The following is a 52,360-nucleotide window of genomic DNA, read 5'->3' as shown; positions in this document are numbered from 1 at the left end:
GGCAGCGCCCCGCCGGGCAGCGCCCCGCCGGTCAGCGCCCCGCCGGGCAGCGCCCCGCCGGGCAGCGCTGCCCCCGGTCAGTGGATGGGTTCGGCGGCCCGCTTCGGGACGACGAGCTCCCGGTAGTACTCAGCGTGCGGGTGGTAATGCGCGCGGTCAGGCAGCGACTTTCCGAGCCGGGCGGCGACCAGGCGGTCGAAGTAGTAGTCCCAGTACGGGCCGACGGTCTCGGCGTCCGCAGCGCTGTGCAGCCGCTGGCCAAACGTGAGGGTTGTCATGCCCGCGCCCTCGACGAGGTGCAGGATCACGTGCCGGGCTGCGTCGCCCTCGCCGATGTTGACGGTGAACCGCTTCGGCGGAACACACTTGAGGATGCTGACGTACTCCCACTCGGCATCCGGCTCGTCGAGACGGAAACGCACAGCGCCCGTCTCGGGGGAGCCCGTGTAGGTGCCGATCCAGCCGGCGAGACCGCCGGGTCGGCTCATGCTCGCCCACACATCATCGATCGGCGCGGTGAAGAGCCGATCGAGCATGAGATAGAGCCCGTCCTCGCGCTGGGCGAGGCGTCCGGTTGGCTTGGCTGACATGGGAACCTCCACGGTGAGTGAGGCACTGGCCTCACTACAAAACTATGCCCTTCTCCGGCCCGGGGCCAGCGGCCACGCGAAGCTCCGGCCACGGTGACGCTGCCCGCGGGTGGGTCACGAGTCTTCGAGCACGGCCATGGCCGCGTTGTGCCCGCCGATTCCGCTCACCCCGCCGCCGCGCCGTGCCCCAGCACCGCAGATCAGGATCCGGGGATGCGCGGTGGCCACGCCCCAGCGCGCCGCGGGGGTGTCCCTCGGCTCGTCGTCTTCGAGGAACGGCCAATCCAGCGGGCCGTGGAAGATGTTGCCGCCCGGCAGGTTGAGGGCGTGCTCGAGGTCGAGTGTGGTTTTCGTCTCGATGCAGGGGTTACCGTCGGCATCCGTCAGCAGCAAGTCCTCGATCGGTTCGGCGAGTACCGAATTGAGCGAGGCCAGCACGGCCGCCAGGAGTCTGGCCCGAGTGGCGTCGTTGTTCTCGTCGTTCAGCCAGCGGTTGGGTGCGTGCAGCCCGAACACGGTGAGGGTTTGCGCGCCTGCCTCGACAAGCTCGGGCGAGAGGATGCTCGGGTCGGTCAGGGAGTGGCAGTAGATCTCGCAGGGCAGCAGGTCGGGGATCACCCCGCGGACGGCCTGGTCCCAGGCACCCTCCAGCTGGCTGAACGTCTCGTTGATATGGAAGGTACCGCCGAACGCGGCCTCCGGTGACACCGACGGGTCTCTTAGCTTCGGCAGCCGGGTCAGCAGCAGGTTCACCTTGACCTGGGCGCCCTCCGGCTTGACCATGGCCGGAGTCGGCGAGGGAACTGACGCCCCGCCCGGCTCGCTGCCTGCGACCGCGGCCAGGAGACCCTGCAAGACCCACGGGGCGACATTGGCGAGCACACGCCGGCCCGCGACGACGCGTTCCACGTCCCCGCGGCGGTACCGCACCTCACCGTCGGGACTGACCGAGGTGACCAGGGCGCCGGTGACGATGCGGGCGCCGGCCTGGCGGGCCGCGGTCTCGAGGGCGCCGGTGACGGCTCCCATCCCGCCGATGGGCACGTCCCAGTCCCCGGTTTCGTTCCCGATGACGTGGTACAGGAAACAGCGGTTGGCGTCGAGGGATGGGTCGTCCATCGAGGTGAATGTGCCGATCAGGCCGTCGGTGGCGACGACGCCGCGCACCAGGTCGTTTCCGAAGCGTTCGGTGATGGCCGTGCCGAGCGGACGTTCAATGAACTGGTCCCAGACGGCGTCGTTCCCGACCAGCCGCCGGGCCTCCGAGCGGGTCGGCAGCGGCTCGCAGACCGTGGGGAAGATGGCCCTGGCGAGGGTTTCCGTGTCGCGGTAGAACGTGTTCCAGGGTTCGAAGTCGGCGCCGGCTCCGACCCGGTCGAAGCTCGTGCGGGTGGCGGCATCATCGCCGCGGTCGACCAGCAGACCGCCCGTGGTGTCGGCGGGGTTGGGCGTGTACGAGGAGTAGCGGCGCCGGGCGAGCTCGATCGACAGGCCCAGCTCGTCGATGATCCGCTGGGGCAGCAGGCTGACCAGATAGGAGTAACGGGAAAGCCTCGCGTCGACTCCAGGGAAGGCCTCGGCGGAGATCGCCGCGCCGCCGACGTGGTCGTCACGCTCGAGCAGGATCACGCTTTTTCCGGCGAGGGCGAGGTACGCGGCGGCGGTCAGGCCGTTGTGTCCGCCACCGACAATCACGACGTCGTGAGTGGGTTCAGTCATGCCTCGAGACTACTGGGCGTCGGCGCGGGTGCCCGTTGTCGTGCTGCACGGTCATGACCCGTCCGCTCACCGTGGCGGTCTCGCGCGGCTGAGCCAGGTATCGACGCCTTCGCGGGCCATCAAGGTCGACGCGAACGTGCCGGATTCGATTGTCTCGCCGGTCTGCTTCCACCTTCACGATCGACAGGCCAACCAGGTGCCCGACCTTCGCGGTCACGGCGGCATCGGTGACCTGGCGCGCGGTCGCGGCAAGGAACGCGGTCGCCTTCCGGGCTGACAGCGTCGGCCGGTTGGGGCAATCGGGCACCGTGTCCGCTCGTGCGAATGCCGTCACGAGGCCGGCCCCGGTGACAACGTCTAACCCCGTCGACCGCGAAACGCGCCCCGCACTGTGGCCCTGGTTCTCCAGCAGGCTGGAGACCCGATGACCCGATGACCCGATGACCCGATGACCCGATGACCCGTCGCACCCGTCGCACCCGGCGCACCCGGCGCACCCGGCGCACCCGTCGCCCCGAGGGCAATCACTCGCCCGCGGGGAGCCTACGAAGTCGGCCCGGAACGCGGGGTCGGCGCGGCCACCAGCTCGACGGCCCTGGCCAGCGCATCGCGCACGGCGAGCACGCCGGGGCGGCTGGCACTCGAGCGCCGGGTCGAGGAGAACACGGTGCGGTTCGGCCGGCCGGGCAGGTCGACCAGGTGCACGGTGGGCTCGTGGCCGGCCCAGATCAGGTCGGGCAGCATGCCGACCGCGTTCCCGGATTCGATCAACCGGATGTGCGCGATCAGGTCCGCGGTCTCGAACCGCACGTCGGGCTCGAAACCGGCCGAACGACAGAGCTGCCTGGCCCAGTGTCGTGACGCCGTGCCCTGCGGCTCCATCACCCAGGGCAGGCCCGCCGCCTCCTCGAGCGACGAGGGCGCGGTGCGGCCGGCGCGCGGCGGCGGCACCGCGAGTCGAAGCGCATCCGTCGACAGGTTCACCCGGTCGAGGTCCGGCCAGTGCGCGCGGGTGTACCCCGGGTATTGCTCGGCGAGCACGAGGTCGAAGTCGCGGGCGGAGACCTCGAACAATCCGCGCTCCGGCTCGCGCTCGGTGACCTCCACCCGGAGGCCGGGGAACTCCTCGGCCAGCAGGGTCAGCGCCTGCGGGATCAGGGCGTGCGCGGCGGACTGGAACAGGGCCACCCGCACTGTCCCCGACACGGTTGTCAGCGACGCCGTCATCTCGGCCTCGGCCAGCTCCAGGCGCTCAAGGAGGTGGGTCGTGTGCTCGACCAGCACCTCGGCCTGCGGGGTGAGTCGCACCCGGCGGCCCACCTTCTGCAGGAGCGGAACCCCTGCCTCCTTCTCGAGCAGGGCGAGCTGCTGGGAGACGGCGGAGGGACTGTAGGCAAGGGCCTCGGCCACCCCGGCGAGGGTGCCCCGGATCTTCAGTTCTCGCAGCAGCCGCAGTCGGCGAACATCCAGCATGGGCTCTCCCCTCGATTCGACCTCAATAGATCAGTAATTCTAATGAATATCAATCAAGAAGAATCGCTTTTGCTAAACGAATGGGGGCGGCACACTGAAGGAAGAATCCTCTGGTATGAGGCGTGCCGCAAAAACGAAAGACTACCCTCGTGACCATGACCAACCCTTCTCCCCACGTGCAACAGGACCTGAGCGCCGAGGTCGTCGCGCTCGTCAAGAAGTGGCTCGCCGACAGCGCCACCATCCCCGCCGACATCTCGGCCGAACGCCTCGCCGGCGTGCTCAAGGACCCGAACGGGCTCGACTTCACCGTCGGCTTCGTCGACGGTGTGATGCGACCGGAGGACCTGATGGTTGCCGGCTACAACCTGCAGACCGTGGCGAAGAAGGCTCCGGGATTCCTGCCGTCGTACATGCGCGGGGCGATCGGCCTCGGCGGCGTGCTGGGGCCTGTGCTGCCCTGGGTGGTCATCCCCGCGGCCCGCAAGGTGCTGCGCCAGATGGTCGGACACCTCGTTGTCGACGCCACGCCGGACAAGCTCGGCCCGGCGATCGCGCACCTGCGGGAGTCCGGCAACCGCCTCAACATCAATCTGCTCGGCGAGGCCGTGCTCGGCGAGAAGGAGGCCCTCCGCCGACTCGACGGCACCAGGGCGCTGCTGCTGCGCGACGACGTGGACTACGTCTCGATCAAGGTGTCGTCGATCGCCAGCCAGCTCTCGATGTGGTCCTTCGACGAGGCCGTGAACCGGGTCGTCGAACGCCTCACCCCGCTCTACGAGCTGGCTTCGGCCTCCGCGACCCCCAAGTTCATCAACCTGGACATGGAGGAATACCGCGACCTCGATCTCACGATCGCGGTCTTCGAGCGCATCCTCGACCTGCAGCAGCTGCTCCACCTCGAGGCCGGCATCGTGCTGCAGGCCTACCTGCCCGACGCTCTTGCCGCGCTGCAGGGCCTGACCCACTGGTCCCAGGGCCGCCGCGCCGCCGGCGGAGCCCCGATCAAGGTGCGCGTGGTCAAGGGTGCCAACCTCGCCATGGAGCACGTCGACGCCGCCGTGCACGACTGGCCGCTCGCGACCTACGGCACCAAGCAGGACAGCGACACGAACTACAAGCGGGTGCTCAGCTGGGCGCTCACCCCCCAGAACACGGATGCCGTCAAGATCGGCGTCGCCGGCCACAACCTCTTCGATGTGGCCTGGGCCCACCTCCTCTCCAAGCAGCGCGGCGTCGACGACCGGGTCGAGTTCGAGATGTTGCTCGGCATGGCCACCAGCCAGGCCGATGCCGTGCGGAAGGACGTCGGACGGCTCCTGCTCTACACTCCGGTCGTGAACCCTGCCGAATTCGATGTGGCCATCAGCTACCTGATCCGCCGCCTCGAGGAGAACGCGAGCCAGGACAACTTCATGTCTGCCGTGTTCGAGCTGACCCAGACGCCTGCCCTGTTCGAGCGGGAGAAGCAGCGGTTCCTGGCCTCGCTCTCCGCGCTCGACAGCGTCGTGCCGGAACCCAACCGCAACCAGGATCGCTCCGCGGTGACCCAGCTCGAGGCCGAGGACCGGGCCTCGCAGGAAACCGAGGACGCCGAGGCCGATGCCGGCCTCACCGCCGCCGTGCTCGGCCTTACCCGCGGATCGGTCACCGCCGACCTGAACCCGGACGTCGCTCCCGGCGACGTAGCATCCCCGGTCGCCCGGCGCGGATTCCACAACGAGCCGGACAGCGATCCGTCGATGCCCGCGAATCGTGCCTGGGGCCGCCGGATCCTCGCCCGCGTCGAGGCCTCACGGCTCGGCGTGGACACCATCGCCGAGTCCGCAGTGACCGATGCCGACCAGCTCGACCGGTTGATCGCATCCGTCGCGGCCAGCGGCGAGGCCTGGGGCCAGCTGCCCGGGGCCGAACGGGCGGCTGTGCTGCATCGCGCCGGCCTCGCGCTCGCCGCGAACCGTGACCGCCTGATCGAGGTGATGGCCGCCGAGACCGGCAAGACCATCGCCGAGTCCGACCCGGAGGTCAGCGAGGCGATCGACTTCGCCCACTACTACGCCGAGCGGGCCAAGGGCCTCGACACCGTGCAGGGCGCGATCTTCGTGCCGTCAAGACTCACCGTGGTCACCCCGCCGTGGAACTTCCCGGTCGCGATCTCGGCCGGCGGCGTGCTCGCCGCCCTCGCCGCGGGTTCCGGCGTGATCGTCAAACCCGCCAAGCTCGCCCAGCGCACCGGCGCCGTCATGGTCGAGGCGCTGTGGGAGGCCGGGGTCCCCCGCGACCTGCTCGCGCTCGTCGACCTGGCCGACCGCGCCCTCGGCACCCAGCTCATCTCGCACCCGGCCGTCGACCGGGTCATCCTGACCGGCGCCTACGAGACCGCGCAGCTCTTTCGCAGTTTTCGGGAGGACCTGCCGCTGCTCGCCGAGACGAGCGGTAAGAATGCCATCATCGTCACCCCGTCAGCCGACCTCGACCTCGCGGCGATCGACGTGATCAAGAGCGCCTTCGGCCACGCCGGCCAGAAGTGCTCCGCCGCGAGCCTGGTCATCCTGGTCGGCTCCGTCGCGCGGTCGGAGCGTTTCCTGCGCCAGCTGGTGGATGCCGCGACCTCCCTGCGGGTGGGGTTTCCGGCCGACCCGAACACCCAGATGGGCCCGATCATCGAACCGGCCGCGGGCAAGCTGCTGCACGCCCTCACCACGCTCGGCGCGGAGGAGAGCTGGCTGGTCGAGCCCGAACGGCTCGACGAGGACGGCAGGCTCTGGTCTCCCGGCATCCGCACCGGCGTCGCGCCCGGGTCCTACTTCCACCTCACCGAGTTCTTCGGCCCGGTGCTCGGCGTGATGCACGCCCGCAACCTCGCCGAGGCCATCCGGTTCCAGAACGCGGTCGACTACGGTCTCACCTCCGGCCTGCACTCGCTCGACCCGGCCGAACTGGCCGAATGGCTCGACACGATCGAAGCCGGCAACCTCTACGTGAACCGGGGAATCACCGGCGCAATCGTGCAACGCCAGCCCTTCGGCGGCTGGAAGCGCTCGGCCGTCGGTCCGGGCACCAAGGCAGGCGGACCGAACTACCTGTTCGGGCTCGGCAGCTGGGTGACCAGCCCCGGCCGGAACAGCTCGACCCTGCACCTGCGCGGGCTGGAGCCGCGCGTCACCGACGTGATCGAAGGCTCGCAGCCGGTGCTCGACTACGCCGATTTCGACGTGTTGCGCCGCTCGGCCCTTAGCGACGCGCTCGCCTGGCGCGAGGAGTTCGGCGCGGTCAAGGATGTGTCGAACCTCGGCTACGAGCGCAACCTGTTCCGCTACCTGCCGCTTCCGGTCACGGTGCGCCTGGCCGAGGACGGCACGCTCTCCAACCTGCTCCGGGTGATCGCCGCGGCGACCCTGTCGAAGTCGCGCTTCGTGGTGTCCAGTGCGATCCCGGTCCCGCCGATCGTTCGGGGCCACCTCGCCGAACGGGAGATCCCGGTCACTGTCGAGAGCGACGCCGAGTGGCTCGAACGCGCCGCGGCCGGCGGCATCACCACCAGCCGGGTGCGCCTGATCGGGGGAACCCCGCTCGCCGGGGCGGCGTCTGCCGCATCCGCCCTCGCCCACGCCCTCGGCGGCAGTCCAGACATCGCGGTCTACTCGCACCCGGTCACCCAGGCCGGCCGGGTGGAGCTGCTGCCGTTCCTGCGGGAGCAGGCGATCTCGATCACGGCACACCGCTTCGGCAACCCGAGCACCCTGTCCGACGGCATCATCTAGACCCTCTGTGCCCGGCCCGCGAGGGAGCGGTCGCTTACGCGCGTAAAATAGAGCGTTCGCGGCCGTCCCTCCGGGGCCGGCGTATACAGCGGGCGCACGGACAACGATCAGGTTTCTGGTAGAGGATGACCGGGGCCCCGGCTTGCCGCGGCCGCAAACTCGACAGGGGAACCACAGTTGGACGGAAACGCAACGACGACGCACAACAACGTCGCCCTGCTGTCGGTCACAAGCATGCTCGCGCCGCGCATCACGACGTCCGCGGAAATCGACCGTCGGCTGCAGCCCGCCCTGAAGCGTCTCCGGCTCCCGACCGGACTGCTCCAACGTGTCGCCGGGGTACAGGAGCGGCGCAACTGGGATGAGGGGACCACCTTCGACGATGCCGCCGTCACCGCGGGCACGCGCGCCCTGCTTGAGGCGGGCATCGAGCCAGGCCAGGTCGGCCTGCTGATCAACACCTCGGTCACCCGCAAGCACCTCGAGCCCTCCGTCGCCGTGCGAATCCACCACGGTCTCGGCCTGCCTTCCTCGGCCACCAACTTCGACATCGCGAACGCCTGCCTCGGCTTCGTGAACGGGATGACCCTCGCCGCACAGCTGATCGACTCCGGCCAGGTCGACTACGCGGTGGTGATCGACGGCGAGGACGCCGACGAGATCCAGACCAACACGATCGAGCGGCTGGGCCGGCCCTCCATTTCCCGCAAGGATTTCATGAGCGAGTTCGCGAGCCTCACCCTGGGTTCCGGTGCCGCCGCGGCCGTACTCGGGCGGGCCGACAGACATCCGGAGGGTCACCGCATGCTCGGCGGCGTGACTCGCGCAGCAACCCAGTTCAACGGGCTCTGCGTCGGCAGCGTCGACGGGATGTTCACGGATGCGAAGGCGCTGCTCAAGGGCGGAATGGAACTCGTCGTCTCGGCCTGGACCGAGGCGAAACGCGACTGGAACTGGTCGAGCATGGATCGTTACATCCTGCACCAGGTATCGGATGTGCACACGGATGCGATCGTGAAGGCCACCGGCCTCGACCGCGCGCGGGTGCCGCTCACCTACCCTTTGTTCGGCAACGTCGGCCCGGCCTCGATCCCGATCACCCTCGCGGAGGAGGCCAGAACGCTCCAGCCGGGCAACCGCGTTCTGCTGATGGGTGTGGGGAGCGGCCTGAACACCGCCATGATGGAACTCGCCTGGTGACCCGCCCCGGCAGAACCCACCGCCTTCCCGCGGCCGCCGCCACCCCGGCGCCGGCGACGCTGCCGCCCGTCGGGCTGCCGGGGCTCGACCCCGCATTCTCCCGCCTGGTCGAGGTCGCTGAGAGCGGTGCCGCGGCTCCGGCCACCCGCACCTGGCACCTGCTCGACAACGCCGCGAGGCTCGCCGAACTCGGCGTCACGCCGGTCGGTACCGTTCTCTGCGTGCACGGTAATCCGACCTGGTCGTACCTCTGGCGCGAGTTCGTGACGAAGGCGACGGATGCCGCGGCCGCCGGCCGACCTGCCTGGCGGGTGATCGCCATCGACCAGCTTGAGATGGGCTTCTCCGAACGCCGTGGCACCGTGCGCCCGCTCGCCCGCCGCGTCACCGACCTGGGCGACCTCACCGACACCCTCGGCCTGGCCGGCCCGGTGGTCACCTTCGGCCACGACTGGGGCGGCGTCGTCTCCCTCGGCTGGGCCGTCGACCACCCGGAGCTACTCGGCGCGGTCATGCTGCTGAACACCGCCGTTCACCAGCCGGAGGACTCACCGATCCCGGCGCCGCTCCGGCTCGCGCTCGCGGGGCCGGTGCTCGCCGCCGCGACCGTGACGACGCCCGCGTTTCTCGAGACGACGCTCGCACTGGCGCATCCGCGGCTCTCCGCCGCCGTCAAACGGGCCTACCGGGCGCCCTACCGCGCCGCCGCCCGCCGAGGCGGGATCGGCGCGTTCGTCGCCGACATCCCCGTGGACTTCGCCCACGAGAGCGCCGCCGAGCTGGACCGGATCGCCGGCTCGCTGCGTGACCTGCTCGTGCCCGCCCTGATGCTCTGGGGTCCCCGCGACCCGATCTTCAGCGACCGCTACCTCGACGACCTCGTCGGCCGGCTGCCTCACGCCGACGTGCACCGGTTCGAGGCTGCCGGGCACCTGGTCGCGGAAGACGTTGACTACGCCGCGGCGGCGCTGACCTGGCTGGGGGAGTGTGCCCCGGTGGTCGAGCCTGCCGCGACCGAGGCCGAGGCCGCGAGCGAGACCTGGCCGGCCCCGGTGGTCGAGCCTGCCGCGACCGAGGCCGAGGCCGACTGGGTGGCTGGCCCGCACCATCCGCTCTGGCACTACCTCGACGAGCTGCGGGACAGCGACGAGACCGCCCTGGTCGACATGTCGCCGCCCGGCGGCCGCGCACCACGCGTGGTCAGCTGGCGGATGCTCGCCCGCCAGGTGCGCCGGCTCGCCGCCGGCCTCGACCTGATCGGCGTGCGCAGGGGTGACCGGGTCTCCCTGCTCGTGCCGCCCGGCGCCGACCTCACCGCGGTGCTCTACGCCTGCCTGCGGATCGGCGCGGTCGTCGTCGTCGCGGATGCCGGGCTCGGCCTCCGCGGCCTCACCCGCGCCGTGCGCGGCGCGCATCCGGACCATGTGATCGGGGCCACCCCCGGGCTCGTCGCCGCCCGGGCCCTCGGTTGGCCGGGCCAGAAGATCTCGGTTGCCCGCCTGCCCAAGCCGGTGCACCGCGCGTTGGACGTGTCCTTCACCCTCGCCGAGCTCCTCTCCCTCGGCATGGCCGAGGGGCTGCCCGCCTCACCCGCCCCCGGCGACAGGGCGGCCGTGCTATTCACCTCCGGCTCGACCGGTCCGGCCAAGGGCGTCGTCTACACCCACGCCCAACTGGCCGCCGTCGCCCATGCGCTGCACGCCCAGTACGGCGTGGGCCTCGGCACCGGCCTGGTTGCCGGGTTCGCGCCGTTCGCCCTGCTCGGCCCGGCCCTCGGCGCCCGCTCGGTGACCCCGGACATGGATGTCACCTCACCGAAGACCCTCACCGCGACCGCCGTCGCCGCGGCCGTCGCCGCGATCGACGCCACCGTCGTCTTCCTCTCTCCGGCCGCCTTGGCCAACGTCGTCGCCACCGAGGCCGCACTCACCCCGGCAGACCACCGGGCCCTCGCCGGTGTGCGCAGCTTCCTCTCAGCGGGCGCCCCGGTGGCCGAACCGCTGCTCGCCGGCGCCGCGCGGCTGATGCCGCGGGCCAGCGCGCACACGCCATACGGAATGACCGAGGGCCTGTTGATGACCGACATCACCCTCGAGGGCATCCGCGACGCCGCCCCAACCTCGCTCGCCGACCTGGCCGGCCCGGGCGGGGTCTGCGTCGGTTGCCCGGCGGCGACCACCCGCATCCGGATCAGCGCCCTCGACGCCGACGGCGCCGCAACCGGGGAACTCTCGGATGCCCCTGGAGTCACCGGCGAGATCGTCGTCTCCGCGCCACACACCCTCGACCACTACTCCCGGCTCTGGCTCACCGACCGGGCCGCCCGGCGCGGCGCGGTCGCCGGGGAACGCTGGCACCGCAGCGGCGACGTCGGCCACTTCGACTCGGCCGGCCGGCTCTGGATCGAGGGCCGCCTGCCCCACGTCATCGCGACCGCGACCGGGGTGCTCACCCCGGTCGGCCCCGAGCAGCGAATCGAGGGTGTGGCCGAGATCGCCCGTGCGGCCGTCGTCGGCGTGGGCCCGGCAGGAACCCAACAGCCGATCGCCGTCGTCGAGACGCTCCCGTCCGGTCGCCGGGTCGCCCTGGCCACGCCCGGACTCGCGGCCGCCGTTCGAGAGGCCGCAGGGTTGCAACTCGCTGCGGTGCTCGTCGTGCCGCGGCTGCCCACCGATATCCGTCACAATTCCAAGATCGACCGCAGCCGGCTCTCCCGGTGGGCGGAAACCGTGCTCTCCGGCGGGCGGATGAGCCGCCCGTGACTGCCCCCGCCGGAGCCGGGCCGACACGGGTGGGTCCCGCCGCCCGCACGGCGACGCTGCACCCGCACGGCGAGCCCCCGCTGCTCACGGTGCTCGTCACCGGCGCGAGTGGGTTCCTCGGCCGCGCCGTCGCCGCCCGGATCGTGGCGGCCGGGCATGAGGTGTACACCTTCCAGCGCCGTGCGTCCGGGGTTCCGGGGGTGATCGACCGGCTCGGCTCGGTCGAGGACCCTGCGGCGGTCGCCCGCGCGATCGACGGCATCGACGCCGTCGTGCACCTCGCCGCCAAAGTGTCCCTCGCGGGAGAGGCGGCCGACTTCGAGGCCGTGAACGTGGGCGGCACCCGCACCCTGCTGGCCGCGGCTGCGGATGCCGGCGCCTGCCGTTTCGTCTACGTGTCGTCGCCCTCGGTGGCGCACGCCGGGGCATCCATCGTCGGCCAGGATGCACTCCCGGCCGACCCCGACCGGGCTCGCGGCGACTACGCCCGCACGAAGGCGCGGGCCGAGCTGATCGCCCTCGCCGCCGACTCGCCGCGGCTGCGCGTGGTCGCGGTGCGCCCCCACCTGGTCTGGGGCCCGGGCGACACCCAGCTCGTGGCGCGCATCGTCGACCGGGCCCGCTCGGGCCGGCTGCCGCTGCTCGGCCACGGCGCGGCCCTGATCGACTCGACCTACGTGGACAACGCCGCCTCGGCCATCGCCGCGGCGCTGGAGCATGCCGACGGCGTGCACGGGCGCGCCTACGTGGTCACCAACGGGGAGCCGCGGCCGGTGGCCGAGCTGCTCGCCGGCATATGCGCGGCCGCGGGGGTGCCTGCCCCGGCCTGGCGGGTACCCGCGGCGCTCGCCCGCGGCGCGGGATCGCTGATCGAGGCGGCCTGGCAGGTGCGCCCCGGCGCCGACGAGCCGCCGATGACCCGGTTCCTGGCCGAGCAGCTCTCGACTGCGCACTGGTTCGACCAGCGCCGCACCCGCGCCGACCTCGACTGGGTGCCCGAGGTGACCCTCGACGAGGGCTTCCGGCGGCTCGCGGCGTCGTACCGGTAGCGGCCGTTTCGTTACGGGCGGATGCCCAGGGCCACCGCTACGATTCCGAGCGCCTCGGCCTCGCCCAACCCGAGCGCCCGCACCCGCTCTGTATAGGCGATCGCGGCCAGTTGCGCCTGCTTGTGCGTGGCATCCCCGGTCGCGGCGATGAAGGAGCCGAGCCTGCCCCGCGTCTCGATCACCTTGTCGTGCTCGAGTTCGCGGTAGGCGCGGGCGACCGTGTTCGCGGCCAGGCCGAGGTCCTCGGCCAGGCGACGCACGGTCGGCAGCTTATCGCCGGGGGCGAACGTTCCGCTGCTCACGCCCTCGATCACCTGCATGCGCAACTGCTCGAACGGCGGCGTCGGCGAATGCGGGTCAAGCATCAGGATCATGGGCACGGGGACTCCTTTGTGCGGACTATGCATCAATGTACCGAGGGTGACCCGCCAAGGGAAAGTTCGGGTCGGCGGCGGGGCCTACTCGTCTCATGAGATTCACGACCGTGCTCGAATTGGGCGGCAAGACCGCCACCGGAATCCGCGTGCCCGACGAGGTGTTCGCCTCCCTGGGTGCCGGTAGGCGGTATCCGGTCGTCGTCACCATCGGCGTGTACAGCCACCGCAGTTCGGTCGCGCCCTACCGCGGCGCCTTCATGATCGCGATGAGCGAGGAGAACCGCGCCCGCGCCGAGGTGGCAGCGGGGGAGGAGATCGAGGTGGACCTGACTCTCGACACCGAACCCCGCGAGGTGGAGGTACCCGCGGACCTCGCCGCACTGCTCGACGCGAAGCCCGGCGCCCGCGTCGCCTTCGAGGCGCTGTCCTACAGCAACCAGCGCCGGCACGTGCTGGCCGTCGAGGGCGCGACGGCTGACGAGACTCGGCAGCGTCGCATCCTCGCCGCGCTCGCCGAATTAACAACGCCGTACCCAGCGGCATAGCCCTGCCTCGGGGCCGCGACCGGGCGGCGGTGCGCCGGCACGGGGTGTGCTGTGTTGGCGGAGCGGGGTGTTTGTGACGCGTGTGCTGTGACCCGGCTGTGGTGACGCGGGAGCGCGCCGCGGGGTGTGGTGACGCGGGAGCGCGCCGCGGGCTGCGTGGCGGCGGAGGACCGAAGAGGCTCCGGTCGCTAGGCTCTGAGGGTGACCTGGCCCAGCGACCTCCCCGCCAAGTTGGCGGGGCTCCTGCCGAGCCTGGTCGGCATCCTGGTGCTCATCGCCGTCGTCTCGCTCATGCTCGGGGCCTACCGGGTGCCGCATCCGTTCGCCCCGGCGTTCGCCCTGTTGCGCGGCGCCCTGCAGCTCGCGGCGATCAGCCTGATCCTCAGCGGGATCATCTCCGACCCGTTCTGGGTCGGCGTCGGCCTCACCGTGATGTTCGTCGCGGCGGTGAGCACGGTCAACCGCCGGATAGGCGCCAGCCGGCGGCATTTCGGCTGGGTTGCCGTGTCGATGGGACTCGGGATCCTGGTCACCCTGGGCGTGGTCTTCTCCGTCGGTGCGATTGAATTCTCCCCGCGGTACGTGCTCTCGTTCGGCGGGATCGTCATCGGCAATGCCATGTCGATCGCCACCCTGTCCGGCCGACGGTTCGGCGAGGCCGTGACCGAGCACTGGAACGAGGTGGAGGGCTGGCTCGCGCTCGGGGCAACGCCCCGTCAATCGACGAGGGAGCTCGCCCGCCGGGCCGTCTACTTCGCAATCATCCCGTCGACCGACCAGACGAAGACCACCGGCCTGGTCACGCTGCCTGGGGCCTTCGTCGGCGCGATCTTCGGCGGCGCCAGCCCGCTTGAGGCCGGGCGGTTCCAGATCGTGGTGCTGGCCGGCATCCTCTGCGCCGGGTCGATCGCCGCGGTCAGTCTGATCCGGTTCCTCGCCCCGGTCACCCAGCGCCCGGTCCCGATCACCTAGCCACCCACCTCGTTCCCCGCCCTCGTTCCCCACTCGCGAGAGTGGACTTTTGGCCCTCTCAGCGGTGGCGAAGGGGCGAAAAGTGCACTCTCGCGGACTGCGCCGGGGTGTTCGGGGGCGCGGTGGGCGCGGGGAGTGTGGGGTGGGGTGAGGCTGGGTTACTCGGCGGCGCGGTGGATCAGGCGGGAGAGCACTATCGCACTGCGGGTGTGGTCCACGTTCGGAGCCAGCCGCACCTTCTCGAGGGCCGCCTCCAGCCCCGAAATGTCGCGCGCTCGGATGTGCACGATCGCGTCGGCGCTGCCGGTCACCGTGCCGGCGTCCACCACCTCGGGCACGCCGGAGAGGATGCGCAGCAACTCGTCGGGCGCGACGGTGCCGCGGCAGAATAACTCGACGTAGGCCTCCGTGCTCATGCCATCGATGGCCGGATCGACCTGGATCGTGAAACCGCGGATGATGCCGTCCGCCACGAGCTTGTCGACTCGGCGTTTCACGGCCGATGCCGACAGGCCGACAACCGAGCCGATATCGCCGTAGCCGGCTCGGGCATTCCGGCGAAGAAGATCGAGAATGCCACGATCGAGGTTGTCCATTCCGTGAGTCTAGGTGAGATCGTTGCGCTCGCGGGGGTATTGGCGCAGCAAATTTGCGCCCAACAGCGGGAATCACTAGATACCTGCGCGGTGTTCCGTACCCACCGGTGGCCACCGCGGGCATCCGTGTCGGGACGGACCCCGCCGCCCGCCACTGCCGGGTATGGCCTGGTGCGTTCGGTTCCGTGCGCGGCGGCCAATGAGCACGCAGGAATCCAGCGTGAATTAGCAGGAAATACCGAATCATGCTGTGTGAGACTGGGAGCGGCGTCCCTGCACGGTGTTCGGTTTCAGTCGGGCAGGGCTCTCGTGAGTGACCTGGTCCGCCATCCACCCCGCGTTCCGTCTCGCCCGCAGCGGCGGAACGCAGACGAAGGAGCCCCAATGTCGACCAATCTCGACGCGCTCGTCTCGCCAGAGGCACCCGTGCGCACTGCGCTCAAGCGCACCATCCTGATGTGCAAGCCCAGCTACTTCACCGTGGTCTACCGGATCAACCCCTGGATGGACCCGGCCGTGCCCACCGACACGTCGCTGGCGGTTGCCCAGTGGCAGACCCTCTATGACACCTACGTCGGCCTCGGCTTCGACGTGCACCTGATCGACCCGATCGACGGCCTGCCCGATATGGTCTACGCGGCCAACGGCGGCTTCGTCATCGACAACATCGCCTACGGCGCTGCCTTCACCTACCCCGAGCGGCAGCCGGAGGGCCCGGCCTACATGGACTGGTTCCGCGACAACGGCTTCGACGTGCGCGTGCCGGAGGAGATCAACGAGGGTGAGGGCGACTTCCTGCTGGTCGGCGACGTCATCCTGGCCGGCACCGGCTTCCGCAGCGCCTCGAACAGCCACGAGGAGTTGTCGGCGATCTACGGCCGCCCGGTTATCACACTCAACCTGATCAACCCGAACTTCTACCACCTCGACACGGCCATCGCCGTGCTCGACCCGTCGACAGGCTCAGGGACCGGCGATATCGCCTACCTGCCCAGCGCGTTCGACGAGCCCAGCCTGGCCATCCTGCGCGAGCGCTACCCGGATGCCGTGATCGCCACCGAGGAGGACGCCGCCATCCTCGGCCTGAACTCCTACTCCGACGGCTACAACGTGGTCATCGCGGCCCGGGCAAAGGACTTCGAGCGCCAGCTGCGCGAGCGCGGCTACAACCCGATCGGTGTCGACCTGTCCGAGCTGCTGCTCGGCGGCGGCGGCGTGAAGTGCTGCACGCTGGAGCTGCGCCGATGACAGAGGTGAAGGCCGGCCGCAAGCTCGACCAGGGCGACTACATCTCCCTCGAGAACGAGCACGCAGCGCACAACTACCATCCGCTGCCCGTCGTCGTCGCGTCCGGCGACGGGGCCTGGGTGACGGATGTCGACGGCAAGCGATACCTGGATTGCCTGGCCGCGTACTCCGCGGTCAACTTCGGGCACTCCAACCCCGTGCTTCTCGACGCCGCGCGCGCCCAGCTCGGCCGGATCACTCTCACCAGCCGCGCCTTCCACAACGACCAGCTCGGCCCGTTCGTCGCCGCGCTCGCCAAGCTCGCCGGCAAGGACATGGTCCTGCCGATGAACACCGGCGCCGAAGCGGTCGAGTCGGCGATCAAGGTCGCCAGGGCGTGGGGCTACCGGGTCAAGGGCGTCGCCGCGGGCCTCGCCAACATCGTCGTGGCCGGCGAGAACTTCCACGGCCGCACCACCACGATCATCAGCTTCTCCGACGACGAATCCGCCCGCAAAGACTTCGGCCCGTTCACTCCCGGGTTCCGCACGGTTCCCTATGGGGACGCCGCCGCGCTCGAGGCCGCGATCGACGAGAACACCGTCGCCGTGCTGCTCGAGCCGATCCAGGGCGAGGCCGGCATCGTCGTGCCACCCGCCGACTACCTCCCCGCGGTGCGCGAGATCACGACCCGCCACAACGTGCTGTTCATCGCTGATGAGATCCAATCCGGCCTCGGCCGCACGGGTGCAACGTTCGCCTGCGACCTGGTCAGCGTCGTCCCCGACCTCTACCTGCTCGGCAAGGCGCTCGGCGGCGGCATCGTCCCGGTGTCCGCCGTGGTCGGCAACAAGGACGTGCTCGGTGTGCTCCGGCCCGGCGAACACGGGTCCACCTTCGGCGGCAACCCGCTCGCAGCAGCGGTCGGGCTCGCCGTCGTCGAGTTGCTCGCCACCGGCGAGTACCAGGAACGTGCGCGCGTTCTCGGCGCCCGACTGCACGCCGGACTAACGGGCCTGATCGGCCACGGGGTCATCGCCGTGCGCGGCGCCGGACTCTGGGCCGGGTTCGACATCGAGCCGACCCTGGCCTCCGGCCGTGCGGTCTGTGAGGCCCTGCTCGAGCGGGGCGTGCTCGCGAAAGACACCCACGGGTCGACCGTGCGACTGGCCCCGCCCATCGTGGTCTCGGAAGAGGACATCGACTGGGCCGTCGCCCAGCTCGCCGCCGTGCTCGCGGAGTTCGCCGCCGCCTGACCCCGGCCGCCTGACCCCGGCCGCCTGACCCCGGCCGCCGGTCAGCCGGGCGCCGGTCAGCGGGGCGCGGGAATGCCGGCCGGTCGGGCGATCGGGCTGAGTCGCGCGAGCTGGGTGACGTGGCCCGGTTCGAGTTCCTCGAGGGAGTTGACGCCGAGCAGGCGCATGGTGCGGGTGATCTGCTCGGCGAGGATCGCGATGGCCCGGTCCACGCCGGCCTCGCCACCGGCCATCAGACCGTAGAGGTAGGCGCGGCCGACCAGGGTGAACCGGGCGCCGAGGGCGACTGCGGCGACGATGTCCGCGCCGCTCATGATGCCGGTGTCCAGGTGAACCTCGAGGTCGGTTCCGACCTCGCGGACGACCTGTGGCAGGAGGTGGAACGGGATCGGGGCGCGGTCGAGCTGGCGGCCGCCGTGATTGGAAAGGATGATGCCGTCAACGCCGAGTTCGGCCAGCCGGATCGCATCCGCCAGGGTCTGCACGCCCTTCACCACGATCTTGCCCGGCCACTGCGCCTTGATCCAGGCCAGGTCCTCGAACGTGACTGTCGGGTCGAACATGGTGTCGAGGAGGTCCCCGATGGTGCCGCTCCACCGGTCGAGCGACGCGAAGGCGAGCGGCTCGGTGGTGAGGAAGTTGATCCACCATTCCGGCCGCGGCAGTGCGTTGAGCACCGTGCCCACCGTCAGGGCGGGCGGGATCGAGAAGCCGTTGCGCTTGTCGCGGAGCCTCGCCCCGGCGACGGGCACGTCCACGGTCACCAGCAGGGTGTCGAAGCCGGCCTTCGCGGCCCGGTCGACGAGGGCCATCGAGCGGTCGCGGTCCTTCCACATATAGAGCTGGAACCAATTGCGCCCGGCCGGATTCGCCGCCTTCACGTCCTCGATCGACGTGGTGCCCATGGTGGAGAGGGAGAACGGGATGCCGGCCTTCGCGGCCGCGTGGGCACCGGCCGTCTCACCCTCGGTCTGCATCATCCGGGTGAACCCGGTCGGCGCGATCCCGAACGGCAGCGCAACGGGGGCGCCGAGCACGTCCCAGCCCGTGGAGACCTCTGACACGTCGCGCAGGATCGCCGGGTGGAACTCGATGTCCTCGAACGCCTGGCGAGCCCGGGCGAGCGAGATCTCCGACTCCGCCGCGCCTTCGGTGTAGTCGAACGCGGCCTTCGGCGTGCGGCGTTTCGCGATCTTGCGCAGGTCGTGGATGGTCAGCGCGGCGTCGAGCCGGCGCTTTCTCGCGTTCAGCTCCGGCGCCTTGAACTTCATCAGCGGGGCCAGGTCTGTGATCTTCGGGATTCGTCGTCGAACCATCAGTGGGTATCCATTCGGTGGGGTGGTCAGGTGGGTTCCGGTGCGGGCGGTCGGGCGTGAAGGGGGCGGTCGTGGGTTTCGGCGTAATAGCCCTCGATGTGGGAGACGACCAGCGCGCGGGCCAGCTCGGGGTCGGCACTGTCGATGGCGGCGAGGATGCCACGGTGCTCGCCCCTGAGCCGGGCGGAGGTCTCCGCCCAGGAGGCCAGGCCGAGCGCCCCTGCCTGCGCGTAGCCCTCGATGGCGCTCCGGAGTCCGGCCATCGTGGCGGTGATCACCTGGTTTCCCGAAGCGGTGGCCAAGGAGAGATGGAACTGGGTGTCGAGCGCGAGGAACTCGGCTTCGGTCAGGTCGGGAGCCTCCATCGCATCGAGCAGCTGGGCCGACCCGGTGAGGTCGGGGTGTGCGGACGCGCCGGCCGGTCCGGTGTCACCCGCAGGCTCGGATGCCCTGGCCAGCTCGGCGACCACCGCCGCCTCCAGGATGAGCCGCGTTTTCACGACGTCCGCGACCGGGAACCCCTGCGCCGCGACCTGCAGCCGCATCAGGGCCGACATCCCGCCGCCGGGCAGGGCGACGACGATCGCGCCGGCCGAGGGGCCGGAGCCCGCCGCCGTGCGGATCAGCCCGAGCACCTCGAGCACACGGAGCGCCTCGCGTACGCTCGAGCGCCCGACACCGAGATCGGCGGCGAGAGCGCGTTCGGCGGGGAGATGGTCGCCAGGGGCGAGCCGACCGGACAGGAGGTCGGCTTCGATGCTCTCGAGCACGACTTCCCACGCACGGCGGTCGGTGCCTGGCACAGGTCCTCCTCGGCGTTGGGGCGGCAGCCGCGCTGAGACCCAGCGACGGGTGTGGTCTGACCACAGTACACGGAGAGGCCGGGCCGGTCCAGCCTTTCGGGCGTGGCTGCGTCTATGCCGCCGACGGCATCCGGTTACCGGGTGTATGGCCGGGGGAGCGCGAGACCCCGGTCGGCCATGATCTGGCGCACCCGGGTGGGGTAGTCGGTGATGATGCCGTCGACGCCCTCGTCCATCAGAGTGGTGACGTCGACGGTCTCGTTGACGGTCCATGGGATCACCGGGAGGCCGAGGGAATGCGCCTCAGCAATCATCGTGGGGGTGGTCGAGGCGAAGTTCGGCGAGATGACATCGTAGCCCTGCGCGGCGGCGGCCTGCGCCAGGGAGCCGTGGAATGAGTCGATGTCGATCCCCCCGAGGTTCGGGCTCATCCCGGGGGCACCGACGCCCAGCCAGTCGTCGCCGCTCGACAGGGCGACCAGGACAAGGTCGGGCGCGATCTCCTTGGTGAGGTTCAGGGATGCCCAGTCGAAGCTCTGCACGGTCGTACGTCTGGCCAGGCCGGACCCCTCGATCTCGCCGACGACCGCTCGGGTCAGGGCCGCCATCTCGTCGGCACCGTCGGGTCCGGCCACCTCGACCTTGGTTTCGACGTTGAGGCGAACCTTCTCGGCGTCGTACTCGTTGACCAGGGCGAAGACGTCCTGCAGCAGTGCGATGCGGTTACCCGCGATGGCCGTCTGGTTGGGAAAGCCGGGAAGCTGCTGGAAACCGCAGTCCATCGTGCGGATCTGGGCCAGGGTGAGGTTGCGCACACGATCGTTCGCGTAGGGGAAGGCCGGGTCGCCGGCGAAGGCCGGGGCGGTGTCCGCGCACTTGCTGGCCGTCATGACGTCGTCGTGCCAGACCACGACCTGGTTGTCCCGGGTCAGGTGGGTGTCCAGCTCGAGCGTCGAGACGCCCAACTCCAGGGAGTGGGCGAACGCGGCCGTCGACTCCTCGGTCCATTCACCCCGTCCGCCGCGGTGGGATTGCAGGTCGAATGAGGAGCGTCGGTCGTCGCTGTGACCGTCGTCCTGGTGGCGAGGTTCGGCGGCCATCGCCGGTGTGGCCAGCGTGGCCGCGACCAGTGCCGTGGAGAGTGCGGCCGTGACGGCGGTTGAGATCAGGATTGAGCGCATTTCGGGGTCCCCCTGGTGGAGCCGGTGCCGGGGCGGCGAAGAGCCGCCCACCCGCCCACAGTAGGAACCGGAGGTTTCCGGGCAGGGCAGCCTTTCTGTCTCCGCGGTGAACGCACGGGGTCGTCCGGGCGGAGCTGCGCCGGGGTGCCCGCTCCGGTTCGACGCCTTGCGCTACGATTCAGCCACCAGAGGAAGGTCGCCATGACCATAGCGCCGCAACTCATCGACCTCACCCTGCCGGGGTCACCCGGCGGCAGCGTGGGACTCACCGCGCTCCTTGGTATCCCGGTAGGGGAAGGCTCCTGGCCTGGCGTCGTGCTCGTGCACGAGGCATTCGGGCTGACCGACGTGATGCGCCGTCAGGTGGCCAGGATGGCCGAAGCCGGCTACCTGGCGCTGATGCCCGACCTGTTCACCGCGGGCGGTCCGCGCAAGTGCCTCACCGCGACGTTCCGCGCCCTGCAGGCGGGCGAGGGCCGCGCATTCGTCGACATCGAATCCGCGCGCCGGTTCCTGGTCGATCGGCCAGGCTGCTCCGGCGAGGTCGGGGTGCTCGGCTTCTGCATGGGCGGCGGCTTCGCCCTCGTGGCGGCCGCGCGCGGCTTCGACGCGGCATCCGTCAACTACGGGCGCCTCCCCAAGGACCTCGATGAGGCGCTCGCTGGGGCCTGTCCGATCGTCGGCAGCTACGGCGCGACCGACGCGTCGCTGAAGGGAGCCGCCGGCGCTCTCGAGGCTGCGCTGGTCCGGCGGGGAATCCCGCACGACGTCAAGGAATACCCGGGTGCGGGGCATGCCTTCCTCAATGACGCCGAGACCGGGCCGCTCGTGCTGCGATTCGTGCTCAAGCGCATCCTCGGCGCCGGCCCCGACCCGGTCGCAGCGGCCGACGCCTGGCAGAGGATCGACGCCTTCTTCGGGGAGCACCTGGCCACCCCGGAGAAGGCGTCAGGCAGTTAGGCTGCGGCGGATCAGACGAACATCAGCACGAAGCCGAGAATGGCCGCAGCAAGGCCGGTGCCGAGCAGGATGAGGCCCGTCAGCCGCAGGCCCCTTCCCTCGGCTTCGGGCGCGTGGGTGCGGCAGTGCGTTGGCGTCCTCGAGTTGAACCAGAGCGGGACATCCCGCCCGGGTGGCAGCTGGTGGGTCTCGTGGGTGGTCGCTGGGCACTCATGGACGTCGCCGTCCTGGTCGAACCAGCGGATGACGGTTCCCGTTCCCGACGCGGCAATCACCCCATCGGCCGCGATCCACCGGCCCTTGATCCCGCGCACGAATGCCCCCGCAAGATAGAGGATCACGCCGAGGGCAAGGCCGACCAGGGACAGCACCTCGCTGATGAGCGACGTGAGTGAGTGTGCGTCCAATCGGGCCCCTCCGGCAGAAGCGATACTGCTTTTCTGATCGTATCGTGTACGGCCAAACCCTCGTCGATGCCCCCAGTACGGGGGGCACGCGGTAGGGTCGAGCAATGAGCACCGTCGCGGAACGGAACCCCACCCATGAGGACAGCAGCTTCCTGGGGCAGCCGCGTGCGCTCGCCAACATCTTCGGGGTGGAGATGTGGGAGAGGTTTTCCTTCTACGGCATGCAGGGCATCCTGCTGCTCTACCTGTACTTTTCGGCGACCAGGGGCGGCCTGGGAATCCCGCAGGCGACCGCCGCCGGTATCGTCGGCGCGTACGGCGGCGGGGTGTACCTGTCCACCATCCTGGGTGCGTGGATCGCGGACCGCCTGGTCGGCTCCGAGCGGGTGCTGTTCTCCAGCGCCGTCGTCATCGCGATGGGCCACCTTGCGCTCGCGCTCATCCCCGGTGTGGCCGGGGTCACGGTCGGGCTGATCCTGATCGCCCTCGGCAGCGGTGGACTCAAGGCCAACGCCACCTCCGTCGTCGGCGCGCTGTACCGCCGTGACGATCCGCGGCTCGACGCGGGCTTCTCCCTGTTCTACCTCGGGATCAACCTGGGGGCGTTCTTCGGCCCGATCCTGACCGGGCTGCTGCAGTCCACCCTCGGCTTCCACTTCGGTTTCGGCCTGGCCGCCGTGGGCATGGCGATCGGCCTGGTGCAGTACTCCTTCGGGCGGAAGCGCTTGCCCGAGGTCGTGCACCACGTGCCCAACCCGCTCCCGACCGAACGCGTGATGCCCTACCTCGCCTCGGCCCTGGCCGTGGTCGCCGCGATCGTGGTGCTCGTGATGGTGGGTGTCATCACTCCGACCAGCCTGGTCACGATCGTGATCGGCCTCACCGTGATCGCGACGATCAGCTACTTCGTCGTTATCCTCCGCAACCGTCGGATCAGCGCTGTCGAACGCAAACGCGTGTACGCGTTCATCCCGCTTTTCATCGCGAGCGCCGCCTTCTGGTCGCTGTCACAGCAGCAGTTCACCGTGGTCACGATCTACGCCGACGAGCGCCTCAACCGTGATCTGTTCGGGTGGGTGCTGCCGGTCTCCTGGGTGCAATCGTTCAATCCGATCTTCATCATCCTGCTGTCCGGCGCGTTCGCTGCCCTGTGGACCCGGTGGGGTTCCCGCCAGCCGTCGACGCCGGTCAAGTTCGCGATTGGGACCGCGGTGATGGGCGTCGCCTTCTTGATGTTCCTGCCCTTCACCGGCGGCGGCGCGAACTCGACGCCGATGGCGGCGATGGTCGGCATCCTGCTCGTGCTCACGGTGGCCGAGCTCCTGATCGGCCCGGTCGGCCTGTCGATCACAACCAAGCTTGCCCCCGAGCCGTTCAAGACTCAGATGGTGGCTCTGTTCTTCCTGTCGATCGCGCTCGGCACCGCAGTCTCCGGCTGGCTGGCGGAGTGGTACACGACGGTCCCGGAGACGCTGTATTTCAGCGTGATCGGTGGCGTCGCCATCGCGCTCGGCCTGCTGCTCGCGCTGATCTCCCGGCCGATCCTGCGACTGATGGGCGGCGTGCGCTGACGGCTGGCACTGACGGCTGGCACTGACGGCTGGCACTGACGGCTGGCACTGACGGCTGGCACTGACGGCGTGCGCTGACGGCGTGCGCTGACGGACGCCGCCGCGCCGGCGGACGTCTACCGGCCGGCCGTTGCCTCCACGATCGCGATCTCTCGGGTGGCGGTCTCCGGCGTGCGGGCCACCACGTCGCGTCCGTCGCCGTCATGGCGCAGCAGCAGTCGTGGCGTGCGGCCCGGCCGGTAGCGCACGCGCAGGCTCCGGTACCGCACCATCCAGAAGAGCACGGCGCCGGCGGCCAGGATGCCGGAGAGCGCGGCGACGCCGAGCGCCCAGCGCGGGCCGTACTGATCGGCCACCCAGCCCACCAGTGGAGCCCCGAGCGGGGTGCCGCCGGCGAAGATGGCCATGTACAGCGCCATCACCCGGCCGCGCATCGCCGGCCGGGTCGTGGTCTGTACGTAGGCGTTGGCTGTGGTCATCAGGGTCAGTGACGCGAAGCCGATCAGTGCAAGGGAGATCGCGAAGGTGACGTAGTTCGGCATCACCGCTGCCAGGGCGCAGGACATCCCGAACACCGCGGATCCGGCGACCACCAGCCGCAGGCGTGGGCGGCTGCGGCGAGCGGACAGCAGAGCGCCCGCGACCGACCCGACGGCCATGATCGAACTGAGGAAACCAAATTCGCCCGCGCCCATGCCGAACTCGACCGTGGCCATCGTCGCGGTGAAAATGGCGAAGTTGAAGCCGAAGGTGCCGACCAGGAAGACCGTGACCAGCACGGCCACGATGTCCGGCCGATGCGACACGTAGCGGAAGCCGGCCATCAGCTGGCCGCTCTTGCGTGGCGCCCGCGGCTGCGGCCGCAGTTCCTTCGTTCGCAACATGGCCATTGCGAGCACGGTCGCGCCGAAGGTGAACGCGTTGATGATGAAGACCCAGCCGGCGCCGATGGCGACGGTGAGAATACCCGCGGCGGCCGGGCCGATCAGGCGGGCGCCGTTGAACGACGCCGAGTTGAGCGCCACCGCGTTGGAGAGTTTGTCGTCGGACACGAGTTCGGAGACGAAGGTCTGTCGCGCCGGGGCGTCGATCGCGGCGACGATCCCGAGGCCGAGGGCGAACAGGTAGACGTGCCAGAGCTGGGCCACGCCCGTGACCGTGATCAGGCCGAGTCCGAGGCCGAGCAGGCCCATCAGGCCCTGGGTGACCATCAAGAGCCTGCGCCGGTTGAACCGGTCGGCGATGAGGCCGGACCACGGCATCAGGAGGAGCTGGGGCCCGAACTGCAGCGCCATCACGATCCCCACCGCGGTGGCGTTGTGATCGGTCAGGTCGGTGAGCACGATCCAGTCCTGGGCGGTGCGCTGCATCCAGGTTCCGATGTTCGACACCAAGGCGCCCGCGAACCAGATGCGATAGTTCGGAACGCTCAGGGAGCGGAACATGGCACTCAACTGTCGGTGAGCTCCTTCATGATCTCGATGGCCTCGGCCAACACCCGGCGTTGCTCAGGGGTGAACTTGACGATGCGCTGAGCCAGCCAGGCGTCCCGGCGCTTGCGGGTGTCGCGCATCATGGTGCGCCCGGTCTCGGTCACGGTGAGCACGACCTTGCGGCCATCGTCCGCCGAGCCGGTGCGGTTCACCAGCCCGGCCTGCACCAGGGCGTTCACGGTCCTGTTCATCGACGGCGGTGTCACCTTCTCGTGCTCGCTGAGCTCGCGGAGGGTGAAGGGGCCGTAGAAGAAGAGGGTGCCGAGGGCGGAGAACTGGCTGCCGCTGAGTTCGTTGTCGGCCTTCTCCTGGCGGAGACGGCGGGCAAGACGTCCGTTCGTCAGCCGGAATTCATGGCTCAACTCCGCGACCGTCATGCGGCGACCGGAGGTCGAGCCCGAGGCGGGCGAAGCGGATGCCGTTACAGATTCCATAGATACCAAGAATAACCACTTAGCGTCGCTAAGTATTCCCGTTTGGGTCGATCTGGGTGGCGATTTCCGGCGGGTTTCGGCGCGGCCCCCCGTTCGGCCTGACAGACTGGCCCCGTGCCTACCTACACGGATGACTACGGCGTCGCAATCACCTACTACGTCTGGGCAGTGCCGCACCCTCGTGCCACCGTGCAGCTCGTCCACGGGGTTGGCGAGCACGCGCACCGTTACGAGGAGGTCGTGGGGCACCTCAACGCGGCGGGATACACCGTCTACGCCGATGACCATCGCGGCCACGGCCAGACCGGGGTGCACCAGCACCGCGGTGATCTTTCCCGGCTCGGCCGGCTCGGCGCGGGCGGGCTGCGGGCCGCCGTCGCCGCCGTGCACCAGCTCAGCGGGATCATCCGGGCCGAACAGCCGGGTGTTCCGCTCGTGCTGCTCGGTCACAGCTGGGGCTCGTTCATGGCGCAGATGATCCTCAATCGTCACCCGGACGGCTACGACGCGGTAGTGCTCAGCGGCACCGCCTACCGGATGCCGGGCTTCCTCGATGGCGGCGACCTGAACCGCAGGCACAAGAACCTGGGCACGACGGGCGTTGAGTGGCTCAGCCGGGACCCGGCCGTCGCCGCCGCGTTCGTCGCCGACCCGTTGACAACGTCCGTGCCGCTGGCGAAGCTCTTCGGGATCAGGGACGCGGCCCGGCTCTTCGGGCGGCCGGCCCGCGGACTGCCGGAGAAGCTGCCGCTGCTGATCCTGGTGGGAAGCGACGACACCGTCGGCGGGGAGCGGAGCGCCCGCATGCTCTCGAAGGCTTACTCGGAGCGCTCGGGGCTGCGGGACATCCGTTTGATCGTCTATCCGGGGGCGAGGCACGAGGTCTTCAACGAGACCAACCGGGAACAGGTCTTCGCGGACCTGATCGGGTGGCTGGACGAGCGGGTTGCGGCGCGCGAGGATTAGGCTTGAGTCATGCACGGTGAATACAAGGTTCCAGGCGGCAAGCTTGTCGTCGTCGATCTCGAGGTCGTCGATAACACGATCGTCGACTTCCGCTTGGCCGGTGATTTCTTCCTCGAGCCTGACAGCGCGCTCGGCGACATCAATGCCGCGGTGAACGGGCTGTCCGCCGACAGCGACGCGGTGAGCATCGCCGCCGCAGTGAGGTCTGCGCTCCCGGCCGATGCCACCCTGCTCGGTTTCTCCCCGGAGTCGGTGGCGGTCGCGATCCGGCGTTCGCTTGCCCGGGCCAGCAGCTGGCTCGACTACCAGTGGCAGCTCATCCACTCGCCGCGTCCCGTTCCGCCGGTGATGCAGATGGCGCTCGACGAGGTGCTTGCGATCGAGGTCGGCGAGGGGCGCCGCAGTCCCACCCTGCGCATCTGGGAGTGGAACGAACCGGCCGTGGTGATCGGTAGCTTCCAATCCCTGAAGAACGAGGTCGACCCGGTCAGCGCCGAGAAGCACGGCTTCACCGTGGTGCGCCGGATCAGCGGTGGAGGCGCCATGTTCATGGAGGCCGGCTCCGTCATCACCTACTCGATCTACGCCCCCACCGACCTGGTGCAGGGGATGACCTTCGCCGACTCCTACGCCTACCTCGACGAGTGGGTTCTCACCGCGCTCAAGTCGCTGGGCATCGACGCCTACTATCAGCCGCTCAACGACATCACCAGTCCGAAGGGCAAGATCGGCGGGGCTGCCCAGAAGCGCCTCGGCAGCGGCGCCGTGCTGCACCACGTCACCATGAGCTACGACATGGACGGCGAGAAGATGGTGCAGGTGCTCCGCATCGGCCGGGAGAAGCTCAGCGACAAGGGGATCACGAGCGCGGCCAAGCGCGTCGACCCGCTGCGCAGCCAGACCGGCCTGAGCCGGGCCGAGATCATCGACCGGATGAAGCGGACGTTCACCGGGCTCTACGGCGCGGTCAGCGGAGACGTGACCGACGAGGAATACGCCAAAGCAGCGGCGCTGGTCGAGAGCAAGTTCGGCACGGCGGACTGGATCGGTCGCGTCCCGTAGGACGCGCGCCGATCCCGGCGTTCGCGAGAGTGCAGTTTTTGCCCGTTCGCGAGCCGCCAGGGGGCCAAAACTGCACTCTCGCGGGCAGGCTGCGGTCGCGGGCAGGCTGCGGTCGCGGGTGGGCTAGCGGCCGCGGGTCAGCAGGTCCTGGTATTCGGCGTGCAACTCGATCCAGCTGACCACATACGGGCAGACGGGCACCACGGTGAGGTCAGTGCGCACGCGCACGTCGTCGAGGGCCTGCTCGACCAGGATGCTGGCCAGTCGCTGGCCCCGGCGCGCCGGATCCACCTCGACGTGGGTGAACAGCACCTCCGTGCCGTCCACCTCGTAATCGGCGAACCCGGCCGTCTCCCCGTCGATGCGCAGCGTGTAGCGGGCAAGCGCGGGCTCGTGGCGAACGGTGGGGGCCGACGACTCGGTGGCCGCTGAGTCAGTAGTCATCTCTACAGGGTAGGCCGCCTGACACAATGAGGGAATGCCAACCGTGTGGTCCCCGTCCTCTCCCAGCCGTGTCGTCCATGCCGACAACCTCGAGATCCTGCCCGGGCTGCCGGGTGGGGCGTTCACGCTGATCTACCTCGACCCGCCGTTCAACACCGGTCGGAAGCAGAACCGCCAGTCCACGACATCCGTTCGGTCCAATGCCCCGGTGGACTCCGACGCGCTCGGCGCGCACGCGGCCGGCACCATCACCGGCTTCAAGGGCCAGCGCTACGAGCGGATCAAGGGCGACCTGCTCGGTTACGACGACCAGTTCGAGGATTACTGGGCCTTCCTCGAGCCTCGCCTGATCGAGGCCTGGCGGTTACTCGCCGACGACGGCACGCTGTACCTGCACCTCGACTACCGGGAGGCGCACTACGCGAAGGTGCTGCTCGACGCGCTCTTCGGCCGGGACTGCTTTCTCAATGAGCTGATCTGGGCCTACGACTACGGAGCGAAGTCGAAGAATCGCTGGCCGACCAAGCACGACACGATCCTCGTCTACGTGAAGAACCCTGCCGCGTATTACTTCGACTCCACAACGGTCGACCGGGAGCCGTACATGGCGCCGGGCCTGGTCACCCCGGAGAAGGTCGCGAGGGGCAAGCTGCCGACGGATGTCTGGTGGCACACGATCGTGTCGCCGACGGGCAAGGAGAAGACCGGGTATCCCACCCAGAAGCCGGTCGGCATCCTGCGCCGGATGATCCAGGCCTCCAGCAGGGAGGGGGACTGGGTGCTCGACTTCTTCGCCGGCAGCGGCACGACGGGCGCGGTCGCGGCTGCCCTCGGGCGCCGGTTCCTGCTGGTGGACCAGAACCCTGAGTCGATCGCCGTCATGCGGGAGCGGTTCGCGCCGCTGTCCGAGGTGGAGTTCCTCGGCCCGACAATCGCCATCGTCTGATCTCGGCAGATCTCGGCAGATCTCGACAGATCTCGACAGATCTCGACAGATCTCGTCTGATCTCGACAGGCTCGATCACCGCGCCGGTCGCGGGCCGAGCTGCGCGCGCACGGCCTGGCCGGCACAGCGTCCGAGGTCGTCGACCGGCTGGGTGCGCTCGCCGCCGACGGCGTCGAATGCGCCTGCCGGCAGATCATGGACCTGTCAGACCTCGACCTGTCAGACCTCGACCATCTCGACTTCATCGCCCGCGAGGTCATGCCGCAGCTCGCCCGGGTGTAGCGGCTAGGCGGAATCGCGCAGAATCAGTCGGGTCGGCATGATGGTGCGGTGCGGCACGTGTTCATCGCCGGTGAGCCGCCGGAGGAGCGTGTCCGCCATCGCGTAGCCCATTTCCTCGGACGGCTGATGAACGGTGGTCAGGGGGACAGGACCCGAGGTTGCGGCCGGGCTGTCGTCGAACCCGACGATGGCCACGTCCCCCGGCACCGACTTGCCGTACTCCCGCAGAACGCCCAGCGCGCCGATGGCCATCAGGTCGCTGGCCACGAAGAGGCCGTCGACGTCGGGGCACCGCTCCAACAGGCGGCGCGTGGCCGCGGCGGCGCCGGCCGCCGTGAAGTCGCCGTGCTCGACGGCATCCGTCGGCATCCCGACCCGGTTCAGTGTGCGCTCGAACCCGGTCAACCGGTCGATCCCGGCCGGCATGTCGATTGCCCCGGAAATCGACCCGATCCGGTGCCGGCCGATGTCGATCAGACGCTGGGTGCCCAGTTCGGCGCCCGCAGCGTTGTCGACATCGACAAAATAGGCCTCAAGGTCGTCCGCGGTCGACGGGCGACCGCCGAAGACCACCGGCATGGTGGTCTCGAGCTCGGCCACGAAGTCGTCACCGGTGTGGTGCGAGATGATCAGGGCCCCGTCCACGTTGCCCGACCTCAGGTACCGCAGGGTCTTGTGCTGGGGGTCGCTCGAGGCCACGAGCAAGTTAAGCGTGTAATCGCTCTGGTCGAGCCGGCGGGTGATGCCCTGCACGACGGCGGCGAAGTACGGATCGCCGAAGAACCGGGTCATATCCTCCGGCACGACGAGCGCCAGGGCCTGGGTCTGCCGGCTGGCCAGCGAGCGCGCGGCCCGGTTCGGAACATAGTTGAGTTCGTTGACGGCGACGGTGACGGAGGCGACGATTTCGGGACTGACCTTTGTGGACCCGTTCACCACCCGGCTCACGGTCGCCCGGGACACCCCCGCCACCGCGGCCACCATTTCCAGGGTCGGTTGCGGAGGTCGCGCCTGGCGCACACGGGATGTCATGGCGTCATTCTATTTGAACGCATTCATTCCCCGCCTCTTCAGGACAGCGCGCGATTGCGGATGATCTCCGCATAGGCGTGGCCGCTGTCCTTCACCGTGCGTTCCTGCGTCTCGTAGTCGACGCGCACGATGCCGAACCGCATGTCGTAACCCCAGGCCCATTCGAAGTTGTCCATCAGTGACCAGTAGAAATAGCCCTTGACGTCGACGCCGTGGTCGATCGCGTCGAGGACGGCGCCCAGGTGGTCTTTCAGGAACGCGGTGCGCCGCGCATCCGGCACGCTGCCGTCTTCGGCGACGACATCGTCGAAGGCGGCGCCGTTCTCGGTGACGTACAGACTGGTGCCGGCCGGGGCGGCGTAATCGTTGTTCACGCGCACCAGGAGTTCGCGCAGCCCGTCCGGCTGCACCTCCCACTCCATCGCGGTCAGCGGCAGCCCCTGCGGGTGGTAGAAGACGCCGTCGGCCGCCGGGTACGGCGACCGGATGGCCCGGCCCGTCGGAGCCTGTTCGAGCAGCGGATGCCCGGCCGGGCGGTCGCTGACCAGCTCGCCGTGGTAGTAATTCACGCCCAGGCTGTCGATCGGCTGGTTGATCTGGGCCAGGTCACCCTCCTCGATGAAGTCGGCCAGCCCGAATTCCCTGACGTCCTCGAGCAGGTCGTCCGGGTACGCGCCGCGGAAGATCGGGTCGAGGAAGACCCGGTTGAACTGCGCGTCGATGCGTCGCGCGGCATCCACGTCGCCGGAACGGGTCGGATCGACCGGCTTGGCGACGGTGAGATTGAGCGTGATGCCGAGTTGGAGCTGGGGGTCGCGTGTGCGGAGTGCCTCGACGGCAAGGCCGTGTCCGAGGAGCAGGTGGTGTGCCGCGGCCAGCCCATCGCGCGGGCTCTGCCGTCCGGGCGCGTGGGCTCCTCCCGTGTAGCTGAGGAAGGACGAGCACCAGGGCTCGTTGAGGGTGGTCCACACGTTCACGCGGTCGCCGAGCGCGCCATGCACATTGAGGGCGTAGTCCCGGAACCGGGCCGCCGTATCGCGGCTGGTCCAGCCGCCCTGCTCTTCGAGCGCCTGGGGCAGATCCCAGTGGTAGAGGGTCAGCCACGGTTTGATGCCCGCTCCGAGAAGTTCGTCGACAAGCCGGGAGTAGAAATCGATCCCCTTCGGGTTGACCGGGCCGCCGTCGGGCTGCACGCGGGACCAGGAGGTGGAAAACCGGTAGGTCTGCAGCCCGAGGTTCTTCATCAGCGCGACATCGTCACGATAGCGGTGGTAGTGGTCGCAGGCCGTCTCGCCGTTCTGGCCGCGCAGGACAGCGCCGGGCACCCGGCTGAAGGCGTCCCAGATCGAGTCGGTGCGGCCGTCCTCGTGGGCGGCGCCTTCGATCTGGTAGGCGGCCGTCGCAGCCCCGAAGAGGAAGTCGGACGGGAAGGCTCGGGCATCCGTTGTGGTCATTACCCTATTCTCAGTCAAAATCGGTGGGCGTAGTTCGAACGTGGTCATCCCTTGACCGCACCCTGCATGATGCCGGCGACCAGCTGCTTACCCAGGAAGACGAAGACCAGGATCAGCGGGATGATCGACAGCACGACGCCGGCGAGAACAAGCGAGTAGTCGACGTAGAAGGCGGCCTGAAGCTGCTGCAGTGCCACGGGGAGGGTCGGGTTGCCGGGACCGAGCACGATGAACGGCCAGAAGAAGTTGGTCCAGGTTCCGATGAAGGTGAACAGGGCCAGCATCGCGGCAGCCGGCCGGGCGGCCGGAAGACCGATGTGCCAGAAGCTGAGGATCATGGAGGCGCCGTCCATGCGCACGGCCTCGATCAGCTCGTCGGGCAGGGCGTCGCGCAGATACTGGGTCATCCAGAACACGCCGAACGCGGTGACCATGGCGGGCGCAATGACGGCCCAGAGGCTGCCGGTCCAGCCGAGCTTCGACATGATGATGAACAGCGGCACGATGCCCAGCTGGGTCGGAACGGCCATGGTCGCGATCACAAAGATGAGCAGGCCCTCTCGCCCGCGGAATTTCAGCTTGGCGAAGGCGTAGCCGGCCAGTGTGGAGAACAGCACAACGCTTGCCGAGACGGCCGTGGAAACGATGATGCTGTTGCCGAGGGCGTTCCAGAAGGGGATGCTGTCGATGACGGTCGCGGCGTTGGCGATGAAGTTGCCGCCCGGGATCCACAGCATCCCGTTTTTGTTCAGGGCTGCGGCGTCCTGGCTGCCGATCAAGAACGACCACCAGATCGGGAAGGCAGAGCCCAGCAGGACCGCGATCAGGATCCCGTAGACCCAGACTCCGGGTCGGCGATCGTGGCCGCCGATGATGGTCTTGCTCATGAGATGCCTTTCGCGCGGATGCGCAGCTTTCGGTCGGCGGAGCCCGCGATCCGCCGGGTGATCACAAAGTTGAGGATCGCGATGATGATGATGATCAGAAAGAGCAGCCAGGCCACGGCGGAGGCCCGGCCGAAGTTGCGCTGTCCCCAGCCGAGTTCGTAGATGTAGAGCGTGAGCGTCTGCCACTGGCGGTTCGCCCCGCCCTGGCCGACGTTGTCGAACATGCGTGCCTCGTCGAAGATCTGCAGCCCGCCGATTGTGGAGGTCAGAATGACGAAGATGATGATCGGGCGAAGCAGCGGCACGGTGATCGACCAGAAGGTGCGCAGCCGGTTGGCTCCATCGATGATGGCGGCCTCGTAGTAGTCGCGGGGGACCGCCTGCATGGCGGCCAGGAAGATAAGGGCGTTGTAGCCGGTCCAGCGGAAGTTCACCATCGTGGCGATCGCGAGGTGGCTGGGGATCACGTCAACGTGCCAGCGGATCGGCTCGAGTCCGAGGCTCATGATCCCGCTGTTGATGAGGCCGTACCTGTCGCCGAAGAGGTCATTGAAGATGAGTGCGACGGCGACCGGTGCCACGACGTAGGGGAGCAGCACACCCATGCGCCAAAAGGTCTTGCCGCGCAGGTTGAAGTCGAGCACGGCGGCGATGGCGATTGCAGCCAGGACTTGGGGAACGCTCGAGAGTAGGAAGATGCTGAAGGTGTTGCGCAGGGAGGTCCAGAAGTACGGCTGGGCGAGAACGGTGGCGAAGTTCTTCAGGCCGACGAAGTCGCCCTGGCCGCCGATGAGGTTCCAGTCGTGCACCGATACCCACGCCGTGTAGAGCAGCGGGAAGAGACCCATCACCGTGAAGAGAATGAAGAACGGGGAGATGTAGAGGTAGGGCGAGAAGCGCACGTCCCAGCGGCTGAGCCGGTGGCTGAGGGTAATGCGGCGGATGCTGCGGGCCTTCACCTCGGCGGCGGCGGTAGTCATGGTTGATCCTTGCTTCTGTGTTCGGTGGTCGAGCTTGTCGAGACCGGTGGTCGGGCGTGGCGAGACCAAACCGGTCTCGCCACGCCCGACCACCGCCGGAATCGGCTGGTTAGCCGAGCGCCTTCACGTCGGCGACCCACTGGTTCCATGACTGGTCGGCGGACATCGTGCCGCTCTCGACGCGGGTGAGCGCCTGCTGCATCGCGTCGTTGATCGGGAAGTACTTGACACCCTTGAACGGCGTCACATCGATGGCCGCGGCACGGTTGGCCAGGATCTGGCCGGTCGGCGCGTTGTTGAAGAACGCGTTCGTCGATCCGAGGAGCTTGTCACTCGAGAGAGCGTCGACCTGGCTCGGGAAGGTGCCCTTTGAGGCGAACGCCTTGAGCTGCTGCTCAGGGGCGGTCAGCCACGCGGCGAGCTTCTTGGCTTCGGCCTGGTGCTTGGACTGGTTGGGAACGGTCAGGTACGAGCCGCCCCAGTTGCCGCCGCCACCGGGGAACGTGTCGGCGATGTCCCAGCCGGTGACACCCGCCGCGTTGCCGGAGATCACGCCGAGCATCCAGCCCGGGCAGAGCTGAGTGGCGAAGCCGTTGTTCTGGAAACTCTTGGTCCAGTCGTCGCTCCACTGTGCGAGGTGCGCGGACAGAGTGCTGCTGGCCGCGAGAACGCTCGTGTATGCCTTCTTCACTGCGGGGTTCTCGGTGGCGATGACGGTGCCGTCTTTTTTCTCATACGCGTTGGGAATCTGGTTGACGACGCCCTGCCAGGTTGCTCCGGCCGAGTCGAACCACGGTACGTTCGTGCCGGCGGCCTTGAACTTCGCTCCGGCGGCGTAGTAGCTGTCCCAGGTAGTGCCGAGGAGTTTGGCGACCTCGGCGCGATCGGTCGGCAGGCCGGCGGCCTTGAAGAGGTCGGAACGGTAACAGACGCCCTCCGGGCCGATGTCGGTTCCGTAGGCGATCAGGCGACCCGTGGCATCCGTGGCGGCCTTGGTCTTCCAGTCCAGCCAGCGACCCTTGACGTCGGCCGAGGACAGGTCGGCGAACTGGTCTGAGTACTGCAGGAGCTCCGGCAGCCAGTCGACCTCGATGGCCTCGACGTCGCTCAGGCCGCTGCCGGCGGCGAGCCGGGTGGTGAGGTTGTCACGGGCCTCGTTGGAGGTGGCCGCCTTCTTGTTGACGATGGTCACGTTCGGATTCGCGGCCTCGTACTCTTTGAAGAGGCTGTCGTAGCCGAATTCGTTGAACGTGGCGACGGTCAGTTTCACCTTCGCGTTCGTGGCCTGCTCCGAGCCGGCGCCGGCGGAACAGCCGGTCAGGATCAGTGCGAAGGCTGCTGCTCCGGCGACGGTTGTTGCGATTGTGCTGCGCGGGAAACGCTTCACGGTCACTCCCTTGTGTGCGTGCTGATGATGGGTGGATGCGAGTTCGCGCTCAATCGGTGAGAGCGCTCTCACGCTGGTGATGCTTACGATAGCGGCAGCACTGCCGGTTGTCAAGAGAGCGCTCTCAAGTGACTGGTGACGGTGTGGGCAGGTGAACCCGGGGCGCCGCCGACCGTCGGCACGCCGGGTTCCCGAGCGCCCGCTCTCAGGCTCCGGAGCCGTCCGGCACGCGAACCCTGAGCGACGCAATGCGGCCGTCGCGGCGAAAGACACCGGCACTCAGATCCGCGTCCAGGACGCCGTTCGCCCTCTGGGATTGAGTGCCGTCGGCGAGGTGCGCGACCACCTCGAGCGGGCCACCCCGGCGGAACACGACCGGGACCTGGCAGAAGGTGAACGCGAGCGCGCCCACAGGCAGCTCGATCGTCCTGGGCTGCCCGGAGACGTCCAGGTAGGCGAACGTTCCCGGCGCCGTCGTCCATTCGCCGGCACGCAGCAGGGTGGGGCGCACGACGATTCGACCTGCCTCGACGCGCAAGCCGAGCTCCCCGAGGCGGGTGAGCACCCCTTCCTTGACCTGTCCGGTCATTCCCGGCTGCCTCGCCCCCTGCCCCGCGGGCGTGTGCGAGTAAGGATCGGTCGGGAACGCACCGTACGTGAGGGGGTCCTTGCAGTAGCCGAGGCCTGTCCGCACGTCCTCGTAGGCATCGACCAGCCCGTGGATTGTGGCCTCCTCCGCCCCCTCGGCAACAGCCCGTTCGAGCGTCTCCTGCACCGCGAGCAGCAATTTCGACACCATATGCCAGTAGATGCTGCCGAGGCCCTCGTAGGCGAAGAATGTGCCCGAGCGCCCGGTGAACTCCGCATGTCGGAAGACATCTTCGAAGATCTCAAGGAGTCCTGCCCGGTCGCGCTCGACCAGGTCGTGCAGTGTCGGGTCGGCGCTCAGCCTGTCCAGTTCGTCCGCCACGCCCCCGGCGTTACGGATCTGTGCGGCGAAGTGCATGTCACCCTCCACATCCCGGACGATGATGCTGCGGTCCCCGGCCGCGATGAGGCGGTCAACGAGGGGGCAGCCGGCGGCACGCTCGGCACTGAAGGTGTTGCGGGCGAGAAAGGTCGGCAGATCCTTGTCGGGGTACAGGATGTAGCTGTGTTGGTCGGCGCGGTAGAGCCGGCTGGTGCGCAGGGCGCCCAGCAGGATGAGCGACTCCTGAGGACTGAGCAGCCCGGAGGACAGGATGGCGACCTGGCCCTCGAGCATTTCGGCGAGCCGCCGCACGCCGGCGTTCCCGTCGGCCAGGTCGAGCACGTTGTACGAGTGCACGAGTCCGTCGTCACGGCGGTTGGCGCGCAGGCCGGCGTCGACGAAGAGTAGTGCCAGGCCGAGCAACTCCGAGACGTCGCCGGCGGCGACCACTTCCCGGGCGCCGCTCTGCCCGGCGTACACCCGCCGGCGGTAGGCGGTCCCCGCCTGGCCCAGACCGTCCATGACGACCTTGCGGCGACGAGGGTCGAACCCGTCGGCCAGGGCGTCCGCGTGGCCCGCGAGCACGCCCTGCACCGCGGTCATTAGATCGGTCAGCTCCCTGCTGAGTTCGACGTCGACCGTGAGTAGTCCCTGCAGGAAGGCCAGGTAGCGGCGGAGGTAGGCGAGGGTGACCACCGAGAGGCCCCGGCCGACGAGGGCGTTGTTGGCATCATTCCACTCCGGGCGCTGGGTGGTCATCCAGATTCCGCCGTCGGGCACCAGGTTGACGAGCTTCGCAAGCAGCAGCAGCAGTACTTTTTCGGCCAGCGTCACCCTCACCAGGTCACCGTCGGCGCCGTGCACGAGACGGCCGTCCGAGCCCTCCGCGGCGACCCGCGCGATGATGGTGCGTTCCCGATCCTGATCGAAAGTGATCGTCTTGTATGGGTCTTCGAGGATCTGCGCGTATGGCGCGATCCGGTAGGGCACGTCGGCGTGGGTGAAGGACCTCCGGTTGACGAGCGCGTCAAGGCGCCCCGGGTGGAAACGGTGGGACGTTTCGAGCAACTTGAGCAGATAGATGATCTGGTGGTCGCTCCAGTAGCCGATATTGGACCACGGGTCCTCCGGCTCGGGGACCTCCCAGTCGATGCCCTCCCGGGAGATTCGGTACGGGTTGTAGCCGTCCGCGGTCGTCGCATCGAGGAAGATCGTGACCATCGACTCGACGTATTCGGGGAAGGACCAGGCCAGCGCCTCCCAGTTCTGGAAGATGTCACGCCAGTTGCCCTGGTATTCCAGTCGGCGTGCGCCGTTCTCATCCCGGAGAGTGATCGTGAACTGGTTCCACGGTCGGCTTGGGTCGCCATGCCGCCGGCTGAACGTGAGCGGCAGGTATTCCGTGCAGAGACGCCACAGGTCCACGTCTCCGGAGTCCTGTGCGATCGCCACGAGCTCATCTGCCCGCAGCCGCGCGGGCAGGGTCCCCAGCACCGAGGCGCAGCGCTGTGCGGTTGCGTGGCTCCGCTCTGCGACGAATGCCCGCACGTCTAGCGCCTCGACCGTATAGCCCTCGGCCGGGACGCCGCCGCGCATCGTGTTGAAGAGCACGTTGGCCGTGTGGTGCATCGTCGCGAGCTCATCGCCGCTGTACTGGGTGGCGTCGGTGGCCGCGAGGATCGTCTCGAGGTCGGACCGGGTGCCGGCGATGTCCGCCTCGAGCTCCGCGGCGAGAAGACCCGGGTTGCGCAGTTGTGCGCGGAGGCTGACGACATCCGCCGCATCCTGGTTGACGTCGGCGACGACCGACCACCGCTGCTCGCCGCCGACGGGCAGGGTGAACCGTGCGTGCACCAGGTACGCGCCGCGCTGGCCGCGGATGTCGGTCTCGGCGACGATGCCGCGGCCCCTGGCGAACGACGACACCTGTCCGATTGAGAGCAGGTGTTCTTCACCGGAGAGCCCGACCTGCCAGGCGATGTTGGCCTGCAGGGACTCGCTGGGTTCCGCGAGATCCGAGAGCGTCGCAGTGAGCGTCAGCAGGCCGAGGCCTGTCTGGACGTCGACCTCCGCGCGCTTGTAAGCGTCGAGGAGCACGCTCAGTTCGTTCTGCGTTTTCTTCCCCGCCCCGGCGGGCAGGATATTGACCAGTCCGTCGAGGAGGTCCAGGTTGAGGGGCTCGTCCGCAAGCGACGTCAGGACGCAGCCGCGCACGACGCCGAAGCGGGCACTCGTCTGCCAGGTCACTCGCAGGCGCAGGGCAAGATCCGGCCGGGTCTCCTCGAAGACGAGGGTCGTTCCCAGGCTGTCCTTGTACAGCGTGCGCTGTACGGCCAGATCGCCGGGTCGGAGCTCTGCGAATGGCTGCCAGTGGGCGATCGAACCGCCCTGAAGCCGCACGAGGACGACGCTCAGCCCTCCCGTGCGACCGGCGCTCTCCGTTACCTTGTCGTCCGTGTAATACGGGAACAGGGCTCGTTCAGCGTCCACTCGGCCGGCCGTCAGGCCTCCGGTGCTCGAGATGAAGAGCCAGACATCGCTCGCGCCGACGAGGGTCATGAAGAACGGCGGCATCTGGTCGTAGTCCGTGATGCGGTAGAACAGGCGTCCGTCGAGATCGACCGGGCCGCCTCCGACGATGCCCTCTGAGTTACCCGGCACGCTGCCCGCGACGGTGTGCAGGGCGATGGTCTCGATGGGCATGCGATCCTCCAGTGGACTGGCCGGCGGATGCGCCGGGTGAGTGCTCAATCCTCTCACCTGAGAGAGCGCTCTCACACTCAGCCTGCCACACCACGCCCGTTGGTTCAAGGGCCGCCCAGGCGTCCTAGGGCACCGGGCGGCCCCAGGTCGAACCCGGTTAGGCGAACGCCGCCACGGCCGCGGGGATCAAGTCTTCGCCCGAGACCAGATGCAGGATGCGGCGCTCGGCGCCGCCGCCGGTAATCAGTTCGGCCAGCACGGCCGCGACGTCTTCGCGGGGAACGGTCGCCCGATCCTCCGCGAGGCCGGGGCCGGCGGGGCTCAGGCGCACCCGGCCGGTTCCCGCGTCGTCCACCAGTCCGCCGGGGCGAACGATCGTCCAGGCCAGGGGGCGCCCGATGAGGTCCTCCTCGGCCGCCAGTTTGGCCTGAAGGTAGCCCAAGAAGTCAGCCGGGACGTCTTCGGGGATCCGGCCGTCGCGCACTTTCTCCGTGCCTGTCGAGGAGATCTGGATGATGCGGGCCACGCCGGCGGCCTCCGCGGCGTCGGCCAGGAGCACGGAGCCGCCGAGGTCCACGGCCTTCCTGCGCTCTTCACTCCCGCCCGCACCGGCACCCGCGGCGAAGACTGCGACGTCGGCGCCGGAGAGCAGGGCGGCCACCTCGGCCGTCGATGAGTCCTCCATGTCGATCACGACCGGCGTCGCCCCGTCGGCCGTGAGGTCGGCGCTCTGGCTGTCGCTACGAATCAGGCCTACGACCTCGTGCCCGTGCCGGGTCAACTCCCTGGTGAGGTGCCGAGCGATTTTTCCGTGTCCACCTGCAATAACAATACGCATCTGAAGGATAACGCCGGGGGCGCTTGGTTCATTCCCACCAGGCGGCGGATCCGACGGAGATCGACCTCGAGCGGTATGCCCGGAGCAGAACCTCCGTGGCATCGGCGCGAACGCTAATTGGCCTTGGCCGGGTCCGCGCGCGTGAACTCGTCGGAGTCGATTCCAGGTTCGATCAGGGCACCCATGGTGTCGGCAGCGCGCTGGGCATCCCTGGTGAGTTCGGCCTGCTCGGCGGCGTGCGCATCGGCCGCCTCCTGGAGCGCGGAGGTCTTCCGCAGCGGCGGTGCCTTGAGGAAGAAGCTCAGCAGGAACGCGATCAACACGACAACCAAGCTCACCCAGAACACGGTGAGGGCGGCGTCGTTGAAGCCGACGAGGAACGGCTGGGCCAGGCGAGGGTCAGCCGCCTTGAGGAAGGACGTGTCCCCGTCGAGGGCACCGCCGATGCCGCTCGGGTTCGCCAGCAGCCTGAGGATGCCCGCGTTCGCCGGATTCGCCTGGACGGCAGGGTCGGTTGCGGCGGCCTTGACGCCCGCCAGTAGCGTCTGGTCGCCGAAGGCCGATGCGAGGGTGTCCGGAATGCGGGTGAACAGCACCGAGAACAGCACGGCGGTGCCCAGGGTTCCACCGATCTGGCGGAAGAAGGTCGACGCGCTGGTTGCGACGCCGATGTCGCGGGGGCCGACCGAGTTCTGGCTGGCGATGGTGAGCGTCTGCATCAGCTGGCCGAGTCCAAGGCCGACCAGGAGCATCCCGATCATCATGAACCAGACCGGCTTGTCGGCGGTCGAGAAGGTGAAGAGCAGGAATCCGGCCGACATGAAGGCCGTTCCGACGGTCGGGAAGATCTTGTACCGGCCGGTTCGCGCGATGATCTGGCCGCTGACGATCGACGAGATCATCAGGCCGAGGATCATCGGCAGCATCATGAACCCGCTCTCGGTCGGGTTCGCACCGTCGACGAGCTGCAGGTAGAGCGGAACGGTCATCATGGCGCCGAACATGCCGAACCCGACGAAAACGCCGAGCACGGTGGCCATCGAGAACGTCGGCGACGTGAAGAGCTTGAGCGGGATGAGCGCGTCGTCGCCCATCATTCGCTCGGCCAGGATGAAGGCGACGATGCCGAATGCGCCGATCGCGTAGCAGGCAATCGAGGCCAGCGAACCCCAGCCCCAGGTGCGTCCCTGTTCGGCGACGAGCAGCAGCGGCACCGCGGCCAGCACGACGGTCACGGCGCCCCACCAGTCGATGCGCACCGGGCGCGTGAAGTGCGGGACGTGCAGGAACTTGAGCACAATCGCGAGCGCGACGATGCCGATGGGGATATTGATCAGGAAGACCCAGCGCCAGCCGGTGACGCCGAGGATCGTCGTCGCACCGGAGAGTACTCCGCCGATCAGCGGGCCGATCACGCTCGAGACGCCGAAGACGGCCAGGAAATAGCCCTGGTACTTCGCGCGTTCCCGGGGCGCGAGCATGTCGCCCATGATCGTGAGGGGGAGGGCCATCAGCCCGCCGGCGCCCAGGCCCTGGATCGCGCGGAACACGGCCAGCTCGTACATCGAGTTCGCCATGCCGGCCAGCAGGGAGCCGACGAGGAAGACCGTGATCGCGATCAGGAACAGCGGGCGGCGGCCGAAGATGTCACTGAGTTTGCCGTAGATCGGAGTGCTGATTGTCGACACGATGAGGTATGCGGTCGTCACCCAGGCCTGCAGGGCCATGCCGTCGAGGTCGTCGGCAATGGTGCGCATCGAGGTTCCGACGATGGTCTGGTCGAGTGCTGAGAGAAACATCCCGGCCATCAGGCCGAAAATGACAAAGAGGATCTGCCGATGGTTCATCAGCGGGGCGGCGGTGGCGGGGGCGGGAGTTTGCATCGTGTGCAAAGTTACACGACCGGCAATGAATCTTCAACCATCCTGCGGCCCGTCCGGAGAGGCCGATTCACCTCCCGGGACTATGCTCAGCGATGTGGGGCAAGAACAGCAACCAGGGGTGTCGCGGTCGGTGCGCAGGCGGCGCATTGTCGGGTTGACCCTTCTGGCCGTGCTGCTGGCCGGTGGCGCGCTCGTGATCGGCACGATCTCCGGCCGTGCGCCAACCTCCCTGGCCGGCGCTGTGACCAGGACCGGCCCGGCGACGGCCCCGCTGCCGATGCCCACTCCACAGCCCACTTCGACCGGGCCGGCGCGGCCTCCGCCGACGGGTTCGCAGCATCCGGCCGTCGTGCCCACCTTCAACCGGTCGGCCCGATCCATCGACGGCCCCACCAGCCTGTGGGTGGTCGTCGACAAGATCCTGCCGTTACAGCCGGCCGACTACACCCCACCCGACCTGGTCGAGGTGCCGGTACCGCACATCTGGAGTCCATTGCTGCGTGCGGAGGCGTCCAAAGCCGTCGTCGCGATGTTCGCCGCGTTCACGACCGAAAAGGGGCTGCAACTCCAGTCGCACAGTGCATACCGCAGCTACTCGACCCAGCTCGATGTCTACAACAAGGACGTTGCGGCCAACGGCCAGGCCTTCGCCGACACGAGTACGGCGCGCCCGGGAACGAGCGAGCACCAGACGGGACTGGCCATCGACATCAGCGCGCTGCCCGGGGATTGTTCGCTCGATCCCTGCTTCGGGACCACCGCGCACGGCCAGTGGCTGGCGCAGAACGCGTGGCGGTTCGGGTTCCTGCTGCGGTACCCGGCCGACAAGGTCCAGATCACGGGCTACGCCTACGAGCCATGGCACTTCCGGTATGTCGGGGTCGACCTGTCGACCGAAATGCACAACTCCGGCGTGACCACACTCGAGGAGTTCTTCGGCCTGCCGGCGGCACCCGGATACCACTGATCCAACGCCCGTGCATGGGTTTCGGATGCTGTGCACAGGCTTCTGCCATCCGGACGTGATTGGGTCTTGGGTCCCCTCAAGCTACCCAGAAACGATTTTGTGCGCCCCGAATCTCCCAGTGAAACCCGTATCCGTTCGCGCCACCGCGTGGAGAAGAAAGCACGACCGCGGCGCGTCCTGCTCGCCGGAAGCGCCGCGGCCGCCTGTGCCGCCGTCGCCATCTCGGTGGGCTTCGCCACCGGTGGCAACGCGCTCGGTGCCGGCGCACCTGCCCCCACCCGGACGGCGCCCCTAGCGGCGGCCCCCGCGGTGCCGGTCGAGCAACCGAAGCCTGTCGTGCACAGCAGCATCAGTGCTCCCGACGGGGCGTCTGTCGGCCCGGTAACCGGCGGCACGACCGTGACCGTGAGCGGTACCGACCTGGCCGGCGTGGCGAGCGTGAGTTTCGGCGGGAACCCCGGCGCCGTCGTCTCCGCCACCGAGACGACAGTAACCATCACCACCCCACCCGCCACAGACCTGGACACCGGACCCGTCGCGGTCGAACTCTTCGACCGAGCCGGCGCGACGATTCCGGTCGACGATGCCGGAACGGACACCCCGTCCGCCGACGTCCCTGCCGCCGCTTCCGCAGGGGCATCCGTCGCTTCGGTCCCCGTCACCGGTTCGGCCGCTCCCGCCGCACCGGTTCGGACCGCATCTGCGCCGGTGCCGGCCGCCGCGCCGGCCGCGAGCACAGGTGGCACGGCCCCGCTGACCTTCAACTACGTCCCAGACCCGCGAATCACCGCGCAGACAAGCTACGCGCTGGCCCACTGGGACGACTACAACACCGAAGAGTTCGGTTCCATCGGCAGCAACGACTGCGTCAACTTCACCAGCCAATCCCTCCTGGCCCGAGGCTGGACGATGGATGCCGACTGGTCCTTCGACACCAACAGTCTCCAGTACAGCCCGGCGTGGGCGAGTTCGACCGCATTCGCCGCTTACCTGGCCGCTCACCCGGAGCGGGCAACCCCACTCACGGACAAGCAGCGCAACCTTGTCAAGGTCGGCGACATCGTGCAATTCGACTGGGACGATTCCGGCGACCGCGACCACACCGGGATCGTGACCCGAGTCGAGAGGGGCGGGCGAACCGCTCGAATCTATTACGCAGGTCACACCTCGAATACCGACTACCAGTCGGTGGACGAATCCCTCCGCGACGGCGGTGGGACGGTCTCCTTCTGGAGCGTCAAGTAGCGTACGGAACCGGCTCGGACTCACAGGCGGCGCCGTGAAATTCCCTCGCAAGTGTGCTTATCTGGATGTATCCTTCCTCTACCGAATTGAGTCTTTTGTGTTGCTAACCCGGCGTTTCCGCATCGGCGTCGTCGTGCTGGTGCTCGGTGGCCTTGTCGCCGGAACGGCGGCTGTCGCCTCCCTCGGCGACGACGAACCCTCGTCCGCAGCCCGGGCCGAGGGTGCGCGAGACACCGTGGCCGGCAAGAGCTCGGCGTCGAAGGCCCCGACCGCCACGCCGCGTGCCGCCCCGGCCGACGCCGGCGCGCCGGTCGCGGTCGCCCAGCCGAAACCGACCCCGGCCACTCCAGGTGCCGAGGCGCAGGTGGCCTACTTGCTCGCGCACTGGACCAGCTACAACACGGCCGACTACGGCGTCGTCGCCGAGAACGACTGCGTCAACTTCACCAGCCAGTCCCTCATCCAGCGCGGCTGGGCAATGGACGACGCCTGGTGGTCGAAGGGCAAGGGCGGCTCGTTCACTCACTCGGCGGCCTGGATTAGCTCCACCGCCATGATGAGGTACCTCGCAAGCTCCGGCCGGGCAACCGAACTCACCGATGACCAGCGCGATGAGGTCAAGCTCGGCGACATCGCCCAGTTCGACTGGGACAATTCCGGCGACCGCGACCACACCGGCGTCGTCACCCGGATCGAAGGCTCAGGCGACAACGTCGAGATCTTTTACTCCGGCCACACCGACGACACCGACTACCGCTCGGTCGATTACGCGATCACCGAGAAGCACCCGGGCGCGACGGCATACTACTGGAGCATTCCCTAGCCACGACGTATCCGGGGTCTCCTGAGAAAGCGGAGGCCTTCGGCTGCCACCCGGGCGCGAAGCGCCCCCACAGCTCGACAGGCTCGACAGGCTCGACAGGCTCGACAGGCTCGACCTCCGCTCAGGCGATGGCCGCGTCCACGATCGCCTTTGCCTCGATCTGCACCTGGCGCAGGTGCTCCTCGCCCTTGAACGACTCGGCGTAGATTTTGTAGACGTCTTCGGTGCCGCTGGGCCGGGCCGCGAACCAGGCGTTCTCGGTGACGACCTTGACCCCGCCGATCGCCGCGCCGTTCCCGGGGGCGTGGCTGAGCTTGGCGATAATCTTCTCGCCGGCGAGTTCGGTGGCCGTGATCGCTTCACCGTCCAGCTTGCCGAGCTGGGTCTTCTGCGCCGGCGTTGCCGCGGCATCCACCCGGGCGTAGGCCGGCGCACCGAAATGCTCGGCCAGCTCGGCGTATCGCAGGCTCGGGGACTTGCCGGTCACGGCGAGGATCTCCGAGGCGAGCAGGGCGAGCAGGATACCGTCCTTGTCGGTGGTCCAGACGGTCCCGTCGAAGCGCACGAAGCTCGCACCGGCGCTCTCCTCGCCGCCGAACGCGACCGAGCCGTCGATCAGGCCGGGCACGAACCACTTGAACCCGACCGGGACCTCCCAGAGGTCCCGGCCGAGGAACCCGGCTACCCGGTCGATCATGGTCGACGAGACCAGTGTCTTGCCGATCTGGGCATCCGCGCGCCAGCCCTCGCGGTGGCTGTAGAGGTAGTCGATGGCCACGGCCAGGAAGTGGTTGGGGTTCATCAGGCCGGCGTCCGGCGTAACGATGCCGTGACGGTCGGCGTCCGCGTCGTTGCCGGTGAGGATGTCGTAGTCGTCCTTGTGGGCGAGCACGGATGCCATCGCGGACGGGCTTGACGGATCCATCCGGATCTTGCCATCCCAGTCCACGGTCATGAATCGCCAGGTCGGGTCGACCTTGGGGTTGACGACGGTCAGGTTGAGCTCGTACCGGTCACGGATCGCGCCCCAGTAGCCGACGCTGGCCCCGCCGAGCGGGTCGGCGCCGATCCGGATGCCGCTCGCCTTGATCGCGGCCATGTCGATGATGTTCTCGAGGTCGTCGACGTAGTGGCCGCGAAAGTCGTAGGTCTCGACCGCGCTCGGCTCGCTCATCTTCACGTCGTGCAGGCCGCCCGCGATGAGCTCGTTCGCCCGGTTCGCGATCCACGAGGTGGCGTCGCTGTCGGCCGGCCCGCCGTGCGGCGGGTTGTACTTGAAGCCGCCGTCGGAGGGCGGGTTGTGGCTCGGGGTGACCACGATCCCGTCGGCCTCGTCACTGTTCCCGGCGCGGTTGTAGGCGAGGATCGCGTGCGAGAGTGAGGGGGTGGGCACGTAGTCGTCGAACTCGTCGACGAGCACGCGCACGCCGTTTGCGACGAGCACCTCGAGCGCGGTCGTGTAGGCCGGGCCGCTCAGCGCGTGCGGGTCGGTGCCGATGAAGAGCGGCCCGGTGATGCCCTGCTGGGCGCGGTACTCAACGATCGCCTGGGTGGTCGCGATGATGTGGTCCTCGTTGAAGGCCGTGTTCAGCGAACTGCCCCGATGGCCCGAGGTGCCGAAGGCGACGCGCTGGGCTGGCACCGAGACATCCGGTTTCAGGTCGTAATACGCCTTCACCAGCGCGTCGACGTCGATCAGGTCAGATTCCTGGGCCGGGGTGCCCGCTTGTGCTGTCATGGGTCCCAGTCTTGCACTGCAAGTAGGCTGTGAGCCATGTCGGAGACGCGCAATGCCTGCTATAGCTTCCTCGGCCCGGCCGGCACGTTCACGGAAGCGGCCCTCGCCCAGGTGCCGGAGGCCCATGGGAAGGCGTGGCGCGCGGTCAACAATGTCGGCGAGGCCCTCGCCGACGTCGTCTCCGGGCGCAGCGTCGCGGCGATGATCGCCATCGAGAACTCGGTCGACGGTGGCGTGTCCGCCACCCAGGACGCCCTCGCGAGCGTGCCGAACCTGCGCATCATCGGCGAGTACCTCGTTCCGGTGAACTTCGTGCTTGTCGCCAGGCCGGGCACCGAACTCGCCGACGTGCGGGTCATCAACGCGCACCCCGTCGCCTACGCCCAGTGCCGTAACTGGCTCGAGGCCACACTGCCGCACCACGGCCACATCCCGGCGTCGAGCAACGTGACGGCCGCGTCAGCCCTCCTCGACGGCCACCAGGCGGATGCCGCGATCGCGCCGATCGGAATTGACAGGCGCTACAACCTGGCCGTGCTCGCGACCGGGATCGGAGACAATCCCCACGCACTCACCCGGTTCGTACTCGTCAGCCGGCGCACGTCAATTCCGCCCCGCACCGGCGCCGACAAGACCAGCGTGATCGTTGAGTTGCCGGAGGATCGCCCCGGATCGCTGCTGGACATGCTCGAACAATTCGCCACCCGGGGCGTCAACCTCAGCCTGATCCAGTCGCGTCCGATCGGGGATGCTATGGGGCGGTACCGGTTCGTGATCGACGCCGACGGCCACATCCAGGATGAACGCGTCGCCGACGCGCTGCTCGGCCTTCGCCGGTTCAGCCCGAAGGTGTTATTCCTTGGCTCGTATCCTCGAGCGGACAAGCGGCCGATCGAGTTCACCTCGCACTACGACGACGAAGTGTTCATCGGCGCGAGGGAATGGTTGAGGGACCTGGTCGGTGACGCCGGGGCCGACCGCGCCCCAACCAACCCTGCCCCGACCGCCGGTGAGGCGCAGGTCTGACCGGCGCCCCCAGCCGTGCTCAGGCGTCGGCCGGCATCCGCACCGTCAGCGCGCCAGGGTCGGCACGGAACGAGGCCGCACGCACCGTGCCGAACTCGTCCCCGTCGATCTCAAATTCCTGCGGCTGCTCGAGTACGATCCGGATGCCGGCGCCGCGCAGCGTCGTCATCACCCGTTCGTTGCTCGATTCGGTCCGATCGATGATCCTCCGGCCAGCGGCCGAACGGCGAAGCACCCCGTTCTCCCAGGTCACCCGGCGCCAGATCGTGAGCCAGCCGAGGAAGCCCTTCGGCTGCAGCACCGCGATGTCGAGGATGCCGTCGTCAACGCGGGCGTCCGGCAGGAATTGCATGTTCCCGGGCAGAAGGCCGCAGTTGGCGACCAGGATGGTGCTCACGTGCGCCGGCCGGTCGGTGCGTCCTTCCACGCTGTACCGGATCCGGAACGGCTTGGCTGTGGGGATGACCCGCGCGCCCGCGTCGACGTAGGCGAGCCAGCCCATCCGTTTCTTCAGGTCGGCACTGGTGCTGGCGATCATCCGGGCGTCCAGGCCGATCCCCGCCATCACGAGGAAGACATGCTCGACGGCGGCGCCTGACTCGGTCGTGACGCTCGCCACTCCGACGTCGACGGCCTTGTCGGTCCCGGTGAACGCGATCGTGGCCGACTCGTCGAGGCTCGACAGCGGCAGCCTCAGGTTGCGGGCCAGGAGATTCCCTGTGCCCGCAGGCACGATGGCCAGTGCGATCCCGGTGAGCCGGAGAACCTCTGCCACTGCGCGGACCGTGCCGTCTCCGCCGGCCGCAAGCACGACGGATGCGCCCTGATCCACGGCGAGCCGGGTCGCTTCGTAGCCCGGATCGGCCAGGGAAGTCGGGAACCAGAGGCTCTCGTCCCAGCCCGCGGCGGACGCGGCTCCGGCCACGCTCACCCGCAGTCTTGCCAGGTCGACCTTGATCGGGTTGTAGACGACGGCAGCGCGCAAAGCTCTTTCGGTCTGACCGGGAGTATTCACGGGGCAAGGCTAGCAAGGTGCCCCGGTGGGCGCTTGTAGACTGGCCAGCGTGATTGATCCTGTGCTGCTGCGAGAGAATCCCGACCTCATCAAGCGTTCCCAGGCGGCGCGCGGTGCGTCCGTCGAGGCGGTTGATCGTGCCCTCGAGGCCGACACCGAACGGAGGGCGTCGATCCGGGCCTTCGAGGACCTCCGCGCGTCGCAGAACCAGTTCGGCAAGCGGGTCGCGTCGGCCCCGGCCGCGGAGAAGAAGGCGCTCGTCGCCGAGGCCCAGGCCCTCGCGGCGCAGGTGAAGGTGGCCGGCGTTGCCGCGGGCGACGCGGAGACGGCGTTCACCTCCGTGGTACGCACAATCGCGAACCCGATCATCGACGGTGTCCCGGCCGGCGGGGAAGACAACTTCCTCACCCTTCGCACCCACGGCGAGATCCCCGTCTTCGACTTCGAGCCGCGCGACCACCTCGAACTCGGCGAACTCCTCGGCGCGATCGACATGGCCCGCGGCGCCAAGGTTTCCGGCTCGCGCTTCTACTTCCTCAAGGGAATCGGCGCCCGCCTGGAGATCGCGCTGATGAACATGGCCCTCGACCGTGCCCTCGCTGCCGGTTTCATCCCCCTGATCACCCCCACTCTTGTGCGGCCCGAGATCATGGACGGCACCGGCTTCCTCGGCGAACACGCCGATGAGATCTACTACCTGCCCGCTGACGAGCTCTACCTCACCGGAACGAGCGAGGTAGCACTGGCCGGTTACCACTCCGACGAGATCCTCGACCTGGCCGACGGGCCGCTCCGTTACGCCGGCTGGTCGACCTGCTACCGGCGGGAGGCCGGTTCGGGCGGCAAGGACACCCGCGGCATCATCCGGGTGCACCAGTTCAACAAGCTCGAGATGTTCACCTACGTGCTGCCCGAGAACGCCGAGACCGAGCACGAGCGCCTCGTGGCCCTGCAGGAGGACATGCTCCAGTCGCTCGGGCTGAGCTACCGGGTGATCGACGTTGCCGCCGGCGACCTTGGGTCGAGCGCGGCCCGCAAGTTCGACATCGAGGCGTGGGTGCCCACCCAGAACGCCTACCGCGAACTCACCAGCACGAGCAATTGCACCACCTACCAGGCCAGGCGCCTGGACATCCGTTACCGCACCAATTCCGGCAAGACGGCCCCCGTGGCCACCCTGAACGGAACCCTCGCGACCACACGCTGGATCGTCGCGATGCTGGAGACCCACCAGCAGGCGGACGGTTCGGTGCTCATCCCGGAGGCCCTGCGGCCCTGGCTGGGCGGTCTCACCGTGATCGAGCCCGCGCCGTGAGCCTCGATGCGGTGACCGTGACCAGCCCGGGCACGACGGATGCGCCCTGGCTGGTGGCCCTCGACATCGACGGCACGACCATGCACGAAGACGGGACGATCAGCGCGCGGGTGCTCGACCAGGTGCGGCGCCTCGACGCGGCCGGCCACGAGGTCATGCTCGCCACCGGACGTTCCGCCGCGACCACATTGCCCGTGCTCGATCGCCTCGAGATCGCTCCGCGCTTCGTCGTCTGCTCCAACGGAGCGATCACTCTGCATCGCGACCCCGATTCGCCCACCGGGTACCGGCGCGAGTGGGTCGAAACCTTCGACCCGACCGAGGTTCTCCTCTCGATCAGGTCCCACCTCGCCACCGCCCGTTACGCCGTCGAGGACGAGCACGGCTACTACCGCTACACCGAGCCGTTCCCGGACGCGACCATCGGGCTGGACAGTGAACACGTCGACTTCGACGACCTGCTTCGCCATGCCGCGACCAGGGTCGTGGTGATCTCGCCCGATCACGACATGGACGATTTCCTCCGGGTCGTCGACCGGATGGGGCTCAACCGGGTGAGCTATGCGATCGGCTGGACCGCCTGGCTGGACATTGCCCCCGACGGCGTCAACAAGGCCACCGCCATGGAACGGGTGCGCGCCGAGATCGGCATCCCCCGGGACCGGGTGATGGCGGTCGGCGACGGCCGCAACGACATCGAATTGCTGCAATGGGCGGCCGTCCACGGCCGCGGCGTGGCGATGGGGCAGGCGCCGGACGAGGTCATCGCCGCGGCCGGCGAGACCACCGGGGCCGTTCAGGATGACGGCCTCGCGTTCGTGCTGAGCAGCCTGTAGCCTCGCCGAGCCGCCGGCCAGCATGCCGCTGGCATTCTGGAGGGTGGGTCATCGGCTAGAATCGGTCGATATTCGCCTGTATTGATCGCGTGCTCTCTGCGCTGTCATGCAGCGAACGGGAGGGCTGTCCGAGCGGCCGATGGAGCCAGTCTTGAAAACTGGTGGGCAGAGATGTCTCGTGGGTTCGAATCCCACGCCCTCCGCACCTGGATGCCGCACTCCGGCACACGACGAAGGGATCAGAGTGAGCGACCAATTGCGCCCCCGCTCTAAACGGTCGCGGAAGCTCTCGACCTTCGCCAGGCACGGTCGGCTGAGCAGGTCCAACCCGGTCGTCACCGTGGTGAAGTTCCTCGCGGCGGCCATCGCCGTCGTGCTGGTCAGCGGCGTGTCCGTCGCCGCCCTCGCCACCTACGACGTCGCCGCGAGTGTGAAACCCAGCGTGCACCTGGCCAACGAGACGAAGGGCCCTGTTCCCCAGATCGGGGCGATCCCCGGCGGTGTGAACCTGCTTGTGGTCGGCAGCGACAGCCGAAAGGGACAGGACCCCGTTTTCGGAGCGGTGGATTCCACCGGCGACCTGAACGACGTCACGATGCTGCTGCACATCTCCGCCGATCACAGCAACGCGTCGGTGATCAGCTTTCCTCGCGACATGTTCGTGCCCATCCCGGCCTGCCCCGACCCGAAGGGTGGCACCTTCAATTCGATGAGCCGGCAGAAGATCAACACCACGCTTACCTACGGTGGCCTGGCCTGCACCGTGCTCACCGTGGAGAAACTGACCGGCCTGGACATCCCGTTCGCCGCCGAGGTGCAGTTCAGTGGGGTCATGGCCATGTCCACCGCGGTCGGCGGAGTACCGGTCTGCGTGGCCGAGGAGATCCAGGACGAGTACACCGGAACCTTCCTGACCCCGGGCATGCACACGCTCGAGGGCGTCGCAGCCCTGCAGTTCCTGCGCACCCGGCACGGCGTCGGGGACGGCAGTGACCTGACTCGGATCAACAACCAGCAGGTGTTCATGTCGGCGCTCGTGCGCACGATCAAGAGCGCCGACACCCTCTCCGACCCGCTCAAGGTGTATTCCCTGGCCAAGGCGGTGACGGCGAACATGAACCTGTCGGCGAGCCTGAACAATGTGTCGACACTCGCCTCAATCGCGGTGGCGCTCAAGGGCATCCCTCTGGACCAGGTCGTGTTCGTGCAGGTTCCCACCGGTGGCACCACGGGCGGCGTGGTTCCCCTGCAGTCGGACTTCGACGACCTGTTCACCGCCGTTGCCGCCGATCAGCCGCTCAAGCTGGGCGGCAGCACCGGTCGCGGCGCGACCCTGGACCCGACCGCAACACCGGCACCGTCGGCAACACCGGCACCGTCGGCACCGACGGATCCGGCGCCAACCGCGACGTCCGCCACCACGCCCGACCCTGCTGCGACGACACCGGGCGTCACCGTGCTCCCCAAGTCGGCGACCGGCCAGACGGCGGGGGAACTCACCTGCTCCGTCGGCCGCACCCTCGAAAACCAGTAGTGATCCGGGCGGCAGTCGCCCGTGTTAATCGGATGCCGTGAGTGAGGTTATGATTGCTGAGGTGTGTTTGTGTTGCAGGCACCGAGGAGACGTCGCATAGTACGGCTTAGTGCACCACCCTGCTAAGGTGGAGTACCCTTCACGGGGTACCGTGGGTTCAAATCCCACCGTCTCCGCACAATGGGTTGTTCCTGGAACTGGGTGAATTCGTTCCTAGAACTACCCCCAAAAAGAATGGCCTCCGAGATTTCGGAGGCCATTCCTTGTTTGCGGAGCTATTTTCCGTGTGCCGACGGGCGGTTTTGCCTTGGATGCCCTCGGGATTACGGGCG

General features: G+C 68.6%; 43 protein-coding genes and 2 tRNA genes. 23 read left to right on the top strand and 22 right to left on the bottom strand.

What is annotated here, in order from left to right:
• Nucleotides 1-77: 77 nt before the first annotated feature.
• Together E3O19_RS16700 and E3O19_RS16695 are read right to left on the bottom strand one after the other, a co-directional pair.
• Nucleotides 78-590, bottom strand: a complete 513-nt coding sequence (locus E3O19_RS16700) for an SRPBCC domain-containing protein (protein ID WP_134569413.1) — start codon at nt 588-590, stop codon at nt 78-80.
• A 114-nt stretch (nt 591-704) separates the two neighbouring features.
• Nucleotides 705-2,309 carry a phytoene desaturase family protein gene (locus E3O19_RS16695; RefSeq protein WP_134569412.1) on the bottom strand — a complete coding sequence of 535 codons (1,605 nt, stop codon included), beginning with the start codon at nt 2,307-2,309 and terminating at the stop codon, nt 705-707.
• Between E3O19_RS16695 and E3O19_RS17895 the strand changes: the two genes are divergently transcribed.
• Entirely contained in the window at nt 2,308-2,586 is a 279-nt protein-coding gene (locus E3O19_RS17895; protein WP_166804605.1) for a hypothetical protein, read from the top strand. The genes E3O19_RS16695 and E3O19_RS17895 overlap by 2 nt on opposite strands.
• A 266-nt stretch (nt 2,587-2,852) precedes the next feature.
• On the opposite strand, the gene E3O19_RS16685 is transcribed toward E3O19_RS17895, so the two are convergent.
• Nucleotides 2,853-3,782: a LysR family transcriptional regulator gene (locus E3O19_RS16685; protein ID WP_134569411.1), complete on the bottom strand. Its 930-nt coding sequence runs from the start codon at nt 3,780-3,782 to the stop codon at nt 2,853-2,855.
• 155 nt (nt 3,783-3,937) lie between these two features.
• On the opposite strand from E3O19_RS16685, the gene E3O19_RS16680 reads away from it, so the two are divergent.
• The 4 genes from E3O19_RS16680 (at nt 3,938) to E3O19_RS16665 (ending at nt 12,557) form a co-directional block, all read left to right on the top strand.
• On the top strand, nt 3,938-7,546 hold the full coding sequence (locus tag E3O19_RS16680; RefSeq protein WP_134569410.1) for a proline dehydrogenase family protein: 3,609 nt from the start codon (nt 3,938-3,940) through the stop codon (nt 7,544-7,546).
• A 177-nt stretch (nt 7,547-7,723) separates the two neighbouring features.
• Complete coding sequence (locus tag E3O19_RS16675) at nt 7,724-8,746, top strand: 3-oxoacyl-ACP synthase III (protein ID WP_134569409.1); 1,023 nt, start codon at nt 7,724-7,726, stop codon at nt 8,744-8,746.
• Nucleotides 8,743-11,508 carry an alpha/beta fold hydrolase gene (locus tag E3O19_RS16670; protein WP_134569408.1) on the top strand — a complete coding sequence of 922 codons (2,766 nt, stop codon included), beginning with the start codon at nt 8,743-8,745 and terminating at the stop codon, nt 11,506-11,508. Before E3O19_RS16675 ends, E3O19_RS16670 begins: the two co-directional genes overlap by 4 nt.
• Before the next feature lie 56 nt (nt 11,509-11,564).
• Nucleotides 11,565-12,557 (top strand): NAD-dependent epimerase/dehydratase family protein, encoded by a 993-nt coding sequence (locus E3O19_RS16665; RefSeq protein WP_420898636.1) that lies wholly within the window; start codon nt 11,565-11,567, stop codon nt 12,555-12,557.
• An 11-nt stretch (nt 12,558-12,568) separates the two neighbouring features.
• Here the strand turns inward: E3O19_RS16665 and E3O19_RS16660 are convergent, their stop codons facing one another.
• Complete coding sequence (locus E3O19_RS16660) at nt 12,569-12,931, bottom strand: GntR family transcriptional regulator (RefSeq protein ID WP_134569418.1); 363 nt, start codon at nt 12,929-12,931, stop codon at nt 12,569-12,571.
• A 95-nt stretch (nt 12,932-13,026) separates the two neighbouring features.
• Between E3O19_RS16660 and E3O19_RS16655 the strand changes: the two genes are divergently transcribed.
• Entirely contained in the window at nt 13,027-13,479 is a 453-nt protein-coding gene (locus E3O19_RS16655; protein ID WP_134569407.1) for a YdeI/OmpD-associated family protein, read from the top strand.
• Between the two features lie 201 nt (nt 13,480-13,680).
• Nucleotides 13,681-14,451, top strand: a complete 771-nt coding sequence (locus tag E3O19_RS16650; RefSeq protein ID WP_241981455.1) for an ABC transporter permease — start codon at nt 13,681-13,683, stop codon at nt 14,449-14,451.
• 158 nt (nt 14,452-14,609) lie between these two features.
• Here E3O19_RS16650 and E3O19_RS16645 read toward each other — a convergent pair whose 3' ends face one another.
• On the bottom strand, nt 14,610-15,047 hold the full coding sequence (locus tag E3O19_RS16645; RefSeq protein ID WP_134569406.1) for an Lrp/AsnC family transcriptional regulator: 438 nt from the start codon (nt 15,045-15,047) through the stop codon (nt 14,610-14,612).
• Nucleotides 15,048-15,431: 384 nt separating this feature from the next.
• Here E3O19_RS16645 and ddaH point away from each other — a divergent pair, with 384 nt between their 5' ends.
• Together ddaH and rocD are read left to right on the top strand one after the other, a co-directional pair.
• On the top strand, nt 15,432-16,295 hold the full coding sequence (ddaH, locus tag E3O19_RS16640) for a dimethylargininase (RefSeq protein ID WP_134569405.1): 864 nt from the start codon (nt 15,432-15,434) through the stop codon (nt 16,293-16,295).
• Nucleotides 16,292-17,530, top strand: a complete 1,239-nt coding sequence (rocD, locus tag E3O19_RS16635; RefSeq protein WP_134569404.1) for an ornithine--oxo-acid transaminase — start codon at nt 16,292-16,294, stop codon at nt 17,528-17,530. Before ddaH ends, rocD begins: the two co-directional genes overlap by 4 nt.
• 56 nt (nt 17,531-17,586) lie before the next feature.
• Here the strand turns inward: rocD and E3O19_RS16630 are convergent, their stop codons facing one another.
• The 3 genes from E3O19_RS16630 to E3O19_RS16620 form a co-directional block, all read right to left on the bottom strand.
• Complete coding sequence (locus E3O19_RS16630) at nt 17,587-18,846, bottom strand: alpha-hydroxy acid oxidase (protein WP_134569403.1); 1,260 nt, start codon at nt 18,844-18,846, stop codon at nt 17,587-17,589.
• A gap of 26 nt (nt 18,847-18,872) precedes the next feature.
• On the bottom strand, nt 18,873-19,649 hold the full coding sequence (locus E3O19_RS16625) for a FadR/GntR family transcriptional regulator (RefSeq protein ID WP_134569402.1): 777 nt from the start codon (nt 19,647-19,649) through the stop codon (nt 18,873-18,875).
• Nucleotides 19,650-19,783: 134 nt separating this feature from the next.
• Nucleotides 19,784-20,830, bottom strand: coding sequence for a glycerophosphodiester phosphodiesterase family protein (locus E3O19_RS16620; RefSeq protein WP_134569401.1), 1,047 nt, complete (start codon nt 20,828-20,830; stop codon nt 19,784-19,786).
• A gap of 201 nt (nt 20,831-21,031) precedes the next feature.
• Between E3O19_RS16620 and E3O19_RS16615 the strand changes: the two genes are divergently transcribed.
• A complete protein-coding gene (locus E3O19_RS16615) occupies nt 21,032-21,790 on the top strand; it encodes a dienelactone hydrolase family protein (RefSeq protein ID WP_134569400.1) in 759 nt (252 codons plus the stop codon).
• 11 nt (nt 21,791-21,801) lie between these two features.
• Here E3O19_RS16615 and E3O19_RS16610 read toward each other — a convergent pair whose 3' ends face one another.
• Complete coding sequence (locus E3O19_RS16610) at nt 21,802-22,197, bottom strand: DUF3592 domain-containing protein (RefSeq protein ID WP_134569399.1); 396 nt, start codon at nt 22,195-22,197, stop codon at nt 21,802-21,804.
• A gap of 104 nt (nt 22,198-22,301) precedes the next feature.
• On the opposite strand from E3O19_RS16610, the gene E3O19_RS16605 reads away from it, so the two are divergent.
• Complete coding sequence (locus E3O19_RS16605; protein ID WP_134569398.1) at nt 22,302-23,768, top strand: peptide MFS transporter; 1,467 nt, start codon at nt 22,302-22,304, stop codon at nt 23,766-23,768.
• Nucleotides 23,769-23,884: 116 nt separating this feature from the next.
• Here E3O19_RS16605 and E3O19_RS16600 read toward each other — a convergent pair whose 3' ends face one another.
• A complete protein-coding gene (locus E3O19_RS16600; protein ID WP_134569397.1) occupies nt 23,885-25,222 on the bottom strand; it encodes an MFS transporter in 1,338 nt (445 codons plus the stop codon).
• A complete protein-coding gene (locus E3O19_RS16595) occupies nt 25,219-25,695 on the bottom strand; it encodes a MarR family winged helix-turn-helix transcriptional regulator (protein WP_134569396.1) in 477 nt (158 codons plus the stop codon). Before E3O19_RS16595 ends, E3O19_RS16600 begins: the two co-directional genes overlap by 4 nt.
• Nucleotides 25,696-25,809: 114 nt before the next feature.
• Between E3O19_RS16595 and E3O19_RS16590 the strand changes: the two genes are divergently transcribed.
• Together E3O19_RS16590 and E3O19_RS16585 are read left to right on the top strand one after the other, a co-directional pair.
• Nucleotides 25,810-26,661 (top strand): alpha/beta fold hydrolase, encoded by an 852-nt coding sequence (locus E3O19_RS16590; protein ID WP_134569395.1) that lies wholly within the window; start codon nt 25,810-25,812, stop codon nt 26,659-26,661.
• A 9-nt stretch (nt 26,662-26,670) separates the two neighbouring features.
• Entirely contained in the window at nt 26,671-27,723 is a 1,053-nt protein-coding gene (locus E3O19_RS16585) for a lipoate-protein ligase LplAB (protein WP_134569394.1), read from the top strand.
• 123 nt (nt 27,724-27,846) lie between these two features.
• Here E3O19_RS16585 and E3O19_RS16580 read toward each other — a convergent pair whose 3' ends face one another.
• Nucleotides 27,847-28,167, bottom strand: coding sequence for a GNAT family N-acetyltransferase (locus E3O19_RS16580; RefSeq protein ID WP_134569393.1), 321 nt, complete (start codon nt 28,165-28,167; stop codon nt 27,847-27,849).
• Nucleotides 28,168-28,201: 34 nt separating this feature from the next.
• Between E3O19_RS16580 and E3O19_RS16575 the strand changes: the two genes are divergently transcribed.
• Complete coding sequence (locus E3O19_RS16575; protein ID WP_134569392.1) at nt 28,202-29,113, top strand: DNA-methyltransferase; 912 nt, start codon at nt 28,202-28,204, stop codon at nt 29,111-29,113.
• A 285-nt stretch (nt 29,114-29,398) separates the two neighbouring features.
• Here E3O19_RS16575 and E3O19_RS16570 read toward each other — a convergent pair whose 3' ends face one another.
• The 8 genes from E3O19_RS16570 to E3O19_RS16535 form a co-directional block, all read right to left on the bottom strand.
• Nucleotides 29,399-30,427, bottom strand: a complete 1,029-nt coding sequence (locus tag E3O19_RS16570) for a LacI family DNA-binding transcriptional regulator (protein ID WP_134569391.1) — start codon at nt 30,425-30,427, stop codon at nt 29,399-29,401.
• A 38-nt stretch (nt 30,428-30,465) separates the two neighbouring features.
• Nucleotides 30,466-31,881 carry a GH1 family beta-glucosidase gene (locus tag E3O19_RS16565; protein ID WP_134569390.1) on the bottom strand — a complete coding sequence of 472 codons (1,416 nt, stop codon included), beginning with the start codon at nt 31,879-31,881 and terminating at the stop codon, nt 30,466-30,468.
• A gap of 44 nt (nt 31,882-31,925) precedes the next feature.
• Nucleotides 31,926-32,768: a carbohydrate ABC transporter permease gene (locus tag E3O19_RS16560; RefSeq protein WP_134569389.1), complete on the bottom strand. Its 843-nt coding sequence runs from the start codon at nt 32,766-32,768 to the stop codon at nt 31,926-31,928.
• Nucleotides 32,765-33,748: a carbohydrate ABC transporter permease gene (locus E3O19_RS16555; RefSeq protein ID WP_134569388.1), complete on the bottom strand. Its 984-nt coding sequence runs from the start codon at nt 33,746-33,748 to the stop codon at nt 32,765-32,767. The genes E3O19_RS16560 and E3O19_RS16555 overlap by 4 nt, the downstream gene beginning before the upstream one ends.
• Before the next feature lie 109 nt (nt 33,749-33,857).
• Nucleotides 33,858-35,141, bottom strand: coding sequence for an ABC transporter substrate-binding protein (locus E3O19_RS16550; protein WP_198413938.1), 1,284 nt, complete (start codon nt 35,139-35,141; stop codon nt 33,858-33,860).
• A gap of 199 nt (nt 35,142-35,340) precedes the next feature.
• Nucleotides 35,341-38,808: a hypothetical protein gene (locus E3O19_RS16545; RefSeq protein ID WP_134569386.1), complete on the bottom strand. Its 3,468-nt coding sequence runs from the start codon at nt 38,806-38,808 to the stop codon at nt 35,341-35,343.
• 157 nt (nt 38,809-38,965) lie between these two features.
• Nucleotides 38,966-39,646, bottom strand: coding sequence for an NAD(P)H-binding protein (locus tag E3O19_RS16540; protein WP_134569385.1), 681 nt, complete (start codon nt 39,644-39,646; stop codon nt 38,966-38,968).
• Nucleotides 39,647-39,759: 113 nt separating this feature from the next.
• A complete protein-coding gene (locus tag E3O19_RS16535) occupies nt 39,760-41,529 on the bottom strand; it encodes an MDR family MFS transporter (protein ID WP_241981454.1) in 1,770 nt (589 codons plus the stop codon).
• 154 nt (nt 41,530-41,683) lie between these two features.
• On the opposite strand from E3O19_RS16535, the gene E3O19_RS16530 reads away from it, so the two are divergent.
• The 3 genes from E3O19_RS16530 (at nt 41,684) to E3O19_RS16520 (ending at nt 44,564) form a co-directional block, all read left to right on the top strand.
• Nucleotides 41,684-42,496 (top strand): M15 family metallopeptidase, encoded by an 813-nt coding sequence (locus tag E3O19_RS16530; protein WP_241981453.1) that lies wholly within the window; start codon nt 41,684-41,686, stop codon nt 42,494-42,496.
• A gap of 147 nt (nt 42,497-42,643) precedes the next feature.
• Nucleotides 42,644-43,741 (top strand): amidase domain-containing protein, encoded by a 1,098-nt coding sequence (locus E3O19_RS16525; protein WP_166804604.1) that lies wholly within the window; start codon nt 42,644-42,646, stop codon nt 43,739-43,741.
• A 97-nt stretch (nt 43,742-43,838) separates the two neighbouring features.
• A complete protein-coding gene (locus tag E3O19_RS16520) occupies nt 43,839-44,564 on the top strand; it encodes an amidase domain-containing protein (protein ID WP_166804603.1) in 726 nt (241 codons plus the stop codon).
• A gap of 121 nt (nt 44,565-44,685) precedes the next feature.
• Here the strand turns inward: E3O19_RS16520 and pgm are convergent, their stop codons facing one another.
• On the bottom strand, nt 44,686-46,302 hold the full coding sequence (gene pgm / locus E3O19_RS16515; RefSeq protein WP_134569382.1) for a phosphoglucomutase (alpha-D-glucose-1,6-bisphosphate-dependent): 1,617 nt from the start codon (nt 46,300-46,302) through the stop codon (nt 44,686-44,688).
• A gap of 36 nt (nt 46,303-46,338) precedes the next feature.
• Between pgm and pheA the strand changes: the two genes are divergently transcribed.
• Nucleotides 46,339-47,328: a prephenate dehydratase gene (gene pheA / locus E3O19_RS16510; protein WP_134569381.1), complete on the top strand. Its 990-nt coding sequence runs from the start codon at nt 46,339-46,341 to the stop codon at nt 47,326-47,328.
• Between the two features lie 19 nt (nt 47,329-47,347).
• Here pheA and E3O19_RS16505 read toward each other — a convergent pair whose 3' ends face one another.
• Nucleotides 47,348-48,343 (bottom strand): diacylglycerol/lipid kinase family protein, encoded by a 996-nt coding sequence (locus tag E3O19_RS16505; RefSeq protein WP_134569380.1) that lies wholly within the window; start codon nt 48,341-48,343, stop codon nt 47,348-47,350.
• A gap of 49 nt (nt 48,344-48,392) precedes the next feature.
• Here E3O19_RS16505 and serS point away from each other — a divergent pair, with 49 nt between their 5' ends.
• From serS to E3O19_RS16480, 5 genes are all read left to right on the top strand, one after another.
• On the top strand, nt 48,393-49,658 hold the full coding sequence (gene serS, locus E3O19_RS16500) for a serine--tRNA ligase (RefSeq protein WP_134569379.1): 1,266 nt from the start codon (nt 48,393-48,395) through the stop codon (nt 49,656-49,658).
• Nucleotides 49,655-50,494 carry an HAD family hydrolase gene (locus E3O19_RS16495; RefSeq protein WP_241981452.1) on the top strand — a complete coding sequence of 280 codons (840 nt, stop codon included), beginning with the start codon at nt 49,655-49,657 and terminating at the stop codon, nt 50,492-50,494. Before serS ends, E3O19_RS16495 begins: the two co-directional genes overlap by 4 nt.
• A 118-nt stretch (nt 50,495-50,612) precedes the next feature.
• Nucleotides 50,613-50,697, top strand: a tRNA-Ser gene (locus E3O19_RS16490).
• A 41-nt stretch (nt 50,698-50,738) separates the two neighbouring features.
• Nucleotides 50,739-52,028: an LCP family glycopolymer transferase gene (locus tag E3O19_RS16485; protein ID WP_134569378.1), complete on the top strand. Its 1,290-nt coding sequence runs from the start codon at nt 50,739-50,741 to the stop codon at nt 52,026-52,028.
• An 85-nt stretch (nt 52,029-52,113) separates the two neighbouring features.
• Nucleotides 52,114-52,204: transfer RNA gene (locus tag E3O19_RS16480), tRNA-Ser, on the top strand.
• Nucleotides 52,205-52,360 lie beyond the last annotated feature (156 nt).

Source organism: Cryobacterium algoritolerans (assembly GCF_004402785.1).
Taxonomy (GTDB): domain Bacteria; phylum Actinomycetota; class Actinomycetes; order Actinomycetales; family Microbacteriaceae; genus Cryobacterium; species Cryobacterium algoritolerans.
The sequence above is the reverse complement of the archived record's forward strand: the minus strand, read 5'-3'. Positions and strand labels throughout refer to the sequence as shown.

What these genes read in the sequence shown, in the direction of transcription:
- E3O19_RS16560 (WP_134569389.1), bottom strand. Translation starts at nt 32,768, where the DNA reads ATGAGCAAGACCATCATCGGCGGCCACGATCGCCGACCCGGAGTCTGG.
- E3O19_RS16575 (WP_134569392.1), top strand. Translation starts at nt 28,202, where the DNA reads ATGCCAACCGTGTGGTCCCCGTCCTCTCCCAGCCGTGTCGTCCATGCC.
- E3O19_RS16695 (WP_134569412.1), bottom strand. Translation starts at nt 2,309, where the DNA reads ATGACTGAACCCACTCACGACGTCGTGATTGTCGGTGGCGGACACAAC.
- E3O19_RS16685 (WP_134569411.1), bottom strand. Translation starts at nt 3,782, where the DNA reads ATGCTGGATGTTCGCCGACTGCGGCTGCTGCGAGAACTGAAGATCCGG.
- E3O19_RS16620 (WP_134569401.1), bottom strand. Translation starts at nt 20,830, where the DNA reads ATGCGCTCAATCCTGATCTCAACCGCCGTCACGGCCGCACTCTCCACG.
- pgm (WP_134569382.1), bottom strand. Translation starts at nt 46,302, where the DNA reads ATGACAGCACAAGCGGGCACCCCGGCCCAGGAATCTGACCTGATCGAC.
- E3O19_RS17895 (WP_166804605.1), top strand. Translation starts at nt 2,308, where the DNA reads ATGCCTCGAGACTACTGGGCGTCGGCGCGGGTGCCCGTTGTCGTGCTG.
- E3O19_RS16585 (WP_134569394.1), top strand. Translation starts at nt 26,671, where the DNA reads ATGCACGGTGAATACAAGGTTCCAGGCGGCAAGCTTGTCGTCGTCGAT.
- ddaH (WP_134569405.1), top strand. Translation starts at nt 15,432, where the DNA reads ATGTCGACCAATCTCGACGCGCTCGTCTCGCCAGAGGCACCCGTGCGC.
- E3O19_RS16565 (WP_134569390.1), bottom strand. Translation starts at nt 31,881, where the DNA reads ATGACCACAACGGATGCCCGAGCCTTCCCGTCCGACTTCCTCTTCGGG.
- E3O19_RS16580 (WP_134569393.1), bottom strand. Translation starts at nt 28,167, where the DNA reads ATGACTACTGACTCAGCGGCCACCGAGTCGTCGGCCCCCACCGTTCGC.
- E3O19_RS16630 (WP_134569403.1), bottom strand. Translation starts at nt 18,846, where the DNA reads ATGGTTCGACGACGAATCCCGAAGATCACAGACCTGGCCCCGCTGATG.
- E3O19_RS16535 (WP_241981454.1), bottom strand. Translation starts at nt 41,529, where the DNA reads ATGCAAACTCCCGCCCCCGCCACCGCCGCCCCGCTGATGAACCATCGG.
- E3O19_RS16540 (WP_134569385.1), bottom strand. Translation starts at nt 39,646, where the DNA reads ATGCGTATTGTTATTGCAGGTGGACACGGAAAAATCGCTCGGCACCTC.
- E3O19_RS16605 (WP_134569398.1), top strand. Translation starts at nt 22,302, where the DNA reads ATGAGCACCGTCGCGGAACGGAACCCCACCCATGAGGACAGCAGCTTC.
- E3O19_RS16595 (WP_134569396.1), bottom strand. Translation starts at nt 25,695, where the DNA reads ATGGAATCTGTAACGGCATCCGCTTCGCCCGCCTCGGGCTCGACCTCC.
- E3O19_RS16680 (WP_134569410.1), top strand. Translation starts at nt 3,938, where the DNA reads ATGACCAACCCTTCTCCCCACGTGCAACAGGACCTGAGCGCCGAGGTC.
- E3O19_RS16700 (WP_134569413.1), bottom strand. Translation starts at nt 590, where the DNA reads ATGTCAGCCAAGCCAACCGGACGCCTCGCCCAGCGCGAGGACGGGCTC.
- E3O19_RS16545 (WP_134569386.1), bottom strand. Translation starts at nt 38,808, where the DNA reads ATGCCCATCGAGACCATCGCCCTGCACACCGTCGCGGGCAGCGTGCCG.
- E3O19_RS16645 (WP_134569406.1), bottom strand. Translation starts at nt 15,047, where the DNA reads ATGGACAACCTCGATCGTGGCATTCTCGATCTTCTTCGCCGGAATGCC.
- E3O19_RS16655 (WP_134569407.1), top strand. Translation starts at nt 13,027, where the DNA reads ATGAGATTCACGACCGTGCTCGAATTGGGCGGCAAGACCGCCACCGGA.
- rocD (WP_134569404.1), top strand. Translation starts at nt 16,292, where the DNA reads ATGACAGAGGTGAAGGCCGGCCGCAAGCTCGACCAGGGCGACTACATC.
- E3O19_RS16615 (WP_134569400.1), top strand. Translation starts at nt 21,032, where the DNA reads ATGACCATAGCGCCGCAACTCATCGACCTCACCCTGCCGGGGTCACCC.
- E3O19_RS16555 (WP_134569388.1), bottom strand. Translation starts at nt 33,748, where the DNA reads ATGACTACCGCCGCCGCCGAGGTGAAGGCCCGCAGCATCCGCCGCATT.
- pheA (WP_134569381.1), top strand. Translation starts at nt 46,339, where the DNA reads ATGTCGGAGACGCGCAATGCCTGCTATAGCTTCCTCGGCCCGGCCGGC.
- E3O19_RS16660 (WP_134569418.1), bottom strand. Translation starts at nt 12,931, where the DNA reads ATGATCCTGATGCTTGACCCGCATTCGCCGACGCCGCCGTTCGAGCAG.
- E3O19_RS16570 (WP_134569391.1), bottom strand. Translation starts at nt 30,427, where the DNA reads ATGACATCCCGTGTGCGCCAGGCGCGACCTCCGCAACCGACCCTGGAA.